Raw genomic sequence first — 57,671 nt, forward strand, 5'->3', positions numbered from 1 at the left:
CAAATGTAGTAATAAATATAATAATTGCTAATGGATCCTTCTCACGAATTAATCCTGCTAATTCTAATCCATTCATATTAGTTTCTAATTCTATATCTAGAAAATAACAATTTGCAGGATAGTTATTTATATAATTGATCACTTCATCTGGTCTTGAAGCGCATAAAACAACTTCAACAGAGGGTAAATGAAAATTAGCATATTTAATAATTTCATTCTGAATAAACTGACGTTGTTTAAGATCATCTTCACAGATTATAACTCTCAAGAAAGTTCACTTCCTATAATTTAGTTCTATTTCTTGAATAAATAAACTATCTTCAATACGGGTATTTAAAAGAGCATTGGGGTAGTTTTTCAATATCTCTAAAGTATTTGATAGGCCATAACCTCTAGTATTATTTTTTGATGAATAATTATTGCTATAAATTTTATTAATATCTAAATCTTCAAATTGGAAGGTGTTTTCAATTACAAATAAAATAGAGTTTTGCGATGTATTTAAAATAGCTAAGTTAATTGTAGGGCATATAGATTCAATACTCGCCTCTATAGCATTGTCAATTAAAATACCAAGTATTCTTGAGAAATCAATAATATCGATAGGTATGCGGAGAATCTTTTCTGGAATCTCAATTTGAATACTGATATTTTTTTCAGTCGCAAATAATAGTTTTGTTAGTAAAAGTCCTTTTAATTCAATAATTTCTAAATTACTGATATTTTTCATCAATTGATTTTTTATTAGGGTATCATTTTCAACTTTAACAATTTTATTATTAAAGTAGACCCTCAGTTCATCCATGTTTCCTTTTGTAATATAACCTTCCATCGTGATTAAGATATTCAAATAGTCATGACGAAATTTTTGCATGTCCGTATTAATTGCTTCTAAAGATGTCAAATATTCATTATACTGAGATTGCTGCATTTGCCTGTATTTTATTTTGTTCTCTACTTTAATATTATTAATTAATATCATGGATAAAAAGAACATAATAACCAGATAACTTACTTGGATAATTAAGTTGATTTTTGATAATATCCTCTCATCGTAAGTGGTTGGTATAAAGATATTCAAATATAGTACAATAATCATTACGCAAAATAAAAAGGAGACGATGACTTTCGAAATTAAAGGAAGAGAGATAGATTGATAATATTTTTTAAATCTATGTATCGAGAAACTTAAAATAAAGAACAGAATCGAATAAAGTATGATAAACAGAATCATATGTAAAAAAATTGATTTATTCGAATCAATCAAGATTTGAACTAACTGATCTGACATCATACCAATAAAAATGATAATGGTTAAATCAATACATATCTTAAAAATACTAGAATGAAGAAGTAAAACCACTAAAATTACTCCAAATAAGATTAATATGGCTACCCAAGTTTCCATAAAGATGAATGAAATTAAAGCTATTATCCAAATACAAAATGTAATGCCCAGTGTAAGTTTAGTAGGTTTTAAATTCTGTAAATAGAATACAGATATCGTGATAATACTAAATTCTATACAACTTAGAAGAAAGATATTGTCTTCTATTATAAATCCTCCTTACTATATCTATCATTAGAAGTGATGTTGATTTTTTAAACTTTCTGGTACTTCAACTTCGTTAAAAACTAAACTACAGCCATACACTGTTGCTGAGCTCGCTAATAAAATTACTATCCCAGACAGTTTATTTAAAATTAAATTTTTAATCTTCATTAATATTTCCCCCTAAAATTTTTTGAGTAAGAATAGATACTGCTATAAGAACTATTGCATATAAGATAAAATACTGAAAATCTTCATGCAACAATATCGAAATTGTCCATAAGATTAACAATCTAACAAATAGTTTCTTTCTTAAAAAAACTCTGTGATTCTGATTGAAAACAGGTCTTTTTTTAGTGCCGATTGGGGCGAAACTCAATAGAACAAGTGTAGATATAATAGCTAAAAACAACATGTAGTTATCTTCTCTATTTAAACTCTTAATAAAGAAAATTCCAACCGGTAATGAAATAATGCTAGTAATTAAACATACGATATTATTTTGAAAATGGAATCCAAAACAAACTTGTCGTAGCATATAAAATACTATGTGTGTTATTAATGTTGCGGTAAAACAATTTAAACAGTATGCAATTAGATAAATAATTATTACTTTCCAGAAATCATTAAGAATTAACCTTACCCCATAGACAATTTTTTCTCGTTCTATATAGTTATGCTTTTCTTGAATAAGTATATTAACGAGATAATTTTCTAAGCTTGATATAAATGTCATAGACACCCCCTTACCACTATTTTACAACAAAAAAACAAAAATATTTTCAATTTCTTAAGTGTTCAAAAAAAATTCATAAATGTAATTTTTAGTAAAATAAATAATCCATAAGAATGGACTTGGGCCATTAGAAGAAGCACTTTCCATATCAATAATTGACAAAGAAAGTGCGTATGCTACAAACCATGAGAATATTTTTAATCAGTATTACTATTAATTTGACAAATTTTCAAATTGAAATATATGTATTTCATGTATTTTGCCTTCTTTACATATAGCTGATCTATAATTTTTATCAATTAATATATTTCGGACAGTGTAAATTTTATTTTTAATATATATGGTATTCAAAAATTGATGTTTTGAGTGCAGAATATTTATCTTGTGTAGTGGGAAATGTAGCCCATATCCTAGTGCTTTTACCACAGCTTCCTTATGAGTCCAAATTTCAAAAAAAGTATTTTTTTTTAAAAAGGAGGTTTCGTTGTTATAAAGTAGTCTTTTTTCCTTATCACTAAGGAATAAAGCAGCTGTTCTATCATAATCCTCGATATCTCTTAGTTTTTCAATATCAATTCCGACAGGCTTCCTCGCTAATGCAATCAAAACTAAATCAGCAGAATGAGAAATATTAAAATATAAAAATTGATTTTTCAAATAAGGCTTCATATATGACGTATAAAATATTTCAATAGTAGCTGGGGAATGACCTAAATACATAGAAATTATTTGTTTTATAATCCCTCTGGAAATTATAAAAGCTTGTTGACGGTTTTTATTTTTTAATTGTGCCATATATTTATATTCAGTATTAGATAACCAAGATGTAAAAAGATTGATATAACTTTTATACTTATCAGTTGTAAACTGCCAAATATGGACTTCCTCTAGATGATCTAGTTTATATGTGTTCATAATTTTGAAGTAGCTGCCTTTTAATAATTTTAATAATCATATTTAGATTCTCTTCTTCTTGTAAATAAAAATGGTCACCATTAAAAGGAAAAACATATGTATCCTTATGTGTATAATTTGTCCAATTGTTATAATTGCAAACTATCAAGTCGCTATTTCCAACAAATACACTAATGGGGCAATTGATTGATTTATAGTCATAGCAACTGTAATCATCGACAATTTTAAAATCTGAACGAATATACGATAAAAAATAGGAAATTCCTTTTTCATCATGTAATAAAAAATCTGGTGTTCGATTATAGATTTTAAGTTCTTTAAGTAATAACTCGTCAGATAAGTGATGCAGTTTTTTTATTTTTGGTGTATTGGGTGAAGATGCAGCTGATATATATAACATGAGAGGACTCATTTTATTAAATCGAAATAATAGCTTTGTTAACTCATATCCAATATACGCTCCCATACTATGACCGAAAATAGCAAAGGGCTTATCTAAATATGGTTCTATACTTTTATAAATACAGGATACTAATATTGACATTTCTTCGATATTTTCTTCTTTAAAACGATCTTCTCTTCCAGGTAATTGAATCGATAGTACTTCTATATTCTCTCCAATCAACTTGCTCAATTTTTGATAAGACGATGCCGAACCTCCTGCGTGAGGTATACACAGCAATCGAAATTTTGCCAAAGGTTTAGGGTGGTAAATGCGAATCCATTTATTCATAATTAAGCCTCCTTTATATGAATGTGATTTTTAGTGAAATAATAATCCTCATCTACTATATTTATTTTATGAAAATTTAAAATAATATGTATATATATTCCTGAATCTTGGTTTTTCTTTCCTAAGTGTATAGTATTCATTGAATTCTTAAATTAAAGAACATTCAAGACGAATTATTTATTATTTATGAAAAATACAGCAATTATAAAGGTTATTATCCTAATATTTTTGTTACAGGAGGTATTTTTTTCTATAAATTACAAAAGGAGATAGTAATATGATTAGCAAATTATCAAAAGTTCAAACTAACCTTTATACTCATCACAAAATTTATCCAAATGACCCCGCATATAATCTAAGTTTCTGTTACAAAATTAAAGGTGATGTTGACATTCAAAAACTCAAATCCGTCCTAGAATTCGTAATTAATGATAATGCAATTTTTAAAACAAATATTGTCGAATATGAAGAAGGACCAATGCAAGAGTTTGATAAATCAAGAGAATATACCATAGAAATAATAAATTTGCCTGAAAAATATACCGAAAAGGAATGTGATTTACAGGTAGCCACATATGTTTCTCAACAAAATAAAGAGAGTATTAATATATTTAAATGGCCACTTTACGACACTAAACTATTTTGTTCATCACATAATTTTTACTATTTGACTATAAATGTGGATCATATTATTTCAGATGGATATAGTTATTTCCATTTTTTAAATAATATTATGTCCTTATACAATGACGAAACCGATTTCGATACATATTTAGCTCAAAAAGAAAATACTTCGTATTTTGACTTTGTAAACTATCAACAAGATTCCAAAAAAACAGAGAAAGCAATTCAGTTTTTTAAAAAGGAATTTGCAGGATTTAATGGATTGGAATTAAAGGAAATAAATGAACTTCGTAATGATCAAGGGAAATTAGTAGGAGAAAGTACAAGATTTATATTGGATGAAGATGCTTCTAATAAAGTTCAATCCTACATAAAAAAATACGAAATAACAGACTTTAGTTTCTTTACGTCTATTTACACTGTATTTCTTCATAAACTTACATCACAGAAAGAAATTGTAATAGGAATTCCTGTTGCTAATCGTCCTAGAAAAGAATTTAAGAACGTAATGGGTTATTTTGTAAATACTCTCCCGTTAGCTATAAATTTTGAGGGAATTTCAACTTTTGAAGAATTAAATTCTTTGATAAAAAAGAAGGTTATATCTCTTATTAGACATCAGGATTTTGATTTCAATAGACATATCCCATCCATTTTTCAAAAACAAAATATACCTTCTTTTAACAATGTCTTTACTTTTTATAAACAACCATTATCTTTCGAACTAAAAAATTGCCAAGTAACATCTATGCCAGTACAAATTGAAAATCTGAAATTTCCTTTTACTTGTAATGTAGAAAGTCATGACAAGCATTATGTAATTAATGCGGAGTACAATTCATTCTTCCGAAATGTACCAATCAAAGAAATCTTCGAGCATCTTGTGAACCAAATTTCTGCAAGTGAAAGTAATTGTATTAATGAATTAACACTTTTTAGTAATGACAAAGTAATTGAAATTTCAAAAAAAACAAATGAACAGAATTTATTTCATACAGAAGATACAATAATCGATTTTTTTGAAAAAAAAGTTAAAGAATTTCCAAACCACATCGCGGTGTCTTATAACCAAGAGGAATGGACATACGAACAGCTTAACAAAAGATCGAATCAAATCGCTCACTACTTAAATTCGAATCTCTCACATGAAACAAAGATGGTAGCTATTTCTCTTGAAAGATCGAACCAGTTAATTGCAACAATAATCGGGATTTTAAAAACTGGAAGAACCTATATACCAATAGATTTTTCTTGTCCGTCAGAGCGAATGGAATATATTTTAAATGATTTAAATGATTCAGTATTATTAACAACTAAATTATTTGAAGATAAAGTGTTAAATTCCTCGATTCAAAAAATTCTAGTTGAAGAGATCGAGTTTGAAATTAATAAACAACCTACTACTAATCCATTAACCATCTATAACAATTCGAATATTGCTTATATTATCTATACATCTGGTTCTACGGGAAATCCAAAAGGTGTTATGGTAACTCATTACAATGTACTTAGATTATTTTTAGCGACAGATTCTCAATTTCAATTTAATGAAACAGATTGTTGGGCATTGTTCCATTCTTATGGATTTGATTTTTCTATCTGGGAAATCTTCGGAGCATTGCTTTACGGAGGAAAATTAGTGATTGTACCAGAATGGATTACGAAAGTTCCAGATGAATTTTACAATCTTCTATTAATGGAGAAAGTAACTGTATTAAATCAGACACCATCGTACTTTAAACATCTAATTAAAGAGGATCAGGAATATAACGGAACTAAAAAACTATCCTTACGCTATATTATATTTGGTGGAGAGGCACTATTCTTTGAAATGTTGAGACCGTGGTTTGAAAAATATGGAGATAAATATCCTAAAGTAATTAATATGTACGGTATTACAGAAACGACCGTACATGTTACGTACTATGAAGTAACAATGAAAGATTTAAATCAACAGGCAGGTAGTGTTATTGGGAAAACAATATCAGATTTAAATTTATACATCGTGAATAATAAAATGCAGATGCAGCCGATAGGCGTTCCAGGTGAAATTGTTATTGGTGGACATGGTGTTACTAAAGGTTATTACCAGAAAGAACAATTAACAAATGAAAAATTTATCGAGACTTCGATTGATTTAACTAAAAAAGAAATTATTTATAAAAGCGGGGATTTGGGAAAAATTTTACCAAATGGTGAAATTGAGTATCTAGGTAGAATGGATAAACAAATACAACTGCGTGGCTATCGTATTGAACTTGGTGAAATTGAGACTATTATAAATCAACATCCATTATATCAAGATAGCGTTGTTACTCTACACAAGTTTTCAGAAGATGATCAAAGATTAATCGCTTATATCATAGTCAAGCCAAATGCCGTGCATGAATTAGTTAGACTAAAAGAATATTTAAAAGCGAAATTGCCAGAATATATGATTCCTTCATTATTCATAGTGATTGATAAAAAACCCTTAACTATAAACGGAAAAGTAGATTATAAAGCACTTCCTAATCCTATTTCTAGTAAAGTGTCTATTCAACCTTTAAAAGCGGAAGATGAAATAGAACATTCTATTCTCAAGATATGGAAGGATATTCTAAAAAAGGATTTTATAGGCTTAGATGATAACTTTTTTGATGTAGGTGGAACATCTCTACATGTTGCAGAAATATATTATAAGTTAATTGAAAAATTCAATATAAAAGGGCTTTCAATGGTTGATCTATTTGAATATCCAACTATTTCAAAATTATCTATGTATATTAAACAAAACATAAATGAAGGAGCAAAAGCTCAAGAACAAAGTCGTGGTCATAAGCGAAAAGAGGCTTTATTAAAAAGAAGAGGTTAAGTTTATGGGAGGGGCAAAAATGTATACAGATAATCGATTTATTGAGTTCACCGATATTGCAATTATTGGTATGTCTGGTAGGTTTCCGAATGCCTATACAATAGAAGAGTTTTTTAATAATTTAAAGAATGAAAAAGAATCCATTCGTTTATTGAATGATGATGAACTAAAAGAGGCAGGAGTATCTGAAGAACTATTAAAAAATACATCATATAAAAAGTATGGATCAGTATTAAACAATATTAAAGAATTTGATAATGAATTTTTTGATTTTACGCCTTACGAAGCAAAAATTACAGATCCGCAGCATCGAATTTTTTTAGAATGTGTCTGGGAGGCATTAGAGGACGCTGGATACATTCCCAATAAATATAAAGGAATAATTGGACTGTATGGAAGCACAAGCATGAGCTCTTACCTATTATCGAACATTTTAAAGAGTGAAGATGTGTTTAAAGAAGGTATTAATTACCCTATATTAATTGCGAATGATAAAGATTATCTATGTACTAGAGCTTCTTACAAATTAGATCTTCGTGGTCCCAGTATGACAGTGCAGACAGCATGTTCTAGCTCATTAGTGGCAATTCATTTAGCATGTCAAAGCCTTATCAATCAAGAATGTGATATTGCTCTCGCTGGAGGTGTTAGTATTACCGTTCCTCAAACTTCAGGTTATTTATATAAGGAAGGGGGGATTCTGTCTAAAGATGGACATTGTAGAGCTTTTGATGATCAAGCTTCTGGCACTGTTAAAGGGAATGGTTGCGGAATAGTCACGTTAAAACGGTTAGAAGAAGCAATTGAAGATAGAGACACTATTTATGCTGTCATCAAGGGTACTTCAATAAATAATGATGGGGCTAATAAGATCGGATTTACTGCACCGAGTATACAAGGACAAGCAAAGGTAATTGATGAAGCACTAGCTCTTACAGGCATTTCACCTAATAAAATTGGGTATGTGGAAACACATGGGACAGGCACTCCTCTAGGAGATCCTATTGAAATTCGAGCGTTGAGTCAAGCGTTTCAAAGTACAGATAAGAAACAGTTTTGTGCAATAGGGTCATTAAAAACTAATATAGGACATTTAGATGCAGCTGCTGGAGTTGCAAATATAATTAAAACAGCATTATGCCTTAATAATAATGTGATTCCAGGCAGTTTAAATTTTTCTACTGAAAATAAGCAAATTGATTTCGAAAATTCTCCTTTTTATGTAAATAGTTCAACAAAAGAGTTGGAAGATGAAGAACTTAACTACGCAGGAGTCAGTGCTTTTGGTATCGGTGGAACCAATGCTCATGCTATTTTAACAAAAGCACCGAGCATAACAAAAGAGAACCATCGATTAGAAAACTATATTTTCATCTTCTCTGGTAAAAACCATAAAACACTGAAACAGATAGAAGAAAACCTATCTAATTTTCTTGTACAAAAAGAGGAAATGTCATTAATTGATGTAGCGTATACGCTAGGGGTAGGCAGAGATGATTTTTCAGTTAGAAATTTTGTCATAGGAAAAACAAAAGAAGCAATTATAGAAAAAATGTCTAGCCCTTCTTTCAAGAATGAAGGAAATCTAAAACAAATGAGTGAGTTAAGTTACATTTGGAAATTATCGATTCATCAAGATAAGGAAATTTATAGAGAGTTATATGCGAACGTTTCTTATTTTGGCAAGACTTTAAATGTCATCTCGACAGAAATTGAGAAAATATTCGGGCAAAAGGTTACTTCTAAACAGTTATTAGGCATTAGTAATTGGGAGGACACCTCTATTAGTGAAGAGGGGAAAGATATTTTAAGCACTTTTGCAAATTCGTACGCTTTAGCAAAACTTTTAGAGAAATTAGGACTGCAACCTGATTCGATATATTGTCAAAATAAAGTGCAAACTTATGTAGCGGCATGTATAACAAAATCAATTACCTTAGAAAATACTCTACAATTATTACAAAAGCATACACTAAACGAAGAAGTAGAAATAGTAGATATTAAATCTATTAAAAAATCAACGATACCTGTTATAACACCTCAAGGCTGTTTGCTAGATGAAGTATCACAAAGTATAGATTTTTATAGAGAAAAAATTAAAACAGATGAATTAACAGATATAAGTTTAGAAAATTACGGGGAATTAATGTTAACTGATTTATCTGATTTATCTATAATTTATAAAAATAAAAGAATTTCTCCTGATCATGAGGGAGGTTATTATTCTTTATTATATTTACTTGGTAAGCATTGGTGTAATGGTGCTTCTATAAATTGGGAAGTTTTGTATGAGGAAAAATCACCTGGAAGAATATCATTGCCAACGTATCCATTTGATAGAAAAATTTTCTGGATTGAACCAACGAAAAAAGAAATGGGTATAGAGCCGAAACGAAAAGATGAAAAATTACTTAATTTAAACATAGATACTATTAGAGACAAGGTAGTAGATATATGGAAAAGGCATTTAGAAGAGGAATCTATCACTATTGATAATGATTATTATGAGGTAGGCGGTGACTCTTTAACAGCTGTAGAAATCGTTTCTGAAATTAGAGATACCTTTAATATCGATATCTCAATAAATGATTTTATTGAATTTATGACAGCAAGTGAACTTGCAGACTATATAAAAGAACAATTAGAAGAAAAGAAAAGACCATTAAAAGCAGTTCCGAGAAAAATTATTTCAACTATTAAAGAAGGAACTACAAAGGACAATATTTTTTTAGTCCACCCTGCTGGAGGAACAGTATTTTGCTATCATGATTTATCTCAATACTTAGAAGTAGAAGGTATGTCGATATATGGAATTATGTTTCCACAGGAAAAATTCTTAGAAGAGGATACATCCATTCCTATGCTTGCTTCATTATATATAAAGGAAATGAAACAAATTCAACCTATTGGCCCCTACACAATTGGGGGATATTCTTTTGGGGGAAATGTTGCATTTGAAATGGCATTACAGTTAGAACAAGTAGGAGATAAAGTGGAAAGAATTATTATGTTTGATAGTCATCCACCACATGCATACAATGAATCAACCTTAAATAATATAAAATATTTCGATGCATTTCCTTACATTGTAGATATGTATTTAAATCAGACTAAAATTTCTTCATTAAAAGAAAATGAAAAATATATTTCTCAAAATTTGAGAATCACTATTCAAGAAATGAAAAAAGATACTAAGATACCAGCAACCATTGATGATGATGAGTTAATCCATTTTTATTCAATTTGGACAAAAAATCATGAAGCTTTGAAGCAACATAAACCGAGCGGTGTTTTCAATGGAAATATAATTTTGTTTAAAGCTCGCGAGACTGAAGATCCTATCGTATTAGACTTACTTGATATTAAATTAATTGAAAAAGAACAATGGAAACAATATATAAGTGGTCAATTCATTATTCAAGAAGTATCAGGAGATCATTATTCCATGTTTGGAAAAAAAGAGAATTGTCGAGAACTTGCATCTAATTTCCAACAGTTAGTAGAGTTAGAATACAAAAATTAGGGACATGGAATCTTATGAAATATCAAGCGTTTTATAAACTTATATGGTTACTCCTATTTTAATTGCACAATATAGAAGAGTTAATATTTCTAATTAGAATAAAGAAGTCAATTAACAAAGATTTTAGCAAATGCAATTATGCACACCTTTTCATCTACTATCTTCTTGAAATAGATACAGGCATTGTTACATCTCTTCTGTTTATACTACCTTATTCTATTTGGTTTTAAGGTTTAGGAAGTTTTATTGTTTAGAACTGTCGTTATTAATATTAAAAGTGTTTAACTTGATCGTTTAATTAACCTATGAATGGAGAAGTGGAAAATATGACAGCAACTATTATTGAGGGAAAAAAAGTACAATTACCATTATTAAAATCATTACACGAAGAAGTATTAGAACATAAAAAAAATAATATTGTCCCAGGAATGGCTATTATAATGGTTGATAATGGTGAATTATTAACAAGAACAAATTATGCTTTGCATGTGAATTTGGCAAACCAGCTAGGTTATCTGGTGAAGGAAAGAGTTTTATCAAATGACATAACAGAAGAGGAGCTTATTCATATTATTGAAGGCTTTAATCGTGATGAAAGTATCGATGGTATCATTGTTTTAATTCCATTACCTGATTCTATTAATGTGGTAAATGTTATTAATGCAATTGATCCAGATAAAGAAATTGAAGGTCTGCACCCACTTAATGCCATAGGTTTGTTCCCTACTAGTAATTCACCAGTGAATGTACCTATGTGTGTCACGAGTTCTGTTTTAAAAGTATTTGATTATCATAAAATAAATTTAGATAAGAAGAACATAGTTATTCTAATAGATTGGTCTTTCCTTACTTCTAATCCTATAGCTACAATGGTAGCAAAGATGGGTTCACTAGCTATTTTACCTCCAGATGTAACTATTAAAATCATAAATACAAATACAGAAAATCTAGAAGAGCATTGTAAAGAGGCCGATGTACTAATTGTTTCAACTGAACAAGTAGATCTTGTTAAAGGAAATTGGATTAAGCCAGGTGCATGTGTTGTCGATTTTAACCCTATTCAAGTGGGGGTAAAAGAAAGTAATATACATCCAGGAAGAAAACTACCTATTTTAAAAGGTAGTGTGGAGATAGAAAGTGTTAAAGAAGTTGCAAAATGGATAGCGCCCGCTGCAGGAGGGGTAGGTCCAGTAATGCTAACAATGTTAATGGAAAATGTTTTGAATTCTTCTAAAAGAAGACACTACAATAAAATGCCTATCCTATAATTACAGCTTCGTTTAAGCAAAAATATTCCAAATACCATGAGCACTATCATCTTTATAAGGAGGTGATAGTGTCACTTTGTGGAAGGGAGACATGGTCATGTTTGAATTGATTGGAAGACTAACCACTAAACATTATAAAAGTCTTATTTTTTTATGGATACTTATTTTGATTGGATCATTTATTTATAGCCCTAAATTATCTGATGAATTACTGTCTTCTGGATTAGAAGCAATAGATAGTGAATCATCCATTGTGAAAAATAAAATATCAAAAGAATACAATAATCAATATAAATACGAGATAAGCATTGTCACAAAAGAAAATAAAGACATCTCCTCAAATGATAATTCAATAGATGTTATTAAAGAACTAATTAATGAAAATAAATATGTGGAAGAGGTGACTGTAAGCGATATAAAAGAAGGGAAAATTATTACAGTTGCAATGAATTCTAATGGAAATGCTTTTGTTGCAGAGTTACGGCAAAAGATAGATAACGAGAGTAAACTTAATGGAATTGATATCATGGTGACTGGTGGCCCTGCAATATCTTATGATATTGGTGAGACTAGTAAATCAAATGTTGCAATGGTTGAAAAAATTGGAATACCAATTGTTTTCATACTGTTACTACTAGTATTTCGGTCAGTTATAGCCGCAATAATTCCTATTATTACAGGAATTTTCTCAATAATTATTTCATCAGGAATTTTATATTTTATTTCTTTACATATTGAACTATCGCCACTTTTAAATAATATTGTAACGATGTTAGGATTAGGCATTGCTATTGATTACGCTTTATTTATTATAAGAAGGTTTAGAAATGAACTGGTAGAAGGTATTGAAAAAATAGAAGCCGTTCAAAAAGCTATTCTGACTTCAGGAAAATCCGTTTTTTATGCAGGATTAACGGTTGCTTTAACATTACTTTCATTATTAATTCCAAATGGTTTAATTACTGACTCTGTTGCAATTGGTGGGTTTGTTGTAGTCATGGTTTCAATCTTGATGTCTCTTACATTCCTTCCGGCCATATTGATGTTATTAGGCAAACGTATTAATATGCTTCAGCTTCCATTTTTATCTCGGAATAGAAATGCATCTAAGAGTAGTTTCTGGGATAAACTAATTGGTTCTCTTTTCAAGAAGCCTATATTATTTTTAGCAGTAGGCTTAATTATTTCTATTATCTTTGTTCCACTATCATCTAAAATTACTATGCATTTACCAGTTGGGGCATATCAAGAATTACCAGAAGAAATTGAATCTAGAAAAGGGATGGAACTACTTGTAGATGAGTTCGGAGTAGGAACTATTTTTCCTATACAAATTTTGATTGAGCATAAAGATAAAAGTGTTTATAATGAAGAATTTTTAGATTCTATTAATACTATTACTTCAAAAATAAAAGCAATGGATAATGTGCAGGAAGTAAAATCACTAACTAATTGGAATCCTAAATTTCAAAATATAGAGCAATATTTATTGTTTTATAGCCAGAAAGATGGAGTTTTAAATGAACAATTAGAAAAAGAATTGAATAGAATTGTTAGCAAAGATGAGCATTCTACTATTCTTTATGTTATTCCAGAAACGCCTCCGTATACAGAAGCATCCCGAGTTTTAGTGGATAACATTAGGGAGGAATTACCAAAAACTCTTACTAGCGAATATAATTTTGGTGTAACAGGTGAAACTGCTATAGGGATGGACATTGATACACAAATCATTGAATCAATTCCTTTAGTTATTTGTGTTATTTTCCTTATAACTTTTTTAATCTTATGTTTAGCATTTAAATCTATCATTCTCCCAATTAAAGCAATTGTCCTCAATGCAATTGTTACAGCCAGTTCATTAGGCTTTATTGTCTACATGTTCCAATATGGAAACTTACCAGGGGCTGAACCATCTCCAATTAATGTGAATACACCGTTAATTTTATTTGCTTTGTTATTTGGGTTGAGTATTGACTATGAAGTGATTATCGTGACTCGTATTAAAGAATTCTTTGATGAATCTAAAGATCTTCAAACTAGTATACAGCAAGGATTTTTATCAACAGTGGGTATGATTAATGGTGCAGCTTCTATAATGATTGTTGTATTTGGGGTTTTCATCTTTGCTCAATTCCAGATTATCAAAGAATTGGGAGTGGGTTTAGCTTACGCTATCCTTTTAGATGTAATAATTGTAAGAACAATCTTAGTCCCGACAACTATGATACTATTTGGAAAATTGAATTGGTGGCTACCGAGGTTTAGGAAAGTGAAATAAAATTGCTAAGTAGAACGACTGTATCAAAGTTTATCAACGTTTTAATTATAGTATGAAAGAGCTCGCTACCAATGTGCTGTATGGTGAGCCCTCTTTATTCTTTTAATTACGATATTAATACATGGGTAGAACTATAAACCCGTCGAAGATAATCGATTCTTAGAATTACTGTATCATTTATCCTAGTGAAAACTCTATCTCAAAACAGACAAACTCTAGTGCGATTTAAAAACAAAATTAGGTATGTTTAAAATCTACCTCGGCATAGATGTAGGAAGTTTAGCTACTGCTCGGTTTTAAACATGAAGCTCTACTCTTACAGTGCAGCGGAAATCTGTGCCACCAATATCGCACAATTGTCCCAAATTTCTTATTTTAATATCTTTTTTACTTATATACTATTTCAGAAGTTTTATCTTAAATTAAAGTTTCGATATTTTTGAGCAGCATAGTTTAATGGACAATAATTGAGGAGGATTGTATGAAAGCCTTTTATGTTATATTTTTCTGTTTAGCAATTACATTGCACAATTTAGAAGAAGCATTATGGTTACCTCAATGGTCACAAATTGGTTCATCATTTCAAAAGCCTATAACACCAAATGAATTTCATTTTGCCGTATTAATCATTACTGCACTTGCCTATTTAGTTTCCTTTTTAACTTTATGTTTTCCAAAATCAACAATAATAAAGAGGGTATTTATTGGATTTTTAGGTTCTATGATCTTTAATGCTTTTTTTCCACATTTAATTGTTACCATATTGATGAAAACATATGCTCCAGGACTTCTTACAGCTTTATTATTAAACGTACCTATTAATACCGTAATTCTTTATACATTATACAAACAAAATTTTATTCGAGTAAAAGAAATTATTTTTTCAACAGTTGTTGTAGGGATTCTTTTATTAGTAATGATTCCTTTTTTATTTACCCTTGGAGATAACTTAATAAACTATTAATGAAATAAGTATAGTTATATAAAAGGGCTATAAGAATGGTATTAAATTAATAAAAGCTTTTCTATTAAAGAATACTGACGATGTGATATAGGTTTGGGTACTAGATGAATTACCTTTAGTAAAGCTAATAGTTGAGTTGAATATTCTAGGTTAAAATTTTATCTAAAAAAATCCCTTTATATGGAAGGAGAATATACTTTATATAAAGGTATTACTGGTAAGGTAATTCTATGTTTTTAGCATCGCTTTTTAATATAGTATTAAATAAAGTTGGTGAATCGAATGGTGAATGGTGTTTTATTGGATGAAATGGAAAAAATAATTGAAAAATCCACTAAACAGACAGTTAAACAAAAAAGAATTATTGAGGCTGCAATTTCCGCTTTTTCAGAAAAAGGATATTCAAATACTTCAACTTCAGAATTAGCAAAAATAGCAGAAGTATCAGAAGGCACTATTTTTAAGCATTATGCAACGAAAGAAAATTTATTGTTATCTCTTATCGTACCATTTCTAAAAGATTTTTTTCCTACGATAGTAAATGATATCTTAGGAGAATTTATGAATGATAAATGTTCATTTGAAGAGTTTTTAAGAGCTTTTATAACTAATCGTAGCGCTTTCTTCAAGGAAAACAGAGAAATATTTCAGGTAGTCATTAAGGAAATAATATATAAAGAAGAGCTTAAAAACGAATTATTACCATACATTTTAGAGAATGGGTATAAGTGTATAGTAGAAGTAATTGAGGTATTTAAACAACGGGGTGAAATTAAAGAAATGCCTAACTCATTCATAATTAAAATGTTAGGCTCAGCAATTGGTGGGTTCTTTGTTTCTAATTTTGTATTACTTAATAAACAATCCGTTAGCAATGCGGAAATTGAAGAAATCGTGTTTTTTATTCTAAATGGACTAGGGCAACCCTCTCAATAAAATTGTACTTTCACTGCAGAGTCCTTTTGAAGTGAAAATCTTGAATAAAATATTCTGTTTATTTAAATCAACTGTAATCTTAGTTGATTTATCTTTTGAAAACTCTAGATACTGTGTCATCCTAAATTAGTATAGAGGGTTATCCATATCTATAGTTAAAGTTTGTACATACACTTAAAGTAATAGAAGCTTTCGTATTATATAGTTCAACCAGAACTTTCAGGTTGAACTTTTTTATTTGTACCCGCTATACGCATGAACTATAGGATGCAATTCTCAAACTCCGACGGCAGATGTTAGTCAGCAAGGATGTCCGTGGTGACGTGGATTCTGAAAGCAGATATTAAGAGCACACGAATCTCATAGACGACTAGGTATGATTGGATGAGTTAGCATAACCCAAAAAAGCTTATTCTACTGAAAGTTATACCAAGTTAATGAGTCAGATAGATGGGGTGAAAGTGCGTATGCTTATCAGGCTTGTGAATATTATGGTAAAATAAACCAAATAAAACATTTTAGAAAAGTATCGGCGCTTTGATTGGAGGTTGAACAGGTGGATGAGAAGAAGAAGGGGAAATTACAAATCCTCGTAATAATTTTAATGATATTACTTTTGGTTGCAACGTTTGTTTTATTTTTCATAGGTAAATATATGTTGGCATTTATTTTATTTGGAATTTTTATGCTAATACTAAATTTTATTAGTAGCTGGAAAAACCTAGATAATGCAGATTACGTTTATAGAAAAATACATAAGAGTAACCAGAAGTGGTAATTACTAGACATTTAGCTTAGTTACTTGTAGTGCTTATTTGGATATCTGAAAAGAGCAAAGAAGGGATCCTCACTTTATATGAAGAAATAGTGAGTTATAATATTTTTTCAACAACTACGGAGGTGCTTTTTTGCAAACATTTTTTAAATATAATTGGCTAGTTCGGGGAGATTGGTTTCGTTGGTGTGAAGAGTTGACTGAAGAAGAACTTTTGCAAAACCGAACTGGAGGAATGGGCAGTATATTACACACACTCTTCCATATCATTGATGTTGAATGGAGTTGGATTCGTCTATTACAGGGGAAAACAGACTTTCAGGAGAGCTTTGATGAATATAATAGCTTGGAAAAGGTTCGTAAATTGGAAGCTGCATTTCATTTAGACGTCGAAAGCTTTGTAAATCAATGGGATGACAGCATGGAAGAGCGTATTCTTCATATTCCATTAGCAAATGGTAGTATGGAGACGCATACATGGGGTGAAGTCATTCGTCATACCATTGCACATGAAATTCACCATATAGGACAATTATCAATTTGGGCAAGGGAAATGGGGAGAGCGCCTGTTTCTGCAAATCTAATCAGAAGAGGTCTTTCTTCATCATTGAAAGATTCAGTAGGTGCTCAAATAAATAAAGAAACGTTTAAATAGAATGAGAGACACTGTAGAAATATATATGCTAGAAAAATGTTGTAATAATATCCAATTGTTTATTAGCAAAAAGTGAATAGCGTACCAGAGTATCTTCCAATTCATTTGAATGGAAGATTTTTTGATGCCCAAATGAGAAAAATTGCGAGGCAGATTTCATAAAGGCATTTACTTGTGGCTTATAATACCCAGTAAATTTTAGTTAGAAACTAATGTTTACTGGGTATTTTTTGGACAATATTTAGGTTAATTAGAAATATTTATATGAAGAATAGCTAACAACTTGACAGAAGTTTAAATGGGGAGTACTATACATTGGTCGCGAAAAAAGCTATTGTAACGTAACATTTTTTAAAGTGCCATACAGTACTTATCAGTTAAGTTCATATATATCTAGATTTTAATTTAATCAGTAAAAGGTAGGTGCAAAAATGAAAAATCTAGCAAATAAAAAAGATAACCTATTACAAAACTTTTTAGGAATTTATATAGTAGCAGTATTAATGTTATGGATTAAAACATACATCTCTCAACTATCACAATTTGACTTAGGTGTAGAAGGAATCATTCAACAATTCCTTTTACTAATAAATCCGCTGGGCTCAGCAATGCTATTTCTAGGATTTTCATTTTTATTTAAAGGAAAAAGAAAATACACATCACTCGTTGTTGTCTACACTTTGATGTCTATTGTTTTATATGCCAATATTGTCTATTACCGATTCTTTAGTGATTTCATTACATTACCTACACTTTCTCAAACGCAGAACTTTGGAGATTTAGGCGGCAGTGTTCTTTCTTTATTAAAGCCTTATGATATCTTGTTCTTTGTGGATGTAATGGTTATGTTTTATCTACGATTCTCTAAAAAAATCCAAAAAGATACCAAACGTTTTGGCTATAAAAAAGGAATGGCAATCATTGCCTTTGCATTAGCGGTATCAATCCTTAATTTAGGACTAGCTGAAACTAATCGTCCTCAACTATTAACACGAGGTTTTGATAGAAACTATATTGTGAAATATCTAGGGATGTATAACTATACGATTTATGACTCAGTTGAAACGATGAAAGCCTCTTCTCAGAGAGCTTTGGCAGATAGTAGTGATATTACTGAAGTAATTAACTATACAAAGTCAAACTACGCCAAACCGAATGCCCAATATTTTGGTGCAGCAAAGGGAATGAACGTTATCTATTTACATTTAGAATCATTCCAAAACTTTTTAATCGACTATAAATTAAATGGTGAAGAAGTAACACCATTTTTAAATTCATTAGCAAAAGATAAGAATACATTGTATTTTGATAATTTCTTCCATCAAACAGGTCAAGGGAAAACATCTGATGCAGAATTTATGCTTGAAAATTCTTTATTTGGATTACCACAAGGATCTGCTTATATTACAAAAGCACAAAATACGTATCAGGCAGCTCCTAGTATTTTAAAAGATTATGGTTATACATCAGCTGTATTCCATGGTAATAACGGAAGCTTCTGGAATAGAAATGTAATTTATAAATCATTTGGCTTCGATAAATTCTTCGATGCTAGTTACTATAACACAGGTACTTCAGAGGACATGGCTGAATATGGTTTGTTAGATAAACCATTCTTTGAACAATCTCAAAATCTTTTAAGCTCCTTACCACAACCTTTTTATACAAAATTAATTACGGTAGGGAATCACTATCCATATAAAATGAATCAAGATTTAGTGACAATTGATAAAGCCAATACGGGAGATGCAAGCGTTGATAATTATTTCCAAACAGCTCGTTATGCAGACGAAGCAATTCAACAGGTCTTCCAGCAATTAAAGGAATCAGGATTATATGATCATTCAATGATTGTTCTTTATGGTGACCATTACGGTATTTCCGATAATCATAATAAAGCGATGGAACAAGTCATTGGAAAAGAGATTACACCATATGAAAGTGCTAATTTACAACGTGTACCATTATTTATACATGTTCCAGGCATACAAGGTGGGACCAACCATAGCTATGGTGGCCAAACAGACCTACTGCCAACGTTATTGCATTTACTAGGAATTGATTCACAACAATTTGTTCAATTTGGTTCAGACTTATTATCAGAAGAGCATGATGAAATTGTACCCTTTAGAAATGGCGATTTTGTCAGTCCTACTATTTATTCAATTAATGAAAAATATTATGATAATAAAACAGGCTTACCATTAGACGAAAGTCAATTAGAGGAAGCAAAGACGATTAAAAATGAAGTAGATCATAAATTGGCGTTATCTGATAGAGTCGTGAATGGTGACCTATTGAGATTCTATACGCCAACAGGTTATACGCCAGTTGATCCTTCTCAATATAATTACTCTCCTGATGAAAATGTAGAGTCTAAATAATTTAAGGCGGTTCAAGGAATTGTGTACGATATCAAAGTCTATAGGATATCATACCATTACCTTGAATTGCTTTTTTATTGGTCATTTTTGAATAAGTATGGCAATACCAAGATTTTATATTCTCCTTAAGGTTCAAATAGAAAATTGGACTAACGGAAAAAGCGATTCAAATCCTTTAATAGTAAGGGTTTGAATCGCTTTTATTAGTAAGGAGAGGAAAGAACAAACATGATGGCACTCATCATCCTTACTTATTTCTTTTTAAAGAATAATTTAGATGAAAAAAGGAAAGAAATAGGTGTAAATTTGAGGAGTTGATCGGGATGGAGTTTTATAAAGACATAGTCATTTACTGTTATAGTTGTCGTAAAAAGACTGTGTTTACATGTAAAGATACACATGAAAAAAAGGGTGTCGATAGTCACTGTAGTGAATGTACAGGTATTTGGTTTGAATGGCAAAACCGAGCTGTCGAGAGAGAAATGGAGAAGTGGATTGCCTATAATAAAGACTTAGTAAATATAAACCACTGATCTAGTTAAGCTGAATACACCTAAAAAGTGTAATTATCAAGTAAGTACGATGAGGCGTTGAAGTGCCATTTTCTTTTAAGAGAGTGGTTCTTTTTCTTTTGCTTAGACAAAAGCTCTAGCTAGAATAAACAAAATTACTATTTCTTTATCTCATTTGATAAAGAGAGGTGAATAATAGAATTATTGAATCTAAACCATGATTTGCCCGTATACATATTATTATGATAATTAGGGGGGCATCATGGACGTTTATAAAAAGATAGCAATTATCGGTGGAACAGGTAAAGCGGGGCGTTACATTGCTTCTAAAGCATTAGAGAAAGGGTATCACGTACGTATGCTTGTTAGAAATCCAGAAAAGTTAGTTTTCAAAGACAGTAGGATTGAGGTAATAGAAGGGAATGTACAAAATATCGAGGATCTTCAAAAGCTATTAAAAGATTGTCAAATCGTTATCAATACTTTTGGTCAACCAATGAAAGAAAAACAAATTTATAGTAAATTAACGGAAAATATATTGGGAGTCATGTCTGATTTACATATGGATCGTTATATTGGGGTAACGGGTGGATCGCTAACCATTGCTGGAGATACAAAGAGTATTATAAATAGAATGGGTGCAAAGATATTTGAAATTATTTATTCAAAAATGATGATGGATAAGAAAAAAGAATGGCATCTCCTTAGCCATAATCAAGTTATCAAATGGACACTAATTCGGCTTCCATTTATCGTAGAGGGAAATGAAGTAGGGTTCATAAAGGAAAATCTTAGAGATATGCCAGGTACAAAAATAACAAATCGGGATATAGCTACATTCATCATTAACCAAATAGAAAATCAAAAGTATGTACAAAAAGCACCGTTTATCTCCAATTAATCTAATTTAAAGGAGAAGGATAGGGTCAGCGCCTCAACTAAATGACTTTATCCCTTTTGAATGCTCAACAAAATTTCCCTTTGCCTCAATCGTATTGGTACAAAAAATCAAATGATATCCTTTTGAGCAGTTTTTTAATTAAAACCTTCTCCAATAAACCTTCCAACGCCTCTCAACAACCAATAAATGATTCTAAATGGGAGGAAAAGTAATTCTGGTATCCAAATTAGTACGTCAAGAAATAAGTCAATTAATGAATATTGATCTTTACGTCTCTTATCTCTTCTCTTTTTGTTTTTCCTTCCTTGCAACCATTCCCTCACATTACTCGACCCCTTTTACAAAAAAAGTGCTGGCTTTTCTTAAGTAAGTATACGATTCATTGCTTTAGGTGGTTTCATTTTTAAAAAACTTTATGATGTAAAAGCGGATATGGGGCGTAAATGGGAGTAAAAATGTTGGCTTATTATATTTCTTTAGCGATGTGTATTACCGCAAATGTGAGAAATGGAGAATTTAAAATTAAATAAGGTGAAAGACAAGCAGGTTTAAAAAAGGGTCACATAGGCTGGAAGTGACCCTCTTTGCTGTGGATGTATCGACATTAATGTGAGCTGCTATTAATGAAGATCATCCCTTTTTCATGTTTATCAATAAATATTAATATTCTTTTTGCACGAATGTTGCTCCGACAATAATCAGAAGAATGAATAGCACAACGATTAAAACAAATGTTGAACTATTGTTTTTGCCGCCATAGTCCATGCCACAACAACCCATACTATAACCGCCGCTATAGTCGTTACCATAGCCTCCATAACAACAATTGAAATTACCCATGTTTCCAAAGTATCCCATCAAGATCTCTCCTTTCTTCAGTTTATTGTATGAATGCCGTTGAAAGAGAAAAGGGTATTCGTCTAATGAATCGTATTTAGGTAATTTTAAAGAGAATCTTGGGTGAAGGATGAGTATCACTAAACACTTGATAGGATGAAACTCAAAGGCGCTTGTTACAGCCTGATGATTAGTTGTCAATCCAGTCCATAAGATAAAAAATCATTTTTTGATGCATGATGATGGAGCGGGTTTGAAACGGTAAGTCTATGTTTTTCCGTTTCTATTTTTAGCTACAATGTGTTGCGGAATGGAATCATTTGTTTTTTTATTTAAATAATGTGAGAGTTTTCTTTCATTTGCTCGTTATTACTTGTAGAGAAGAAAGGAAAGGAGGTTTTCTAACTTCGTGTATTCATTAATTAATCAGCTACAAAAAAAGGATGAACAAGCTTTAAGAGAAGTGATTAACAAATATGGAGGTTATGTTAAAGCCATTGTAGTGAAAGTGTTACAGCCCAATCAAACAGCTATTGAAGAATGTATCAACGATGTATTTCTAACCATTTGGCAAAAGAGTATTCAATTTACTGGCGATGAGATTGATTTTAAAAAATGGATTGGCGTTATTGCAAAATATAAAGCGATTGATACATATAGAAGCCTTCAAAATAAGCCTAAAACAGTCGAGTTACTTTCATCAATTTCAAATAGCAAGGATCTACCAGAAAGAATCGTCGAACAAAAAGTACAAAAAGAGCAACTATTTATCAGTATTTTAAATTTAAGTAAAAACGATCAGGAAATTTTTCTCTTGAAATACTACTTAGGATATTCCAACGGAGAAATCGCTGAAATATTTGGTCTATCTAAATCAGCTGTAGAAAATCGTTTATATCGAGGTAAGTTAAAGTTAACAGAAGAGCTGGGAGGTATCTAAATGAACGAAAAGGAATTCATCGAAATAGATATTGAAGAGATTGAACCAATTGAATTATCTGATTGGGAAAAGATTAATATTGAAAAAAGTGTTTTACGGTCATCTTCAACCAAGAAGTATGTATTTAAAAAATGGAAGTGGGTTAGTATTGTCGCCATGCTCACATTTATTTTTACTAGTAGTAGCATTTGGCTACCTGTAGTGGCTAATCGAGTACCAATTGTACAGCAACTATTAAATAGCAATGATAATCCCCAATTACAAGTATTTAGTGATAATGCATCAACCATCAATCAAATAGACGAAAGTAACGGAACCTCCATTGAATTAGCTGAGGCTTTTTTCGATGGAACGATTGTATCGGTTAGTTATGAAATGAAACACGAACAATCGATAGATGAACCCCCTCTATTTTGGAAGGGCGATTTAGAAGTCAACGGAAACAAGTTAGACGTACTTAGTCATCAAATCGTTAAAAAGAATGATGCTACTTGGATTGGTATGTTTACAGCGAGAATTTCAGACAAAGTAATGGATGAAAAGGTAAATGTTCAATGGCGTCCTCAAGATTTTATAGGTATGGAAAATACGACTCTCGTAGAAGGAGCTTGGGACTTTCAGTTAGAACTTACACCAACCCGAGCGTATTCAAGAAAAGTAAATATACCATTTGGTAATGATCAATACCAGCTATTATATAATCAAATAACAGAGGGAAAATATATAACCACTCTTTATTTTGAGGGAAATCTTGACTGGGAGACAGAATTTTTAATGGTAGACATAGAAGATAATCTTGGAAATGTATATGAAAAGGTAGGAGCAACAACCATTAAAAGCGGTTCTGGGCGAGTAAATGGTTATGTTGAGGTTTTTATACCTGATTCTGATATTCGAACGCTAATCATTATGCCAACTATAAGAATTGTTGACGAAAAAACATTAGAGCGGAAAGAGCTTGTTCCGCTCCCAAGTATTAATATTTCTCTAAAATGATATGGTCTGTTCCTACAACTTGTTTTCAAAGGGCTGAAGGAATCAATTCTTACCTTCAAAGATGGATATAGGTAGCATCTTTACCATTAGCTCATATTACGCAGTGTTCAGTCAAAATAGAGCTATTAATTGTAGCTAAATATCTTTTAAGCTATTAAATTTTTAATTCTTTCTTTTAGTACCAATCATCATAAAGCCTAATAATAAATATAGAAGACTGGCCGAAATGGAGCTATACAACAGGAATGTAATAGAAGTTGGTGCCCAAACTTTAATAAATGTCCAATTTAAGCCGCCAAGTACTATGTTAGGCGTGATAAATAGTGCTGTCAGCATTGTCGCCACAAGTATAGTATGGGCAGATAATAACAATATTCTTTTGTAATTAAGATTTGCCATACTACGTTGTTTTTTATAAAGGCTGCGTATATTTTGAACGAATAGATAACAGAAAATAATGCTGATTACGATGATGATAGCACATATGATTGTTACAATTTTATCTAGCTTTTGATAGCTGCTGATATGTTGCATGTCAATCGTTTTGCCCTCCCATAAATCCATGACACCTTGTCCAATCGCTGTTGTAGAGCTTGTATTCATATTGGCTAAAATAGCCACGCCGATTTGTTCGTCAGGTTGCAAAATGAAATACGAGGAAAAGGTTGGATTCTCACCAGCATGGTAGATATATGACTTTGTGTCCTTTTTCACAACGGCCCAACCGTTTGCATAGTAAGTATTCGTATCAAAAGGCTCCACTGTTAGATCTGGAGTATGCGATTCTTGAATTAAATTGTTACTGATTGAATAGATATCACTGTTTCCTACCTGTAATTTTAACCATCTGGCTATATCATTAGCGTTACTGATGATATAACCAGCGGGGATGTTGCCACGATAGATAGGTGGTATGTATCGCTGCTCTCTCATTAGACCTATTTTATAGCCAGAAGCCATATGTGTGGAATGTACTTGGTGAATTCCTACAAAAGATTGATGCATACCAACAGGTTGTAAAATTTTCTGTTGAATATACTGATCGAATGGCTGTTTTGCAACTTGTTCAATGACGAGGCCTAAGACATCATAGTTGATGGTTGCATATTCAAAAGAACTCCCTGGTTGACGATTTAGTGATTGATCCAGCAGTGTTTTAACTGTTAATTCAAGGGCATTATCCGCTGTGCTTTCTGGGATTTGAGTAATGGAATTTGAGGGAATTCCGCTAGTATGAGACAATAGCTGCTGTATTGTCACAGCCTGATCCTCGCCTTTATAGGTTAATGATAACCAAGGGATATACTTTCGGACATCATCTGATCGTTTTAACAAACCTTGTTTTTCTAATTGTAAAATAGCGAGTCCTGTAAATGCCTTAGACGTGGAGCCTAACTCAAAAAGAGTATCAGAGGTAACAGGCGTTTTTGTTTTCGTATCTGCAAAGCCAAAGCCCCGTTGATAGACGGTTTTACCTTTATCAACAATAATTACTGAAATTCCTGGGATTTTACTAATGGTTTGCTGCTCCTTAATAAACTGATCAATTTTACTAATTGTATCATTTGATGCTGCGTGTCCAAATTCGGGTGTGAACGTAAAAAATAGTAACATTACTGTCATCATCACCGATTTCTTGAATAATGTCATGTTGTTTTTCTCCTTAGAACGTAATGTGCTTGTGACAACATGGTTTACTGTAACAAGAAAAATAAGGGTAAACCATCGATTAACATGACTATTTCCGGGATAACATGACAAAATTGTCACTTCGAAAAGGGCCACTCCTAAAACCAATAGGAGGGCCCTTGAAATTTTATTTAATTTGTTTCTGGCTCTGGCGTAAAATCTTGACCGTTAAATGTTAATTTAGATGGTGAGATAAGAATTTCTCTGTTCGCTTCGTAGTAAGGGTCTAAAACTTTATAAAAGGCTTCCCATTGCTCGCCAGCTTTTTCATCTTCACCCTTTTGTTCAAGGGCAACTGCTTCTTCATAGTGTTGTTTTAATTTTGCGTAATCTGCATTACTAATGCTGAATTCGATATCTGCCATATATTCCTCGAAGGGAACTGGTTTAAAGTGTGGGCGAAGTATTTCATAGAATTCATCCCATTTCTTCATGGACAATTCTTCGTCTTTATCTTTTTCAGCTTTTTGTGCCTCTTCATAGATTGTTTTAAGTTTTGCAAGTTCCTCTTTTGTTAAATCGACGTTCATATCCGCCATATACTCTTCAAAAGTTAAAGGTGGATATAATTCTTGATAATAAGGTTCAAGAATAGTGAAAATTTTATCAATGTTTTCTGATGCCTCATCCGTTTTATTTTCTTTTACATACTTAATCCAGTTACTATAAAGTGTTTTTAGCTGTTCTTTATCTTGTGCTTTGATAACAATATTTTTTTCAGCGAATGCAGCTTCATTAATAAATTCTTCAAAAGGCTCAGGTTGCCAATTTGCTAATTCGTAAGGTCTTGTGATGTTATCCATCGCCTCATAGATTCGTTCCATTTCCTCATAGTTCTCTTCTTTTTCAGCCTTTTTCATGTCAGAAAAGAGTTTTTCTAGTTGGACTAATTCTTCTTTTGTTACTTCTTTAGGTAAGCTTTTTTTATAGACGGCAAAGGTAAAGAAATCTGAGTAATCTTTCACAATACTACCCTCAACTAAAATTTCTTGCCCCTCTGCTAGCTTTAACTGCTCAATTTGTTTATCTGAGAAATTGTGTAAACCGATGTAGTAGTTTTTTCCATCTGTCCCTTTAAGGGTAATGCTGCTACCATCAAAATATTTAATGGTACCTGTTATTTTTTGTTCTATTTGAATCGTTACATTATTTGTTGTATCAACAGCTGTTGCACCAGCTTGAAGTGGTGTTAATACAGCCATCCCAAGTGTTAATGCTGAAGCTAATAGCCATGTTTTTTTAGCAGGTTTTTTCATATTTATCAATTCTCCTTTAGGTTAACTTCTGTTACCAATTATTAGACGTTTTACCAATTGAAAAAGTTTTAACTTTTTGAAAAAAATTTTAAGAAATTAAAGAGTGGAGGATTCATGATAAGACTCACTGTTTTAGTATCTGTAGTCTTTGAAAAATAGCTATTATTTACAGCACAGACCATGCAAAGGGTTGATTATCGAAGCAAAGATTTTCAAGGATTAGTGCGCTTCCAGAGAAAATTCAAGGGCACGAACTAAGGCATTATTGCAGCTTATACTGTTTTAAGCTCTTTTTCTCCTAATTGAAGATTTTAGGAGAGACGTTGTCATTCTAATGTTTAATCTCATAAGATAACTTGCATCTGTTTAATCCAAGCTCTTCTACTGTTCATCCTGGAAATAGATTTTATAGAATTTGCGATTCGTTGCCTCATCATAGCCAACTTCAATTAATTCATCTATTTGGTCGATATGTTGAATATTTACTTGGATTTCAATATTGGAATCCAGTTTGATTTTACGTTTGTATTTCTTTTCAGCTTTTTCTAGCGCACTATCAGAAATGATAGTCTCATAGGGTTTGACCGAATTAATGATGATATCTTTTTGAGTAGTGTCCGCTTGCTCAAAAACAGTTTCAATATAATGATTTACTTGAAACTCCTCTTCATTTCTAAAGTAATCCAGTGTTTTATTCAAGAGCCCAAGTTTTTCTGTGCTTGTATAATTTTCTTCCTTTAAAATGAATTTTTTACATTCTGTTAATGCTAAATTGGTTTTATAATAATGTTCATCCGCTGCCTTAATTTTTAAAAATCGTTCTTGCCAATAAACAATATCTTCTTTACGTTTTGTTTTAATATACACGGCAGGAGATTGATCTGGTCCCATATCAACAATAATAGCCATATTATTAATTTTCTTAACGTTAATGCCATCCACGCCGTTCACGATCATTTGATTGTGTTCATTTTTCACATCTAAAAACATTTCTTTTTCATCAATTTTGACAATAGCGATAATCTTTTTAGCCTCATTTAATAGAAAACAATTTTCAAAAAGGCCAATAAACAGTTCTCCGCTTTTGATGTTAGGATGCTGTGACACACTATGTAAGTGTTTGGCAATATTTTGTGAGTGTTCTAGGAAGTTACTTCCCTGTTCGAAAATAGCTCTTGAATACGTAAAAACTTCATTGAGTGCAATATTGCTTTCATGGAAAAATTCATATTGCTGTTCCACATCAATTTTACTAAAAGCGAGCTGTGTAAAGGCTGCTTCTAACATGACCTCAGGTTGTGTAAAAACTTCTTCTCCTAAAATAAGCGTCTCACTCAAAAAATGCAGACTATATTGTGTTAATTTACTTTCACTGACTTCTAGCATAAATTTCACCTTCTAATTTTTCATAGTAGCTAGTATACCATAAGCTAAAGATTGCTTTTATAAGTACCAGTACTCATTTGAGGCTGGTTTTTTTATGGTCACCGAATGTTAGTGTCTTATTATAAAAGAATGTTGAGGATTGGAAGTTTAAAATACTGCTGCTTAGATAAAGATAAAAACATGTAGGGATACTCTTTACAAGTGTACTAAAGAGGGTGATCAATATGTGGGAAAAGGTGATTTCCTACATGCCACATTGGCAAGTTTTTTTACAAGGCTTTTTAGCGTTTTTTATTCCATATTTAATTTATAAATTGTTCCATGTTTTTTTATTTGTTAATAAGAGCAATGGCAAAATTGAGATGAAAGAAAATAGTGAACAAGTTGAGATGGTACACATACCTATTCAAAAAACGTTAGAGCAATTTACAGGAGATTTTAATAAAGATCTTTTACAAATGAGGAAAGAACTTGGCCATAATTGGGATATTCATTTTAGAGAATTTCAAATAGGAAATACGGATAATCGTGCAGCGATCGTTTTTCTTAAAGGATTATGCGATAAAGAATTAATTGATAAACATATTTTGAAATCATTAATGAATGGACATGCAGAAAAGTCGTCTGTTTTAAGAGGTCATGAATTACAACAATCGATTAGAAATGAAATCCTACCAGTGAGTGAACTGCTAGAGGAATCGAAAGTCATGAAAGCTGTTGGGAAAGTATTAACTGGTTCCACTGTATTAATTGTGGATGGCATACAGAATGTATTTATCATTGGTACGGCACATGGCAAAACTCGAAATCTTGAGGAGCCTGTTTCTGAAGCAATGGTACGTGGACCAAGAGTGGGCTTCACGGAAAAATTAAGTGTGAATACCTCTTTATTAAGACAGCATGGTGAGAATCGAAATTTATCGATTATCGAGATGGAAGTAGGCGAACGTACGAAAAAAGAGTTGGTTTTAGCCTATATAGATGAAATTGTGCAGCCTAATCTTGTCAAAGAGGTGAAGGAACGAATTGAAACAATCCATTTGGATGATGTTGCTGAATCGGGATATATTGAGCAATTGATTGAGGATGATTATCTCAGCCCATTTTCGCAAGTGCAGAGTACCGAGCGTCCTGATCGAGTTATTGCTGCCTTACTAGAGGGACGAGTCGCAATTCTTTTAGATGGAACTCCCTTTGCATTAATTGTGCCAGTCACGTTTAATATGCTACTGCAATCACCAGAGGATTACTATGAACGTTGGTTATCGAGCTCACTTATTCGCTTGCTTCGCTATTTTGCTGCAGGCATCTCTTTATTTGGCCCATCCCTGTACATTGCCTTTGTATCGTTTCATCAAGGTTTAATTCCCACTAAACTAGCGCTGTCCATGATGGCAACAAGGCAGGGAGTACCGTTTCCAGCATTGATTGAAGCCCTCATTATGGAAGTCGCTATTGAGATATTACGAGAAGCGGGACTTCGTCTACCGAAGCCGATTGGTCCGACAATGGGGATCGTTGGAGGGCTTGTTATTGGAGAAGCCGCCGTACAGGCAGGAATTGTTAGTCCAATCATGGTCATTGTGGTTGCATTAACAGCAATTTCCTCTTTTGCTATCCCTCAATATAATGCTGGTATCACGCTAAGAATGCTACGTTTTGTGGCGATGTTTTCCGCAGCTTTATTTGGACTATATGGCATCATTCTATTTTTCTTATTCCTTTGCAGTCATTTGGTAAAGCTAAAGAGCTTCGGTGTATCATATTTGAGCCCAACTATTCCGTATCGAGCAGGTGATTGGAAAGATTTTATGGTGCGAATGCCGTTAAAGATGATGAAGCATCGTCCTAGATTGTTAAAGCCAAAAGATTCGGTCCGCAAAGGGGAATAAGAGAAAGGGAGCAAAACAGCCATGAACAGCAGTATGAAAGATAAAATAACGACGTCACAAGCAGTTGTTATTATTATTAACTATATTCTTGCCACTGGGATTCTTACTTTACCTCGTGCATCTGTAGAAAAAGTTAAAACGCCAGATGTTTGGATTAGTGTATTTTTAGGTGGAGTCGTTGCAATGATTGCAGGTGTAATCATTGTGAAGCTAAGCCAACAATACCCTGACAAAACATTTTATCAATATAATCAAGATATCATAGGGAAGTGGTTAGGCTGGTTTATAAGTGCTTGTGTAATTGCCTACTTTTTTACCATTTCTGCCTTTGAAGTTCGCATCATGGCTGAAGTAACTTCTCTCTTCTTATTAGAAGGAACCCCCACTTGGGCGATTATTTTGCCTTTTTTATGGGTTGGACTTTACTTAATAAGCGGTGGCATCAACACAATCGCTCGCCTATTTGAAATCATTTTTCCTATTACCTTTGTTATTTTTTTACTTGTGGCCTTTTTAAGTTTAGGGATTTTTGAAATCGATAATTTGAGACCAGTACTCGGTCTGGGCGTTGTTCCGATGTTAAAGGGAATAAAAACAGCGACACTGGCATTTTTAGGGCCTGAAATTATGCTACTACTTGTGGCATTTATGTACCCCTCAGATAAATCAAAGGCCGTAAAGGTTGTACTGGCGGGTATAGCCATACCCTTGCTCTTTTATGTCATCACGGTTGTGATGGTCATTGGTGCTCTATCCATTGAGGGTGTTTTAACAAGGACTTGGCCAACAATTGAATTAATGCGAAGTTTTGAAATCCCTGGTTTAATTTTTGAACGCTTTGAGTCATTTCTTCTTGTAATTTGGATTATGCAAATCTTTGCTACCTTTACGATTACTTATTATGCCGCTACTTTAGGATTAGCCCAACTGTTTAAGAAAAATATGCATCCCTTCTTATACGGGCTACTTCCGATTATTTACATTATTGCGATGACACCTAAAAATATTAACGATCTATTTACATTTGGCGATAAGATTGGTCATGCTGCATTAATTTTATTTGGTGTAGTACCGATAACCTTACTCCTTATTTCGAAATTGAAAGGAAAGAAAGCATGAAGCGAATACAGTGTTGTGTACGTTTACTTCTAGTTGCAACGGTAACCTTACTTCTTACTGGCTGTTGGAGTAGTAAAGAGATTGAGGATTTAGGCCTTATTGTAGGTACATCATTGGATTTAGAAACGGGTGATGTTTCCTCTGAAGAGCAACAAGATGCTAGGTATGCAAACAGACAGTTGCTAACAATTACCAATCAATTTGTTACGTCAGAGACTACGGTTTCTGGAACAAAAGAGGGAGCATTGCCAGAAAAAGCGTATAAAAATGTTTCTGAGACAGGTGATGCGGTGTTACCAACTTTACGAAATATGCTGTTAAAGGTTGATAAACGTTCCTTTGCTGAACATTCCAAAGTAATTATTATCGGTGAGGAATTAGCTAGTACTATCAATCTTCAACAAACGTTGGATTTTTTTCTAAGAGAATTAGAAATACGGCCGAGTGGACTGCTCTTTATTGCTCAGGATCAGGCAAGTCAGGCACTTGAAACAAATGAACCAACTAAAATTCCTGCCTTTCAATTAGTAGAAATGATGGAGGGACATGAAAGGACGACAAAAATTTTGCCTCCGATGACCGTAGCCAAACTAGAGGGGAAGCTGTATTCAGACTCTAGCTTTTTATTGCAAAATGTGAGTACGGAAAATGGAGAAGTAAAATTTGCAGGCGCTGCTATCATTGAAGGAAAAACCAAAAAGCTACGAGGATTTTTAAATGAGAGTGACCTAGAAGGAATTGCATGGATGTCTGGCGATGCGAAAGGTGGCCTAGTCAAAGGCTTTGATGAGGAGTCAGGAGCACCTATTGTGTATGAAATTATTTCAGCTAAAAGTAAAATTATTCCACATGTAAAAGGGGATCAAATCTCCTTTACGATAAAAATTCAATCAGAGGGAAGAATTGCTGAACATTGGGTTCTCTCCGATAAAGCATTTGACAATCAATTTTTGAAAAAAGCAGAGAAAGTATTTGAAAAAGAGATAGAGCGATTAGTGAGGAAAGCACTAGATAAAACGCAACATGAATTTCAAACAGATGTTTCTGGGTTTGGCAATAAACTAAGAATCGATTACCCGAAAGTATGGCAAAAAAGAAAAAAAGAATGGGATCAAACGTTTAGTGAGGTTCCTATTACATGTGAAGTGAAGGTTTCCATTAAGGATTATGGCACGTCGGGTGATTAACATTGTTAATCATCTTTTTTTCTGTCCATTTAGTCTATACTGAAATGAAAGGACATATAGTAGATATTCGAAAAGATGGGGGATAAAAGACATGCAATATACTATTCAATCAATCGCTACCGTTCGTAACAATCGGCAAATGTTAAAAGATGATCATTGGGGAGAGATTATTTCAACTATTGAACTTGCTGATCATATCCAAGAGGCGTCCTTAAAAGGAATAGAAGATTTTTCTCATCTAGAAATTATTTTTTATTTTGATAAGGTTACAGACGATCAAATTCAATATGAGGCAAGACATCCGAGAAATAATCATGACTATCCAGAGGTTGGCATTTTCGCACAAAGAGGTAAAAATAGACCCAATAAATTAGGAAGTACAATCGTTGCCTTGTTAGAGGTCAAATCAAGAGGATTAATCGTTCAAGGGCTAGACGCCATAGATGGCACACCTATACTAGATATAAAGCCTGTAATGAAAGAATTTTTACCTAAAGAGGATGTTAAACAGCCAGCGTGGTCAATAGATTTAATGAAGGCCTACTGGGCGTAATAAAATTGTTAAAGCGAAGACAATTGTGGGTTACTAAAAAAGGGGAGTAGTGTGCTCCCCTGATTTTTTAAAGAATGATTCCTTCTTGATAAAGAATGCTAATGGCATGAGAGCGATTTTTGGCACGCAATTTTTTGATAGCAGATTTTACATATTGTGTAATGGTTAATTCACTTAATTGCATAACATCTGCTATTTCCTTTGTACTATCTCCCTGCGCTACCTGTCTCATTACCTCTAATTCACGCTTGCTCAGAAAGCCCTCTTTTTTGCTATTTCTAGCTTGTATGATAAGCTGTCCAATCATGTTTCCAAAGGTGGTCATGTCATCTAACAGCTTATCATTTATATCGATTTCCTCTTCTAATTGAGTACTACAAATATAGCCAAAAACATATGACCCAATGAAAATAGGGACAATTAAAAACGTATTATTTTGCGAGGGAATAGAATATTTCATACTGATATTTTTTAAATAGTCCATTCCTGTGCAAAATTTAGCCTTCTTATCTTCAATAGCAGCATAAATAATAGGGAAGCTACGAATCTCCTCACGAATTTCACCGATATGACTACCACCCGATTCATTTAAAAAAATGATTCCTTCTGCTACAAAGCCTATTGGAGAATACCTCAATAAATAGGCATCCTTGATAGGAAAAGCATCTAAATATACCTGCAAAATGTGTATCAACAGCTCTTCATGGTTGGCATAACTTTGTACTGTGTCGAAACGTTTTTGAATGGTATAAAGATTGGACATGACCTATCCCCTTTTTTAAGTATATACTACGCTTAAAATAAGGAATTTTCAATATTTTCTGTAAGTTGTAGTATTTAAGCTAAGTAAAGCCATATTTCTCTATTTTGGCGTAAGGAGGAGCAACAGGTGAGTAGTCAAACAATTAAAGAGGTGGATGCAGTTGTTCTAGGTGCTGGGTTTGCAGGTCTGTATATGCTACATCAGTTGAGGAGTAAAGGCTTTTCAACCATTGTATACGAGGCTGGAGATGGTGTAGGTGGTGTTTGGTATTGGAATCGTTATCCTGGTGCTAGATGTGATATTGAAAGCATCTATTATAACTACACATTTTCAAAAGAATTATATGAAGAATGGACTTGGACATCTAGATTTCCAGAGCAAGCGGAAATATTACGCTACTTAAATTACGTAGCCGATCGTTTTCAATTGCGATCAGCTATCCAATTTAACACAAGAGTCACTGCAGCTCATTTTGATGAAAAACAACATAAATGGATGATTCATCTAAACGATGGGCAGTACATTTTAACAAGGTACTTTATTACAGGAATAGGCTGTCTATCTGCAGCAAATGTTCCTAACATCCAGGGGTTGCAACAATTTAACGGAAAATGGTATCACACGGGGCATTGGCCACATGAAAAGGTTGATTTTACTGGGAAGCGTGTAGGAATTATTGGGACAGGCTCAAGCGGGATTCAGGCAATACCTGTTATTGCAAAAGAAGCAGAGCAGTTAACGGTGTTTCAACGCACTCCACAATATACGATTCCCGCTCGTAACCATGCATATGAAGAAGACTTTATCAAAGAAACGAAGAAAAATTTTGAAGCGATAAAACGTTCCATGAGAAATTCGGTTTCAGGTACACCTTTTGCACAAAATCAGCAATCTGCAATGGAAGAACCTGATGATAAGAGGCAGGCGGTTTTTGAGAAAGCTTGGGCACAAGGTGGCTTTGCCTTCTCAGCTACTTATCATGACTTGTTAACGAATGAACAGTCCAATGAAAAAGCGGCAGAATTTATTCGCTCCAAAATAAGACAGATTGTGAAAGATCCTGTGGTTGCAGAAAAACTATGTCCTAAGTATATGTATGGCACGAAAAGACAGGTTTTAGATAGCGATTATTTTGAAACCTATAATAGGGAGAATGTTTTACTGGTTGATGTCAAAGAATCACCTATTCAAAAAATAACAGGAGAAGGTATTCAAACGGCGGATAACCATTTTGATTTAGAGATCATCATTTTTGCGACAGGCTATGATGGCATGACAGGGCCATTATTTAAGATTGATATCCGAGGAAGGAATGGCGTGTCATTAAAAGAGAAGTGGAAGGATGGGGCAGCTGTTCAAACCTATCTTGGACTCACAACAGAAGGTTTTCCTAATTTATTTATGATTACGGGACCAGAAAGCCCTTCTGTTCTTGTGAACATGCCGATTGCTATTGAGCAGCATGTCGAATGGATTGCCGAGTGCATGCATTATTTGCGTGAGCATGACATTGATCTTGTGGAACCAACAATAGAAGCAGAGGAAGCTTGGAGCACACATTGTCGAGATGTTGCTAATGCAACACTCTACGTCAAAGGTGATTCCTGGTATACGGGAGCCAATATTGAGGGCAAACCTCGAAGTTTTTTAATCTATCTAGGAGGATTTGATTATTACACAAAACATTGTAATGAGGTGGCTCAAAACAATTATGTAGGCTTTAAGTTAATGAAATTAAAATCAATATCATAGTTTGTGAGAGGGGAGCATATATCAATATGGAGCAACAAGTAGTCATTATTACAGGTGCTGGAAGTGGTATAGGAAGAGAGACTACAAAATTGCTTGCCACTATGGGCAAAGCATTAGTTTTAGTGGATTTTGATGAAAAAAGTGGACAAGACACACTACATGCTGTTAAGGAATATCACCAACAGGCAATTTTTGTCCAAGCTGATGTTTCACAAAGCAATGATGTCAAAAAATATGTGGACGCTGCAAAAGAAACATTTGGCAGGATTGATGCTTTTATCAATAATGCAGGTGTTTTAAGCCCACCTACACTACTGGGAGATTTAGAAGAGGAAGCGTTTGATAGAATAATCTCGGTCAATCTTAAAGGGGCGTTTCTCGGCTTAAAGTATGTATTAAAAGAAATGGAGCAACAGCAATCAGGTGTCATTGTGAATACATCCTCAGCAGCTGGTATACAGGGACAACCCTATCTAGGTGGTTATGCGGCAAGTAAGCATGGTGTAATTGGATTAACTAAAACGGCAGCCATGGAATATGGACCTAAAGGGATTCGAGTGAATGCAATTTGTCCCGGTGGCGTGAGGACAAACATGACAAAGGGATTGGCATCAAGTCCAGAAGAAAATGGACCATTACGTAGATTAGCAAACCCTACTGAAATCGCAAATGTAATCGCTTTCTTAATTTCGCAGGAAGCTTCTTATGTGAATGGTGCTGTCGTCCCAATTGATGGCGGTTTAACATCGTAAAAACATTTTAAATAAGAGAGGAAGGATTTTAATGGAACATCGTATTGATTCAGAACTAAAAGAAACGTTAGCAATTTTTCCCCCATTAGATTTGGATAATGTACAAGCTACAAGAGAAGGAATGGCAGCCGTTGCTGTACCAGCCCCAATTGAAGAGCACATCATAGTAGAAAATAAAGTCATTCAAGGGCCTGATAATAATGATTCTCTTCGTCTTCGTATTTATAAGTCAAAAGAGCAAAAGGAAATATACCCAGGCCTGCTATGGATTCATGGTGGAGGCTATGTCTTAGGAGCACCAGAGGGTGATGATGTGCTTTGTCAGCGTTTTGTCAATGAAGCGAATTGTGTTGTAGTATCTGTAGACTATCGACTTGCGCCTGAACATCCTTATCCAGTTCCGCTTGAAGATTGCTATACAGCGTTAAAATGGGTAGCAGATCATGCAGATGAATTAGGGATAGATCCTACCCGTTTAGGGATTGCTGGAGCAAGCGCTGGTGGTGGGCTAACAGCTGCACTTGCACTACTTACACGCGATCGAAATTATCCGAAGCTTAGTTTCCAAATGCCGCTCTATCCAATGATTGATGATCGCAATAATACCCCATCTTCATTAGAAATTACGGGACATATGATCTGGAACCACTCACTCAATCAAAAGGGATGGGAAATGTATTTGAATGGAGAAAATGGTAGCGACAATGTACCACCATATGCTGCCGCAGCTAGAGCGGATGATTTATCAGGTTTACCATTTACTTATACATGTGTTGGTCAACTTGATCCGTTTCGTGATGAGACTTTACAATATGTAACCAAGCTATGTCAGGCTGGAGTAGATGTTGAATTCCACTTATACCCAGGCTGCTATCATGGCTTTGAGAGTATTGTTCCTACAGCCGCAGTCAGTCAAAGAGCTGTCACAGAGTATGTAGAAGCTGCTAAATATGTGTTACATCGAAATATTTCAGTGCCTTTATAAAAAATTTACGAAAATCCCGAAACCATAATCTACTCAGGTTTCGGGATTTTTTAGTTCAGCAAAATGATCTCTTAGCTAGTTTGTAATATCGTCTTTTAGGTTAAACTTTTATCGAGTGAAAGGAGGAGAAGATAAATTGTTACAATTTGATTCAAAAATCGTTGGAAAAGAGATAGGATTTGGCTATTTACGAGATAAAATTGCCGATCGGGGTTTCACGATCGGCGGGAATTGGGAGTACTATAAAGGTAGCTTTGACTCGGTTTTATGGAAAGAGGCAGGAGAAACTATTTATTTACGTGTCCCTTTTATCGTCACATCAGGAGAGCTTGATAATGAAGATGCTCAAATTCGTTTTCAAAAGCCATTTGTCATTAAGCATGTTGAGAATATTGGTCTAGATTATGATGAGGGCTCCTTACTAGATGCAACTGGTGTTAGTCAATTTCAAACTCCGCTTGATAAAGATGGATACATTCATGATAAAAGTAGATGGATTCAAGCAGGTGAACAAGCTGTGGAAGAAAAAGTACTACCATTTTTCATTCATTAGTTAGATAAATTTAAATAGCTGCTGCAAGAAATTATATGTCTTTTATCCTTATTATTTTGGGAACATATAATCAAAAATATAAATAGAATTGTCGTAAGAATTTTCCAACATTATAATGATATTAGCACGTACTACTATATGAGGTGAGTTTATGGATAAAATAGCTATAGATGATTTTCAGCATTCCTATCAGAAATTGCACCAAGAACGACTCATCCATCGTAAAGAAGCCTTTCTAGAGGTGTTAGAGAAAACAAGAACATTTGGTGAAATAATCCTGTTTGAAAGTATAAAAAGTAAAAGAGGCGTCTAGGTGGCGTCTCTTTCTATTTTTCATAAATGAGAGGATGATTAATCATGAGACGTTACATACCTTTAATACTGCTAACGATGATTCTATGTGTTGCTTGTACGTCAACGAAGGATAATAACGATAATAGGTTAGAAAGTGAGGAAAATCACGCTATAGATGCCATGAATTCCTCTATCGAAATAATAGCAGATCAATTGCAGACACCTTGGTCGATTCAAAAAAGTGGAGATGTCTTTTATATAGCAGAAAGGCCAGGAAGTATTGTAAAGATTGCGGAAGGGGGCGTTGATAGGCAGCAGATTATCCTGAAAAAGGAGCTATCAACTGCTCCAGAAGCTGGTATGTTGGGATTTGTGTTAGCACCTAATTTTCCTACTAGTCAAGTTGCCTATGCGTATTATACGTATGTCGAGGAAGAGGAACAATTTAATCGAATTGTTACGTTAACGTTTAACGATAATAAATGGCTCGAACAGAATCTTATTATGGATCGAATAAAGAGTGGTACATACCATCATGGGGGACGTTTGAAAATAGGTCCTGACGGCAAGCTGTATGCAACGGTAGGAGATGCAACACAACCTTCTTTAGCACAGGATGTGGAAGCTTTAGAAGGGAAAATTTTGCGCATCAATTTGGATGGCACCATACCGAATGATAATCCTTTTCCTCAATCCTATATATACAGCTATGGACATCGAAATCCACAAGGCTTAACATGGTCTAATGATGGTACGATGTATGCCAGTGAGCATGGCAATGCAGGAAATGATGAAATTAATATCATTGAGAAGGGGAAGAATTATGGCTGGCCTCTTATTGAAGGAATGGAGAAAGAGCAGGGGATGATAACACCTCTTTTTACATCCGGTTCTTCTAACACATGGGCACCATCAGGCATTGCTATTGTAAATGATCAATTATATGTCGCTGCCTTAAGAGGCACAGCAGTCCTAGCTTTTGATATAAATAAGAACAAACACAATGAATTACTATCAGAATTTGGTAGAATTCGTGATGTCTTTGTGGATGAAAAATTTCTTTATTTTATTAGCAATAATACAGATGGTCGTGGAAATCCGCAACCTCAGGATGATAAACTATATCGAACGCCATTGTGATATAATATTTGAGAAAACATGGAATGGTAGGATGAATGGGGAGGACAAACATGGCAAACTATCTTAAGATCGCAGTAGCAATTGATTTCTCAGAACAATCATTAAAAGCATTGGAGCGAGCTAGTCAATTAGCAAAGGAACACAATGCTATTTTGCAATTGGTGAATGTCATTGATACAAAATCGTTTGGAGCAGTTTCAGCATATGACTTAAAATATGCCGAGGAATTGAAGAAGGAAAACATTCTTAAAATGGAAAAGCTAGAAAAAGAGGCATTACAGACAGGAGTCAAAGAGGTCGAATCCATTGTAGAAACAGGTTCACCAAAAGGCATTTTAACACAGTTACCTCAGGTTGATTTAATTGTTTGCGGTGCAACTGGATTAAATCGTATGGAGAAAATGATGTTAGGCTCTGTGGCAGAGAAAGTCGTACGTCATGCGCTTTGTGATGTGTTGATTGTTCGTTAGTTGTTAAAATAGTTGAGAGTAAAAGAACCTGCTTGTGCTAGTAGACAAGCAGGCTCTTTTTTTATTGGAATGTTTGAGCGTTATCAATAATGCTTTGAGGTATATCGATTGTTTTTAGATGATTAAATTCAGTATACGTAACGACTGATTTTGTATTCATTAACAATTCGTCACCTTCTACGGCCATTTTTAAGTCAAAATTCATATCCATTTTGTTCGTATCGAAAGTCTCTTTATCGATGTGTAGTACGTAGTTAATTTTTTCAATTGATAGTTGATCCATTGGATTTTCTTCTAGACCCATTTCTTGCATAGACTTATTAATCTCAGAATCGATTAGTTCTTTAAATTTATCGCCTTTGGCATCTAATGTAAGGACGTATTCATCATCCGTTTGTTCAAATGTAAAGTCCTTAATGAATTTTTTCAATTGTTCTAGCTGTTCCTTTGCATCAGCAGAAGCCGCCGTTTGATCTAATATAGCATCAAAGTTCTCATCAGGGAGCTTTAACCAGCTATCTGTTGTCGAATCCTTCATAAATAAGCCTGCATCTTTTTTCATATACATTTCAATTGGCATGTCCATTGTTTCTTTACCTTCATTCATCATATCAGGCATTGTCATAGATCCTGATAAATGCATTGCAAGTGGATCAACGATGATATCCATCTCCATTTTGGAGTCGATTGAAAACTCCATTGCTTCTTCACCAGACCCAACCTTTGTCACCTGTGTCATATCCATTTTAGCACTTGCACTTTGAATATCAGCCTGGCGATCTACTGCTTTGTCATACACTTGTTCTAAAGTGAGTTTGCTTTTATTAGTTGTGTCTTTCGTAGGCGTAGCGCTTGAATTACAAGCGGCAAGTGTCAACGCTAGTGTTCCGACTGCTAATACTTTAAAAATTTTCTTCATTACTTTCATCTCCTATTCTTGGTAAAAAACACTATCTACTACTATACGCACTAAAAAAGGAAAAGTTTCATAAATTGTTAGAAAAGAACTACTTTTTTATTAAAAAAATAACATTACTCCTACTTTTGTAATCTTTAAACGCGATAATTACCAAATGAATAGGGATAAAACAAAAAAGCTGTCATGAACTTATCGTACAAGGACGATAAGTACAGACAGCCTTTTGCTTACACCATAGTGTAATGGATCAATTATAACCCCAGATCATAGCAAATAATGTACCAATGATTGTCACAACACCTACGAATACTGAGTATAAAATTGTTGTATATAACGTTTTTTTATCTTCAGATTCACCGATGTGCATGAATAATACTAATTGTACAGTTGCCTGTGCAAGAGCAGTTACTAGTAAAATTCCAAATGCCATATTAAGAGACATATCAAATTTTACAACTGCTAAAGCTACGATTGTTAGTAATAGTGAGAAGCCGAAGCCCATCACATGTTGTTTTGGGAATAATTCCTTCATCAGCTAATCAGTCCTTTCAAGTAGACGAAGCTGAAGATGAAAATCCAAACAACGTCTAGGAAATGCCAGTACAGTGAGAAGATAAACGCTTTATTAGCCGTTTGTGGGTTTAAGCCACGTTTCGCTACTTGGATTAAAATAGCTACGCCCCAGAAGAAACCAAATGTTACGTGGGCACCGTGCGTTCCAAGTAAAGTCATTAATGACGATAAGAATGCGCTTGTTTGAATCGTCGCACCTTCGTGTACATATGTGACAAATTCATCAATCTCAATAGCTAAGAAGCCAAGGCCTAGTAATAGAGTGATGATAAAGAATGTCATCATCGCTTTTTTACGACCAATACGCATTGCATGAACACCAAGACCAATTGTGAAACTACTTGTTAATAATAAGAATGTTTCCCATAGAACGGGCGTTAATTCGAAAATCTCGGCACCATCTGGTCCACTACCTGTACGTGTATGAAGTGTGAAATACACAGTAAATAAAGTGGCAAATAACACGATTTCGGCGCCAAGGAAAATCCAAAAACCAAAGATTTTTAGACGGTTTTCCTCTGTACTATATTCTAATGGAAGTGAAGAATCGATTTTCATATTATTTATCACCTCTCAAGCTTTTCTCAGTTGCCATTACTTCCTCAACTGAAATGTAACGACCATGATCTTTTTCAAATGAACGATGGATCATGAAGCCAAATACACCAAGCATACTGATGATGGCTGGAATCCATAAATTAAATACAGCGAAGAATGCTGCAAGGAAGAAGAATCCACTCATCCAGAATGGTGTGCCTGTATTATTTGGCATGTGAATTTTTTCGATTGTACCTGCCGTAATATCGCGACCTTCTTTTTTCGCGAACCAGAACTCATCTAAGCGAGTAACGGTAGGCACTACGGCAAAGTTATATTCTGGTACTGGAGAATGAGTAGCCCACTCAAGTGTACGACCATCCCAAACATCTGCCTTTTCATTACGAGGCATATGCTTCCAGCTATAGTAAATATTGTAGACGATTAATGCAAAGCCGACTGCAAGTCCTAGAGCACCAACGAACGATAACATGTTCAATGGACCATAACCAGTAGACTCAGAATAAGTGTACATACGACGAGCATATCCATCTAAACCTAAAATGAATAGTGGGAAGAACGTTACGTTGAAGCTGATGGCAATGAACCAGAAACCAGCTTTCCCTAATTTTTCATTTAGACGGAAACCGAACATTTTTGGCCACCAGTAGTGGTAACCTGCAAGGACACCAAATACTGTACCTGGAATTAATACATAGTGGAAGTGGGCAACTAAGAACATCGTATTATGATATTGGTAGTCAGCACTTGCCATCGCTAGCATTACCCCTGTAACCCCACCAATTGTGAAGATAGGAATAAAGCCAAGTGCATAAAGCATCGGTGTTGTAAATTGAATTTTCCCGTGCCTCATTGTGAGTAGCCAGTTGAATATTTTAACCCCAGTAGGAACGGCGATTGCCATTGTTGTAATAGAGAAAACACTGTTTACCATTACACCATGACCCATTGTATAGAAGTGGTGGGCCCAAACTACGAATGATAGTAGGGAAATGACCACCATACTCATCACCATTGATTTGTAACCGTATAAGTTTTTACGTGCGAATGTTGCAATGATTTCTGAGAAAATACCGAAAGCAGGTAGGATAACGATATAAACCTCAGGATGTCCCCAAACCCAGAAAAGGTTGGCCCAAAGCATATCCATACCACCGTCTTGCATCGCAAAGAATTTTGTGCCGAATTGACGGTCAAACATCATAAGAGCAAGCGCTACAGTTAATACTGGGAACGCGAATACGATAATAATGTTTGTAATTAAAATTGACCAAGAAAACATTGGCATTTTCATTAATGTCATACCAGGAGCACGCATTTTAATGATCGTCGTGATAAAGTTAACACCTGTCATTAAAGTACCAATACCTGATAATTGAAGGGCTAAAGAATAATAGTTATTCCCTACAGTCGGACTAAAATCCGTACTTGCAAGAGGGAAGTAGGCTGTCCAACCAGCGTCTGGTGAACCACCGATAATGAATGATAAGTTTAATAAACCAGCACCTGCTGCAAATAGCCAGAAGCTGACAGCGTTTAGACGTGGGAAAGCAACGTCACGTGCACCGATTTGAAGTGGAATGACAATGTTCATTAAGCCGATAACAAATGGCATCGCCATAAATAGAATCATTAATAAACCGTGTGTTGTGAAAATTTCATTATAGTGTTGTGCATCAAGAAGTCCGTTATCTGGAACGGCTGTTTGTGCACGCATTAATAGTGCATCGATACCACCGCGGAATAGCATTAATAAAGCTACTGCGATATACATAATCCCGATTTTTTTATGGTCAACAGTTGATAGCCAGTTTTTGTAGAAATAGCCCCATTTTTTGAAATAAGTAAGGCCTGCTACGATAACCACTGCACCAACTACGATACTAATAGCTGCCGCTAAAATCATCGGTTCTTGCATTGGATGGAATAATTCTTCCATACTCATTGGATGCGCTCCTTTCAGAATTAAAAATTAATGTCTCGATTCGTTCAACGATAAAATCAAATTAATGACCAGAATGTTCATTATTCATGTCTTCTTCAGACATGTCCCCATGATCCATTTCATCCATATTCATGTGTTTACCATGTTCCATTGGAGCTGGTCTAAAGTCTAAGTGTGTAGATGAGAAGCTTTGGCGCCCAACATGTTCTGCCTCTAAAAGCTCATCAAATTTTTCTTCTGTTAATGGTGCCTCTTTCGATTTAACATCAGCAACCCATTTATCGAAGTCTTCTTGTGTCATAGATTGTGCTTCAAATTCCATTTCTGCAAAGCCACGTCCATTAAAGTTAGAGTTACGTCCCATAAATGAACCAACTTCATCTGCTGCAAGGTGAATTGTTGTTAACATATCACTCATAGCATATTTTTGACCTGCTAATTGAGGAATCCAGAAACTTGTAATTGGACCAAATGAGTAAAGCTTAAATTCGATTGGACGATCCACCGGAATGTTTACATAGTTAACTGTTTCAACACCTTCTTCTGGATAACTAAAGTGCCATTTCCAGTTTGATGATGATGCATAAATCACTAAAGGCTCCTTATCGTCATAACCTGCTGGTTGAGCTTCTACTGTAGATGTTGTTCTTACTGTCACTACAGCTAAAAATGCTACGATAATAATTGGAATTACTGTCCATGTAATTTCAAGCAGATGACTTCCTTCTTCATGAGGAGGCTCATAATCTGCAGCTGCTTTTGATGCACGATATTTTGTAAGCATAAAGGCTAAAAGCACATACACGACTAGCAATATAAAGGCCATTGTAATAATGGATAAGATAATTGTGTTTGATAATGTTTCAGCATTAGGTCCTTTTGGATTGAACACTGTTAATGGTTCACATCCAGCAAGAAGAGCAATCGCACTCAATGCTACTAACATTAAACTTAATTTTTTCTTCATGTTTGACTCCTTTCTATAGAACGGCTATTCATAAAATTCATGTGTTTTTTGTCAGTGTCACATTTACAAATAGTTGATACTGAGGTCACCTCTTTTATCTTGGCGTATCAATCAACAACTTAAGAAATTACAATGGCATGGTTCAATATGAAACATAAAATCTAGTGTTGATTGATCTGATGCAAGCGTTAGCAAAATCAATGATTTGCGCAATCGTTTAAATACATACTTGGTTAACTACGATTGTCACAATCTCTCGTTGTTTGCACATTGGATTATACGCCCTGTTTTTAAGAAAAAACATAATTTTGTTATGAAAATGATAGTATAGCGGTATTGAATTTGAACATTTTTTGAACAAAAATCGTTATTTTAGTATTGGTATTTATAGGTTTTATTTATTAAACACTGTGTAAACGTTGAAAATACTGCATTCCTGATGTTTACCTAAGTAAATAATTTAAAATGTGAAAAATGGTATTTCACATTTTAGACGCTGTTTTGTAATAAAATCATTGTCATACCAGACCTATTGGGATTTTTTATTTGCCTTTTATCCAAAAAAGGAGTAGATGCAATGACGTTTTATGGAAACAATAGGTTGAATTTTCAATGAAAGGAATGAGCGAGGAGGGAATAAATGGAGTGAAATATTAATTATGTTAATATAATAATAGGTTTTCTTTAATATCCATATTTTTACTTCATTTGTTTTATTTGAAAAGTAAAAAGCAAACTAAGCCAGTTCTTAGTTTGCTAGTATTTTAGAAAAAATTTATGTTATCAAGAATTAAGCGGTGTAATTCAGCATTTTTAAAATTACCTGTCAATCACCAAGCTTCAGCCATTTGGCTACTTGTCCATAAATCGTATTTTGAAGCTGTGGAGCTTTATTATTCATTTTCAAAGAAAAATACAGTGTTTTCATAAAGTTTAAGGTACAAGTTCTTCCACTAAAGAAGAGCTCATTATAACCTTGTGTCATTAAATGCATTTCAAATTTATCAAAAGCCTGCTCAACAAATTCGATCAGTGCTTCCTCTGAGTAATTTTGAAGCAATAATGCATCCACTATATTAATTAAACGTTCCTCTTCATCGTTAACAAAGACTGTTTCTTTCCAAGTGACAAGTTTTAATGCATGTAAAATGGATGGTGCATACTGTAAATCGAATTTTGGATGTTTTATTGTTGTTGTAGCTAAATCTGCACCATGTGCAATACTGTGTGCCCATCCTTTTCCCTGAACATATCCTCTCATATCCTGTTCTAATAACAAATAACGGCCAATTTTTTTAAAGAACACTTGTAGGTCTTCATCTCTTAAAACAAGTAATTCAGCGTCCTTTGCAAGAAGACCTGCAACTAGTAAAGCAGAAAAAGAACGAGTAAAGACACTATCCTCTGTTTTATCTCCGATATGTAAATATAAAAAATCCTCACCTGTAACTGTATCAAACAAATATTGAATTTGTTGAGAACTCAATAAATTATCACTTAGTAAATCAACAAAGGTGCGATAAATGAGCTGGTCTCGTAATTCGGCATCAACTGAGCCAATATGGGCTAACATATCCTGTAATAGCCAATCACTATGTTCGAACATAAATGTCTGACGCTCAGACAGTGTCATTGTAGAAAAAGACTGTAATGATTCTTTAATATCCATGTAAAAAAGCCCCCAACTTATTTTTGTATTTTATATTATAGCGCCATTTCATTTCGAAGGGATAAATTTGAAACCTTCATTTTAATCAAGCACAGTTAGAATGTCCTCTTTAAAACATAATTTTTACAATATTATTTCCAGAAACTATAGAAAGTTGTTATGATAGAAACGCAATAAAATGGTAAAACTAAAATGTGAACAATAAAAAAGACATACCTATTTAAGTATGTCTTTGTCTAGCTAAATAATGACTGCTGATTTAATGCCAATTGGCCATTCAGTGAGCGTGTGTTGATTTGTCTTTAACTCGACAAGAATATTGGCATTTTTGATTGCATCAATGAGCCATTCACTATAGTGACGATTTGGTTCAGGATGTTGTAAAATCTGATGCATATCTTTTTTATCAACATGTAGCAGCTTGTAGTTACATTCAATGTTTACTTTTTGAGGAATAATGGAAAGAGACTCGTTTTGATGACCAAGTGCAATAGATCCAGGAATACACCCTTGAATTTTTAAAATATAGGTGCTGGCTTCTTGTGTGTAGACATCTATTTTGGTGCGTGTTAAAAGTTCAAATTCTATCGGCTTATCTTGAAAAGGGCCGTCCGTTGTAGAAATTGAAATGACTTTAATCGATAATGCCTCGAATGCAGATGAGATACAATGATCAAATTCTGTAATTGTATCAAGTAATTGCATGGATTCCACTCCTTGTTAAGAACTTGATTTTCTTGATGCAGACAACAAAGGGGAAGCGTCTGCGAATTATTGTGATAAATTTTAGACTATTCTAATTATAATACAATTTATTACAAAATATGAATGCAAAAGCAATAATTTTTTGTTAAAAACAAGAAACTTGTGGATTTTTTTAGTAAATAGCAGAAATGAAAAATTAGAACAATGAGGTGAGAAAAATGACAAAAAGAAAGCGTCATGTCATTAAACATGACAATGTTGTTGTTTTTCCGGGCGCTGTCCAAACTTTAATACGTGAAGGACATATGTTTGCTGAAAATTTTCAGTATGAAAAAGCGGTGGCAAGCTTTGAAAAGGCATTTGTGTACGAAGCTGGAGATGAATTTGCTCTTAGTGCCTATGCTTTCGCTTTGTATGAATTAAAGGACTATAGCAAGACAAAGGATGTTTGTGAGCAATTATTTTCAATGGGTACGTCATTTTATGTAGAAATCATGGAATTGTACATTACCGTATGCATGCAGTTAAAAGAATACCATCAAGTAGAGTCATTAATTTCAACGCTACTTGAAGAAAATGTTTTGCCTCAGGATCAAATTGAAAAATTTGAACGCTTAAAAAATTTGAATAGTGAAGTGTCTAAGAATCTAGAAAAAAAAGAAAATGCACAACGTTTAATAGAAGAACAAGAATATGACCTTGAGAAATTTAGGGCACTTAGTCCAAATGAGCAATCCATTCGCTTACATCGACTTATGGATACAAATGTAAGACAATTAAAAGAGCCGTTGAAAGAGATTATTGAATGTTCCACGATCCATCCGTTTGTCCAGAGTCTAGCACTTATATTATTAGTAGAACAAGAAGTAGCTATCAATGTTACAGTAGCCAAATTCAATCAAACCAAAGTTGTTAATCCTACTGAATTAGTATTGCCTAACCAGCTACCGCAGTATGGAGAAATAAAAAATATACTAGAAGTGAAGCTAGAACAAGACCCATCGACTTTGGAAATGGTACAATATTTAATGGCAAAGCATGCCATTGTAACGTATCCATTTGAATGGCACCCGTTCGAAGCAGATGATGTTGCCTATAGTTATATTGATTTTGTCTTAGCGATGCTTGGAAATGTACAAGAAATGGACTATGAAATCATTGACTTTTTACAAATGTTAGAAAAGCTAACAGAACTACATTAGGTATGAAATAAGTTGAAACTATACACATCTATGTTATACTAAAATGGTTGTCAAAATCGTAGTTACGAATGAATTGTCTAACATCTAAACTTGATTATTTATTTGGAGGTATTTATACATGTCAGCAAAATGGGAAAAACAAGAAGGTAATATCGGTACTCTTACAATCGAAGTACCTGCTGCAGAAATCGACGCAGCAATGGACCAAGCGTTCAAAAAAGTTGTAAAACAAATTAACGTACCAGGTTTCCGTAAAGGTAAAATGCCTCGTAAAATGTTTGAACAACGTTTTGGTATCGAATCTCTATACCAAGATGCATTAGAAATCATCGTTCCTGAATCTTATGCAAAAGCAATTGATGAAGCTGGAATTATGCCAGTTGATTACCCAGAAATCGCTGGTACAGAAAACTTTGTACACGGCCAAGATTTCACATTCACTGCACAAGTAACAGTGAAACCAGAACCAAAGCTAGGAGACTATAAAGGTCTAGAAGTATCTAAACTTCCAGTAGAAGTAACGGATGAAGAAGTTGATGCACAAATTCAAGATCAATTAGCTCGTAAAGCAGAGCTTGAAATCAAAGAAGACGAAGCAATCGTAGAAGGTGATACAGCTGTGATCGACTTCGAAGGTTTCGTTGGCGAAGAAGCTTTTGAAGGTGGTAAAGGTGAAGACTATCCACTAGAAATCGGTTCAGGTTCATTCATTCCAGGTTTTGAAGAGCAACTAGTTGGTGTTAAAGCTGGCGAATCTAAAGATGTTGTTGTTACATTCCCAGAAGAATATCATGCAGCTGAATTAGCTGGTAAAGAAGCTACTTTCAAAGTAACTGTGAAAGAAGTTAAAACAAAAGTTCTTCCTGAGTTAAATGATGAATTTGCAAAAGAATTAGATCCAGAAGTTGAAGGCGTTGAAGCTTTACGCGCTAAAATTAAAGAACAAACTGCAGCTCAAAAAGAAACAGAATCAGATGCAGCTCTTCGTGATGAGCTTGTAGAAAAAGCAGCTGAAAATGCGGATTTTGAAGTACCAGCGGGTATGATCAACTCTGAAACTGATCGTATGTTACAAGAATTTGGTCAACGTTTACAAATGCAAGGTATGAATCTAGACCTTTACTACCAATTCTCTGGTCAATCAGAAGAAGACTTACGTGGCCAAATGAAAGAAGAAGCTGAAAGCCGTGTGCGTGTATCATTAACACTTGAAGCAATTGCTGAAGCTGAAAAAATTGAAGCATCTGAAGCTGATATTGAAGCAGAATTAGAAAAAATGGCTGCTCAATTTAACATGACAAAAGATCAAATCACAAGTGCTTTAGGTGGAACAGCAGTACTTGAAAATGACATCAAAATCCAAAAAACAGTTGAATTTTTAGTAGAAAACGCTAAAATTACTGAATAAGATTTTGTGTAATTAGATACCCAAAAAAACAAGGTACGGCATTCTTCCGTGCCTTGTTTTATCACATAAACTCTTAGCAATCAGTCCCCTTAACATTTAATTCACTTTATACTTCACTTATACATAGTATTGTTTTAGTTTTTATCTTCATTCAGCAGATGTTTTTGTATCCAAAGTATAATGTCAGGTACAAAAAACTACCATCTCACATAGATGGCGAGCTGTAAGCCTTTTAACCTTTTTAGTGTGTGTTTAAACCACGACTGAATGAAGATAGTGCCTGCTGGCATGCGGCAAGGATTTAGATTGAAGTCCTGGCGCTATTAGAGTCAAGGCGAAATTGATACGATGCTAAACTTAACTTCATTCAGAAAGGTTCTAACTAAATAAAATTTATTTTTTGAGTGATATACCCTTGGTTGATGAATGTAGTAGATTTATAAATAGAGATCAGTAGTTTGTAGTGTGTCGGAAGTGAATAAATGTAACTTTATAGCAGTATAAGGTGGCGAAGTAAGCAGGTTCCTATAGCATGCTTCGAAAGACAAATGAAGTAAAGTACATGACGATGCGTTATAATCTACACATGCATAATTACTGAGGCGTAAATGATGCAGACAATTTATTTGATAAAGGTTCAATAATCTTGTAAGATTGTTGCTTGAATAGGGGTGAAACATATTGTTCAAATTTAATGATGAAAAAGGCAATTTAAAATGCTCATTCTGTGGAAAACCACAAGAACAAGTGCGTAAATTAGTTGCAGGTCCAGGTGTTTATATTTGTGATGAATGTATCGAGCTTTGTTCAGAGATCGTTGTAGAGGAACTAGGTGTAGAAGAGGAGATCGAATTCCAAGATATTCCAAAACCAAAAGAAATCTTAACGATTTTAGATGAGTATGTAATTGGACAAGAGCGTGCTAAAAAAGCATTGGCAGTCGCAGTTTACAATCACTATAAACGTATCAATACGAATAGTAAAATTGATGATATTGAATTAGCAAAATCGAACATTGTGTTAATCGGCCCAACTGGTAGCGGTAAAACTTTATTAGCTCAAACGTTAGCACGTATTTTAAATGTTCCATTCGCTATTGCGGATGCTACCTCCTTAACTGAAGCAGGTTATGTTGGTGAGGACGTTGAAAATATTTTATTAAAGTTAATCCAATCAGCTGATTATGATATCGAACGCGCTGAAAAAGGGATTATCTATATTGATGAAATTGACAAGGTTGCACGTAAGTCGGAAAATCCATCTATTACACGAGATGTTTCCGGCGAAGGTGTTCAGCAGGCACTCCTAAAAATTCTTGAAGGAACAGTTGCAAGTGTTCCACCACAAGGAGGACGAAAACATCCTCATCAAGAATTCTTACAGATCGATACAACCAATATTCTTTTCATTGTTGGCGGTGCATTTGATGGTATTGAAACCATCATTAAACGACGTCAGGGTGAAAAAGTAATAGGATTCGGTTCAGATCCGAATAAAGTAGATGTAGATGAAGGTTCTATCATGTCCAAGCTGATTCCTGAGGATTTATTGAAATTTGGTTTAATACCAGAGTTCATTGGTCGATTACCTGTACTTGCGAGTCTGGAGCAATTAAACGAAGCAGCACTAGTACAAATTTTAACAGAGCCGAAAAATGCACTAGCCAAGCAATATCAAAAAATGCTTGAATTAGATGGCGTTGAGCTTGAATTTGATGAAGATGCTCTTGTGGCAATTGCTAAGGAAGCAATTGAACGTAAAACAGGTGCGCGTGGTCTTCGTTCAATTATTGAGTCAACAATGCTTGATGTAATGTACGAATTACCTTCACGTGAAGACGTGAAAAAATGTATCATTACAGCAAAAACAATTACGGATAAAGAAAAACCGAAATTGCTTCTTGAAGATGGCACTGAACTCGATGAAGGTAGCGACACTAAAACTTCAGCATAATGAATAGACGTGGCTGTCTACCGTTGTGAGATAGAGAGTAATTAGCTGACTTCGATTGTGCAATATTCGCACATATCGACAGTCAGCTTTTTATTCATTCCTACATAAAGCCAGCTGTAACTTGAAGAAATTTTTGGCTCGCTTCAATATCTAGTGTGAATCAATTTTTTAAACACATACTAGTAGCGCGGGATGTTAACATGAAAATTTTGACGGAGGTGAATGCCCGCATGGTGACAATACAAAAAACAACAAATGTACCATTATTGCCTTTGCGTGGACTTTTAGTATTCCCATCGATGGTGTTACATATTGATGTGGGTAGAAATCGTTCTGTAGCGGCGCTTGAGCAGGCAATGTTAGAGGACCAAATGATTTTATTGGTAACACAAAAAGAAATGCACGATGAACAACCTGAAGAGCAAGATTTGTATTCAGTTGGTACAATTGCTTATGTCAAACAAATGCTTAAATTACCAAATGGCACGTTACGTATCCTTGTAGAAGGAGTTGCTCGTGCAACGTGGAAAAACTATCGTGCGTTAGAGAAGTATACGGTTGTCGATATTGAAATTAAAGAGGAGTCAACGGAAAAAGATGTAGAAACACAAGCATTGATGCGGACATTGTTGACGTATTTTGAAAAATATGCAAAATCCTCCAATAAAATTACAACTGAGACGATCAATACTGTAACGGATATTGAAGAGCCTGGCCGTTTAGCTGATATTATTGCTTCTCATTTGCCGTTTAAAATTGCCGACAAGCAAGAAGTATTGGAAATGCTAAGCGTTAAAAAACGACTAGATCATTTAATTATTCGCTTGCATGATGAACAGGAAGTATTGGATCTAGAAAAGAAGATTAATTCCAAAGTAAAGCAGTCAATGGAGCGTACGCAAAAGGAATATTATTTACGTGAGCAAATGAAAGCTATCCAAACGGAGCTGGGAGATCGCGAAGGGAAAACTGGAGAAGTTGCAGAATTACGGAAGCGTATCGACGAAGCTGGTATGCCAGAAACAACAAAGGAAGCAGCACTGAAAGAATTAGATCGCTATGAAAAAATACCTGGAGCTAGTGCTGAGAGCGGTGTTATTCGCAATTATATTGATTGGCTTATTTCATTACCGTGGACAAATGCTACAGAGGATCGCATGAATATTGCCCATGCTGAAAATATTTTAAACCGAGATCATGATGGATTAGAAAAAGTCAAAGAACGTGTTCTAGAATATTTAGCAGTACGTCAGCTGAAAAATTCACTGCGAGGACCTATTTTATGCTTAGCAGGGCCTCCAGGTGTTGGTAAAACATCATTAGCTCGCTCCATTGCCGAAAGTTTAGATCGAAAATTTATTCGTATTTCTTTAGGTGGTGTTCGAGATGAATCGGAAATTCGCGGACATCGACGTACGTATGTTGGTGCAATGCCAGGACGTATTATTCAAGGAATGAAAAAAGCAGGTACCATTAATCCAGTATTTTTATTAGATGAAATCGATAAAATGTCGAATGATTTTAGAGGTGACCCTGCAGCAGCCATGCTTGAAGTTTTAGACCCTGCGCAAAATAATACATTTAGTGATCATTATATTGAGGAACCATATGATCTATCTAATGTGTTATTTATTGCAACTGCCAATGATTTAAGTAGCATCCCAGGACCATTATTAGATCGTATGGAAGTAATATCTATTGCAGGCTATACTGAAATCGAGAAAGCTCAAATTACAAAAAATCATCTTATACCAAAGCAGCTTAAAGAGCATGGCTTGAAAAAAACGCAAGTGGTAATCAAAGATGAAGCAGTCACTGATATTATACGTTATTATACTCGGGAAGCAGGAGTTCGCGGTTTAGAACGACAAATCGCTACGCTTTGCCGTAAAATTGCCAAAGTAATTGTATCTGGTGAGAAAAAACGCGTAACGGTTAGCTCAAAATCATTACAAGATTTACTAGGTAAACATCGTTTCCGCTATGGACAGGCTGAAAAGGAAAATCAAGTGGGTGTCGCTACTGGACTTGCTTATACAACAGTTGGTGGAGATACATTACAAATTGAAGTTTCTTTAACACCAGGTAAAGGGAAGTTACAACTAACTGGTAAGCTTGGTGAAGTAATGAAGGAATCGGCTCAAACAGCCTTATCCTATGTTCGTACGAAGATGGAACACCTTAATGTGGATGCAGAATTTTTTGATACTCATGATATTCATATCCATGTACCAGAGGGCGCTGTACCTAAAGATGGACCATCAGCTGGTATTACAATGGCAACTGCTATCGTTTCGGCTATTCTACATCGCCCGATTCGCCGCGAGGTAGGTATGACAGGTGAGATTACCTTGCGTGGCCGTGTATTGCCAATCGGCGGCTTAAAAGAAAAAACATTAAGCGCTCACCGTGCAGGATTAACGACAATCATTTGTCCAAAGGATAATGAACGTGATATAGAGGATATTCCTGATAGTGTACGTGAGCAACTAACATTTAAACTAGTGACATCGGCTGATGAAGTTTTAGCTTATGCGCTGGACGGAGGTTTTTAAAAAATGAAAGTCCATAATGTCGAAATGGTCATTAGTGCGGTACGACCAGACCAATATCCAGAAGATGGACTGCCAGAATTTGCATTAGCAGGTCGTTCGAATGTAGGAAAGTCTTCCTTCATAAATCGAATGATCGGACGTAAAGCTTTAGCACGTATTTCATCTAAGCCTGGTAAAACACAAACCCTTAACTTTTATAAGATTGAAGAACAGCTATTTTTTGTAGATGTTCCAGGGTATGGTTATGCAAAGGTTTCTAAAACAGAGCGTGAGGCATGGGGAAAAATGATCGAGCGCTATTTTACAGGACGCCAGGAGTTAAAAGCAGTCGTACAAATTATAGATTTGCGACATCCTCCGACAGCTGATGATCGTATGATGTATGATTTTTTAAAGCATTACAATATTCCTTGCATTGTCATTGCAACGAAGGCAGATAAAATTCCAAAAGGTAAATGGGATAAACATAAGAAAATTGTCAAAGAGACACTGGAGATGGAAAAAAGTGATTCACTTATTGTCTTCTCATCAGAAACGGGTCTTGGCTTTGAGGAAGCTTGGAAAACAATCGAAAATAAAATGTAATAAAAAACATCTATTGTATCTAAACCGTTAGGACAATAGATGTTTTTGTATTTTCAATCGAGTGGTGTAGAAAATTAGGGAAAATACTTGATGATGAAACTATTTGTCCGATAAATTAGATAGGAGGTGGACTAGATGGATATCGCAGCTTTATCGATGGCAATGAACCAAGCAACACTTATGCAAAATGTATCTTTAGCTGTTACGAAACAGGCAATGGAAATGCAACAGCAAAATACAGAACAGTTAGTTGAAATGTTAGATGCTCCACATCCAACAGCCGGACATACAATTGATATTCAAGTATGAGTAGTAGGCAAGGTAGCTTGAAGTTAAAAGCTACCTCAACTTTTGTTTTTAGAAATAAATTCAAGAAGGCCTAAAATGTAACTTTTCGAATAAGAAAAACTACCAATAATACGATATACTAATAATTAGTAAGGAGGCAGGTTTTTTGAAAAAATATTTATACATACTGATGATTACGTTACTGATGATAGTTGGTTTTTCCTTTAATCAATCTGCTAAAGCAGCCCAACTAGTGACAGGGACATTTGTTGATGTAACGTTTTCGGAATATACGAAGCCTGATGGTACGATAGAAAAGCAACTTAGTAAAATTACATTGGAAAATGATCGTGGACGAACAGTAACCTTTAATATTAATAAAAATACTAGATTATATATTAATAATACGTCTACAACGATTGAGGGTTTTAAGATGGGGATGGAAGTCGAGGCTGAAATTTCTCTTAGAAGTGTTGTTGAACTTCGCGGTACCTCTTATACACCAACAGAAACAAATGTACCATCAACAGGAAGCAGTAACGGTAAAACAACTGCTGGTGTCGTCACGAGTATTGATCCAAATGGTTTATTTATCATGGTAAAACCAGATGTTGGCACAGAAACGACATACTATTTAAACAAAGAAACCAATTATCAAAAAGGTTCTTCTGCAACAGATATTAGTGCATTATACGTTGGGGATCGAGTTAAATTAAGTTTCAAAAATAAAACTTCCTCAATCATATCAAAGGTAGCTATCAGTGAAACAGGTACGCTCGTTGAAAACTTATATAAAGGCGAGATACAAGCGGTTAATCCTAATGCCAACAAGCTTACCGTGAAAAATCAGCATGCCTTTGTAAACTGGCAATTTGGCTCTCAAACAACAAATGATCTTTCAACTATGCCTTTTACATCCAAAGTACCAATCTATGTTGGGAATACAAAAGTCGAGAAAGGTCAGCTGAAAAATTATATAGGTAGCGAAGCATACTATGCGACCGTTAAACAATTTGGTAAGGAAGTAATCGAGAAAATTGTCGTATTAAAAAATAATGAAAGAACATATTACGAACCAATGCTGTCTGTTGATACAGATTACCAACTACTGAAACTGAAAACAGCAGGAACAATGTATTTCCATAATGGAACTATTTTAATTCGAAATGGACGATTAATTGAACCTACTGGTCTTATGGCATATGGTACTGCTTTTGTCGTGGCTGATGGTGCTACTCGTGATCACTATGCCCAAGTAATACAAGTTACAAGTGATAGCTTCATGTCACCTAATCTCGCAGGTCATGAATTATATTATGGACGCTTATCTCAAGCAGATGGATATGTAATTGAAATTGACGATGCGATGAAGATTGAATCAAATGTTTTCAAGAAAGCAGATCGTACTGTACTGTCAGTTAGTAATTCAACGAAAGCCATGGTAGATGACGGCAATAAAACATATAGTGTCATGCCAGATATTGAACTTTACTTATCTGAGGGAGACTATGGTTATTTCTATGTGAAGGAAGGCCATGTACAAGCTCTTCATATTTTAGACAAGGCTAAACCTGTTGCCCCTCTAATGCTTGCAGGGAAATTACAGTCTGTGAAATCTACGTATCCTGCAGTCATTAATGTCAAGAGTGTTAGTCAATGGCAAAATGGTCGTTGGTATGAAGCGGGTGAAATGGTTAATATGAATATTGACCAAGCGACACTGATTAAAGCAGGTAAGGTGATTCAAGCTTCTGACTTACAGCCATCTGATCGGTTAGTTGTATTATCAGATCGATTTGTTAAAGCTCATTTTATTTTGGTAGATTAGCATAAATATTAAACTAAAAAATCTGCGAGTCTCATGCGAATATGTTTCATAATCGAAAGATGAAGAAGTTACTTCGAATAGGCTAAATTGTGTATATATTCGCAAGACGAGCAGATTTTTTAGTTATATTAGAAACAAGCTTCATTATGCACGCAAATGCACAGTGAAAGAGAGGAAAAGCGAATGCAAAAAAAATTATCTAAAATAATGTTTCTAGTCCTTGCTGTCTTTTTGATTGGAACAACTATTCCATTCAATGCATCAGCCGCTTCATTAGAAACAACAGGTGCTGTAAAAAACGAATATACATATGAAGAAGCTGTGTTCCTTTCAGGGACA

Annotated in this window: 49 protein-coding genes (1 of these 49 running past the window's edge); 31 read left to right on the forward strand and 18 right to left on the reverse strand. The window is 34.1% G+C overall.

What is annotated here, in order from left to right:
• From VK91_RS18885 to VK91_RS18905, 6 genes are all read right to left on the reverse strand, one after another.
• The coding region (locus VK91_RS18885; RefSeq protein WP_048395036.1) for a LytTR family DNA-binding domain-containing protein at positions 1-268 on the reverse strand (268 nt) is incomplete at its 3' end.
• A gap of 6 nt (positions 269-274) precedes the next feature.
• Positions 275-1,363 (reverse strand): GHKL domain-containing protein, encoded by a 1,089-nt coding sequence (locus tag VK91_RS18890; protein WP_048395040.1) that lies wholly within the window; start codon positions 1,361-1,363, stop codon positions 275-277.
• A 219-nt stretch (positions 1,364-1,582) separates the two neighbouring features.
• A complete protein-coding gene (locus VK91_RS22765; protein ID WP_112116118.1) occupies positions 1,583-1,723 on the reverse strand; it encodes an AgrD family cyclic lactone autoinducer peptide in 141 nt (46 codons plus the stop codon).
• Complete coding sequence (locus VK91_RS18895) at positions 1,713-2,288, reverse strand: accessory gene regulator ArgB-like protein (RefSeq protein WP_048395045.1); 576 nt, start codon at positions 2,286-2,288, stop codon at positions 1,713-1,715. Before VK91_RS18895 ends, VK91_RS22765 begins: the two co-directional genes overlap by 11 nt.
• A 213-nt stretch (positions 2,289-2,501) precedes the next feature.
• Positions 2,502-3,203, reverse strand: a complete 702-nt coding sequence (locus VK91_RS18900) for a 4'-phosphopantetheinyl transferase superfamily protein (RefSeq protein ID WP_048395052.1) — start codon at positions 3,201-3,203, stop codon at positions 2,502-2,504.
• The gene (locus VK91_RS18905) at positions 3,190-3,936 is read right to left on the reverse strand and encodes a thioesterase II family protein (RefSeq protein WP_048395054.1); all 747 of its coding nucleotides are present in this window, start codon (positions 3,934-3,936) and stop codon (positions 3,190-3,192) included. Before VK91_RS18905 ends, VK91_RS18900 begins: the two co-directional genes overlap by 14 nt.
• A gap of 277 nt (positions 3,937-4,213) precedes the next feature.
• On the opposite strand from VK91_RS18905, the gene VK91_RS18910 reads away from it, so the two are divergent.
• The 10 genes from VK91_RS18910 (at position 4,214) to VK91_RS18960 (ending at position 21,613) form a co-directional block, all read left to right on the forward strand.
• Positions 4,214-7,414: a non-ribosomal peptide synthetase gene (locus VK91_RS18910; RefSeq protein ID WP_048395056.1), complete on the forward strand. Its 3,201-nt coding sequence runs from the start codon at positions 4,214-4,216 to the stop codon at positions 7,412-7,414.
• A 19-nt stretch (positions 7,415-7,433) separates the two neighbouring features.
• Positions 7,434-10,937, forward strand: coding sequence for a beta-ketoacyl synthase N-terminal-like domain-containing protein (locus VK91_RS18915; RefSeq protein WP_197078738.1), 3,504 nt, complete (start codon positions 7,434-7,436; stop codon positions 10,935-10,937).
• A 326-nt stretch (positions 10,938-11,263) separates the two neighbouring features.
• Positions 11,264-12,205, forward strand: a complete 942-nt coding sequence (locus VK91_RS18920) for a tetrahydrofolate dehydrogenase/cyclohydrolase catalytic domain-containing protein (RefSeq protein WP_048395058.1) — start codon at positions 11,264-11,266, stop codon at positions 12,203-12,205.
• Positions 12,206-12,302: 97 nt separating this feature from the next.
• Positions 12,303-14,486, forward strand: a complete 2,184-nt coding sequence (locus VK91_RS22290; RefSeq protein ID WP_197078739.1) for an MMPL family transporter — start codon at positions 12,303-12,305, stop codon at positions 14,484-14,486.
• Positions 14,487-14,967: 481 nt separating this feature from the next.
• Positions 14,968-15,450 carry an HXXEE domain-containing protein gene (locus VK91_RS18930; protein WP_048395060.1) on the forward strand — a complete coding sequence of 161 codons (483 nt, stop codon included), beginning with the start codon at positions 14,968-14,970 and terminating at the stop codon, positions 15,448-15,450.
• Positions 15,451-15,732: 282 nt separating this feature from the next.
• Positions 15,733-16,386 (forward strand): TetR/AcrR family transcriptional regulator, encoded by a 654-nt coding sequence (locus VK91_RS18935; protein WP_048395062.1) that lies wholly within the window; start codon positions 15,733-15,735, stop codon positions 16,384-16,386.
• A gap of 908 nt (positions 16,387-17,294) precedes the next feature.
• A complete protein-coding gene (locus tag VK91_RS18945; RefSeq protein WP_048395063.1) occupies positions 17,295-17,816 on the forward strand; it encodes a DinB family protein in 522 nt (173 codons plus the stop codon).
• Between the two features lie 431 nt (positions 17,817-18,247).
• On the forward strand, positions 18,248-20,200 hold the full coding sequence (locus tag VK91_RS18950) for an LTA synthase family protein (protein WP_048395065.1): 1,953 nt from the start codon (positions 18,248-18,250) through the stop codon (positions 20,198-20,200).
• 323 nt (positions 20,201-20,523) lie between these two features.
• Positions 20,524-20,733, forward strand: coding sequence for a hypothetical protein (locus VK91_RS18955; RefSeq protein ID WP_048395066.1), 210 nt, complete (start codon positions 20,524-20,526; stop codon positions 20,731-20,733).
• 241 nt (positions 20,734-20,974) lie between these two features.
• Complete coding sequence (locus VK91_RS18960) at positions 20,975-21,613, forward strand: NAD(P)H-binding protein (RefSeq protein ID WP_048395069.1); 639 nt, start codon at positions 20,975-20,977, stop codon at positions 21,611-21,613.
• Between the two features lie 660 nt (positions 21,614-22,273).
• Here the strand turns inward: VK91_RS18960 and VK91_RS23360 are convergent.
• Positions 22,274-22,471, reverse strand: a complete 198-nt coding sequence (locus tag VK91_RS23360) for a YjcZ family sporulation protein (RefSeq protein ID WP_048395072.1) — start codon at positions 22,469-22,471, stop codon at positions 22,274-22,276.
• A 388-nt stretch (positions 22,472-22,859) separates the two neighbouring features.
• Here VK91_RS23360 and VK91_RS18975 point away from each other — a divergent pair, with 388 nt between their 5' ends.
• Together VK91_RS18975 and VK91_RS18980 are read left to right on the forward strand one after the other, a co-directional pair.
• Positions 22,860-23,390 (forward strand): sigma-70 family RNA polymerase sigma factor, encoded by a 531-nt coding sequence (locus VK91_RS18975; RefSeq protein ID WP_048395075.1) that lies wholly within the window; start codon positions 22,860-22,862, stop codon positions 23,388-23,390.
• Positions 23,391-24,386, forward strand: a complete 996-nt coding sequence (locus VK91_RS18980; protein WP_048395077.1) for a DUF4179 domain-containing protein — start codon at positions 23,391-23,393, stop codon at positions 24,384-24,386. It abuts the gene before it with no gap.
• Between the two features lie 162 nt (positions 24,387-24,548).
• Here VK91_RS18980 and VK91_RS18985 read toward each other — a convergent pair whose 3' ends face one another.
• The 3 genes from VK91_RS18985 to VK91_RS18995 form a co-directional block, all read right to left on the reverse strand.
• On the reverse strand, positions 24,549-26,036 hold the full coding sequence (locus VK91_RS18985; protein ID WP_048395079.1) for a serine hydrolase: 1,488 nt from the start codon (positions 26,034-26,036) through the stop codon (positions 24,549-24,551).
• Between the two features lie 170 nt (positions 26,037-26,206).
• Entirely contained in the window at positions 26,207-27,331 is a 1,125-nt protein-coding gene (locus tag VK91_RS18990; protein WP_048395081.1) for a hypothetical protein, read from the reverse strand.
• A gap of 381 nt (positions 27,332-27,712) precedes the next feature.
• Positions 27,713-28,717, reverse strand: a complete 1,005-nt coding sequence (locus VK91_RS18995) for a hypothetical protein (RefSeq protein ID WP_048395084.1) — start codon at positions 28,715-28,717, stop codon at positions 27,713-27,715.
• A gap of 224 nt (positions 28,718-28,941) precedes the next feature.
• On the opposite strand from VK91_RS18995, the gene VK91_RS19000 reads away from it, so the two are divergent.
• The 4 genes from VK91_RS19000 to VK91_RS19015 all read left to right on the forward strand — a co-directional run bounded on the left by VK91_RS19000 (position 28,942) and on the right by VK91_RS19015 (position 33,468).
• Positions 28,942-30,609 (forward strand): spore germination protein, encoded by a 1,668-nt coding sequence (locus VK91_RS19000; protein WP_048395087.1) that lies wholly within the window; start codon positions 28,942-28,944, stop codon positions 30,607-30,609.
• Between the two features lie 21 nt (positions 30,610-30,630).
• On the forward strand, positions 30,631-31,728 hold the full coding sequence (locus VK91_RS19005; protein WP_048395089.1) for a spore germination protein: 1,098 nt from the start codon (positions 30,631-30,633) through the stop codon (positions 31,726-31,728).
• Positions 31,725-32,915 carry a Ger(x)C family spore germination protein gene (locus tag VK91_RS19010; RefSeq protein ID WP_048395091.1) on the forward strand — a complete coding sequence of 397 codons (1,191 nt, stop codon included), beginning with the start codon at positions 31,725-31,727 and terminating at the stop codon, positions 32,913-32,915. Before VK91_RS19005 ends, VK91_RS19010 begins: the two co-directional genes overlap by 4 nt.
• A 91-nt stretch (positions 32,916-33,006) precedes the next feature.
• Positions 33,007-33,468: an SAM-dependent methyltransferase gene (locus tag VK91_RS19015; RefSeq protein ID WP_048395093.1), complete on the forward strand. Its 462-nt coding sequence runs from the start codon at positions 33,007-33,009 to the stop codon at positions 33,466-33,468.
• Positions 33,469-33,535: 67 nt separating this feature from the next.
• Here VK91_RS19015 and VK91_RS19020 read toward each other — a convergent pair whose 3' ends face one another.
• Positions 33,536-34,231 (reverse strand): response regulator transcription factor, encoded by a 696-nt coding sequence (locus VK91_RS19020; protein WP_048395095.1) that lies wholly within the window; start codon positions 34,229-34,231, stop codon positions 33,536-33,538.
• A gap of 126 nt (positions 34,232-34,357) precedes the next feature.
• Between VK91_RS19020 and VK91_RS19025 the strand changes: the two genes are divergently transcribed.
• The 7 genes from VK91_RS19025 to VK91_RS19050 all read left to right on the forward strand — a co-directional run bounded on the left by VK91_RS19025 (position 34,358) and on the right by VK91_RS19050 (position 40,177).
• Complete coding sequence (locus VK91_RS19025) at positions 34,358-35,983, forward strand: NAD(P)/FAD-dependent oxidoreductase (protein WP_082148181.1); 1,626 nt, start codon at positions 34,358-34,360, stop codon at positions 35,981-35,983.
• Positions 35,984-36,003: 20 nt separating this feature from the next.
• Positions 36,004-36,735 (forward strand): SDR family NAD(P)-dependent oxidoreductase, encoded by a 732-nt coding sequence (locus tag VK91_RS19030; protein ID WP_048395097.1) that lies wholly within the window; start codon positions 36,004-36,006, stop codon positions 36,733-36,735.
• A 31-nt stretch (positions 36,736-36,766) separates the two neighbouring features.
• Positions 36,767-37,720: an alpha/beta hydrolase gene (locus VK91_RS19035; RefSeq protein WP_048395099.1), complete on the forward strand. Its 954-nt coding sequence runs from the start codon at positions 36,767-36,769 to the stop codon at positions 37,718-37,720.
• Between the two features lie 136 nt (positions 37,721-37,856).
• Positions 37,857-38,273: a YugN family protein gene (locus tag VK91_RS19040; RefSeq protein ID WP_048395101.1), complete on the forward strand. Its 417-nt coding sequence runs from the start codon at positions 37,857-37,859 to the stop codon at positions 38,271-38,273.
• A 151-nt stretch (positions 38,274-38,424) separates the two neighbouring features.
• The gene (locus VK91_RS22975) at positions 38,425-38,586 is read left to right on the forward strand and encodes a hypothetical protein (RefSeq protein ID WP_167444838.1); all 162 of its coding nucleotides are present in this window, start codon (positions 38,425-38,427) and stop codon (positions 38,584-38,586) included.
• A gap of 44 nt (positions 38,587-38,630) precedes the next feature.
• Complete coding sequence (locus VK91_RS19045) at positions 38,631-39,707, forward strand: sorbosone dehydrogenase family protein (RefSeq protein ID WP_048395103.1); 1,077 nt, start codon at positions 38,631-38,633, stop codon at positions 39,705-39,707.
• Between the two features lie 50 nt (positions 39,708-39,757).
• Positions 39,758-40,177, forward strand: coding sequence for a universal stress protein (locus VK91_RS19050; RefSeq protein WP_048395104.1), 420 nt, complete (start codon positions 39,758-39,760; stop codon positions 40,175-40,177).
• Positions 40,178-40,238: 61 nt separating this feature from the next.
• On the opposite strand, the gene VK91_RS19055 is transcribed toward VK91_RS19050, so the two are convergent.
• The 7 genes from VK91_RS19055 to VK91_RS19085 form a co-directional block, all read right to left on the reverse strand.
• Positions 40,239-41,096: a DUF6612 family protein gene (locus tag VK91_RS19055; RefSeq protein WP_048395106.1), complete on the reverse strand. Its 858-nt coding sequence runs from the start codon at positions 41,094-41,096 to the stop codon at positions 40,239-40,241.
• A gap of 247 nt (positions 41,097-41,343) precedes the next feature.
• The gene (qoxD, locus tag VK91_RS19060; RefSeq protein ID WP_004226585.1) at positions 41,344-41,628 is read right to left on the reverse strand and encodes a cytochrome aa3 quinol oxidase subunit IV; all 285 of its coding nucleotides are present in this window, start codon (positions 41,626-41,628) and stop codon (positions 41,344-41,346) included.
• Entirely contained in the window at positions 41,628-42,227 is a 600-nt protein-coding gene (gene qoxC, locus VK91_RS19065) for a cytochrome aa3 quinol oxidase subunit III (RefSeq protein ID WP_016991860.1), read from the reverse strand. The genes qoxD and qoxC overlap by 1 nt, the downstream gene beginning before the upstream one ends.
• A gap of 1 nt (position 42,228) precedes the next feature.
• Positions 42,229-44,172, reverse strand: a complete 1,944-nt coding sequence (qoxB, locus tag VK91_RS19070; protein ID WP_048395108.1) for a cytochrome aa3 quinol oxidase subunit I — start codon at positions 44,170-44,172, stop codon at positions 42,229-42,231.
• A gap of 61 nt (positions 44,173-44,233) precedes the next feature.
• On the reverse strand, positions 44,234-45,139 hold the full coding sequence (gene qoxA / locus VK91_RS19075; RefSeq protein WP_048395109.1) for a cytochrome aa3 quinol oxidase subunit II: 906 nt from the start codon (positions 45,137-45,139) through the stop codon (positions 44,234-44,236).
• An 826-nt stretch (positions 45,140-45,965) separates the two neighbouring features.
• Positions 45,966-46,808, reverse strand: a complete 843-nt coding sequence (locus tag VK91_RS19080; RefSeq protein ID WP_048395111.1) for a DUF2785 domain-containing protein — start codon at positions 46,806-46,808, stop codon at positions 45,966-45,968.
• Positions 46,809-47,048: 240 nt separating this feature from the next.
• Positions 47,049-47,513 carry a hypothetical protein gene (locus VK91_RS19085; RefSeq protein ID WP_048395112.1) on the reverse strand — a complete coding sequence of 155 codons (465 nt, stop codon included), beginning with the start codon at positions 47,511-47,513 and terminating at the stop codon, positions 47,049-47,051.
• Positions 47,514-47,731: 218 nt separating this feature from the next.
• On the opposite strand from VK91_RS19085, the gene VK91_RS19090 reads away from it, so the two are divergent.
• The 8 genes from VK91_RS19090 to VK91_RS19120 form a co-directional block, all read left to right on the forward strand.
• Entirely contained in the window at positions 47,732-48,715 is a 984-nt protein-coding gene (locus VK91_RS19090; protein ID WP_048395114.1) for a hypothetical protein, read from the forward strand.
• 118 nt (positions 48,716-48,833) lie between these two features.
• On the forward strand, positions 48,834-50,123 hold the full coding sequence (gene tig / locus VK91_RS19095) for a trigger factor (RefSeq protein ID WP_048395116.1): 1,290 nt from the start codon (positions 48,834-48,836) through the stop codon (positions 50,121-50,123).
• Between the two features lie 681 nt (positions 50,124-50,804).
• On the forward strand, positions 50,805-52,076 hold the full coding sequence (gene clpX, locus VK91_RS19100) for an ATP-dependent protease ATP-binding subunit ClpX (RefSeq protein ID WP_036075657.1): 1,272 nt from the start codon (positions 50,805-50,807) through the stop codon (positions 52,074-52,076).
• Between the two features lie 230 nt (positions 52,077-52,306).
• Complete coding sequence (gene lon, locus VK91_RS19105) at positions 52,307-54,631, forward strand: endopeptidase La (protein WP_048395119.1); 2,325 nt, start codon at positions 52,307-52,309, stop codon at positions 54,629-54,631.
• Between the two features lie 3 nt (positions 54,632-54,634).
• Entirely contained in the window at positions 54,635-55,216 is a 582-nt protein-coding gene (gene yihA, locus VK91_RS19110) for a ribosome biogenesis GTP-binding protein YihA/YsxC (protein WP_048395121.1), read from the forward strand.
• A 135-nt stretch (positions 55,217-55,351) separates the two neighbouring features.
• The gene (locus tag VK91_RS22595) at positions 55,352-55,525 is read left to right on the forward strand and encodes a YjfB family protein (protein WP_081011007.1); all 174 of its coding nucleotides are present in this window, start codon (positions 55,352-55,354) and stop codon (positions 55,523-55,525) included.
• A gap of 145 nt (positions 55,526-55,670) precedes the next feature.
• Positions 55,671-57,332 (forward strand): hypothetical protein, encoded by a 1,662-nt coding sequence (locus VK91_RS19115; protein ID WP_048395123.1) that lies wholly within the window; start codon positions 55,671-55,673, stop codon positions 57,330-57,332.
• A 183-nt stretch (positions 57,333-57,515) separates the two neighbouring features.
• Positions 57,516-57,671: the 5' portion of an S-layer homology domain-containing protein gene (locus VK91_RS19120; RefSeq protein WP_048395125.1), read on the forward strand. The gene runs 1,293 nt beyond the window's last position; 156 of the gene's 1,449 nt are visible here — the first part of the coding sequence; its start codon is at positions 57,516-57,518; its stop codon lies beyond the right edge, outside the window.

Source organism: Lysinibacillus sp. LK3, assembly GCF_001043675.1.
GTDB lineage: Bacteria > Bacillota > Bacilli > Bacillales_A > Planococcaceae > Lysinibacillus > Lysinibacillus capsici.

Excerpts from the sequence above, each read along its gene's own strand:
- VK91_RS22765 (WP_112116118.1), bottom strand. The coding sequence starts at position 1,723 with ATGAAGATTAAAAATTTAATTTTAAATAAACTGTCTGGGATAGTAATT.
- VK91_RS18895 (WP_048395045.1), bottom strand. The coding sequence starts at position 2,288 with ATGACATTTATATCAAGCTTAGAAAATTATCTCGTTAATATACTTATT.
- VK91_RS18900 (WP_048395052.1), bottom strand. The coding sequence starts at position 3,203 with ATGAACACATATAAACTAGATCATCTAGAGGAAGTCCATATTTGGCAG.
- VK91_RS18905 (WP_048395054.1), bottom strand. The coding sequence starts at position 3,936 with ATGAATAAATGGATTCGCATTTACCACCCTAAACCTTTGGCAAAATTT.
- VK91_RS18910 (WP_048395056.1), top strand. The coding sequence starts at position 4,214 with ATGATTAGCAAATTATCAAAAGTTCAAACTAACCTTTATACTCATCAC.
- VK91_RS18915 (WP_197078738.1), top strand. The coding sequence starts at position 7,434 with ATGTATACAGATAATCGATTTATTGAGTTCACCGATATTGCAATTATT.
- VK91_RS18920 (WP_048395058.1), top strand. The coding sequence starts at position 11,264 with ATGACAGCAACTATTATTGAGGGAAAAAAAGTACAATTACCATTATTA.
- VK91_RS22290 (WP_197078739.1), top strand. The coding sequence starts at position 12,303 with ATGTTTGAATTGATTGGAAGACTAACCACTAAACATTATAAAAGTCTT.
- VK91_RS18930 (WP_048395060.1), top strand. The coding sequence starts at position 14,968 with ATGAAAGCCTTTTATGTTATATTTTTCTGTTTAGCAATTACATTGCAC.
- VK91_RS18935 (WP_048395062.1), top strand. The coding sequence starts at position 15,733 with ATGGTGAATGGTGTTTTATTGGATGAAATGGAAAAAATAATTGAAAAA.
- VK91_RS18950 (WP_048395065.1), top strand. The coding sequence starts at position 18,248 with ATGAAAAATCTAGCAAATAAAAAAGATAACCTATTACAAAACTTTTTA.
- VK91_RS18955 (WP_048395066.1), top strand. The coding sequence starts at position 20,524 with ATGGAGTTTTATAAAGACATAGTCATTTACTGTTATAGTTGTCGTAAA.
- VK91_RS18960 (WP_048395069.1), top strand. The coding sequence starts at position 20,975 with ATGGACGTTTATAAAAAGATAGCAATTATCGGTGGAACAGGTAAAGCG.
- VK91_RS23360 (WP_048395072.1), bottom strand. The coding sequence starts at position 22,471 with ATGGGATACTTTGGAAACATGGGTAATTTCAATTGTTGTTATGGAGGC.
- VK91_RS18980 (WP_048395077.1), top strand. The coding sequence starts at position 23,391 with ATGAACGAAAAGGAATTCATCGAAATAGATATTGAAGAGATTGAACCA.
- VK91_RS18985 (WP_048395079.1), bottom strand. The coding sequence starts at position 26,036 with ATGACATTATTCAAGAAATCGGTGATGATGACAGTAATGTTACTATTT.
- VK91_RS18990 (WP_048395081.1), bottom strand. The coding sequence starts at position 27,331 with ATGAAAAAACCTGCTAAAAAAACATGGCTATTAGCTTCAGCATTAACA.
- VK91_RS18995 (WP_048395084.1), bottom strand. The coding sequence starts at position 28,717 with ATGCTAGAAGTCAGTGAAAGTAAATTAACACAATATAGTCTGCATTTT.
- VK91_RS19000 (WP_048395087.1), top strand. The coding sequence starts at position 28,942 with ATGTGGGAAAAGGTGATTTCCTACATGCCACATTGGCAAGTTTTTTTA.
- VK91_RS19005 (WP_048395089.1), top strand. The coding sequence starts at position 30,631 with ATGAACAGCAGTATGAAAGATAAAATAACGACGTCACAAGCAGTTGTT.
- VK91_RS19010 (WP_048395091.1), top strand. The coding sequence starts at position 31,725 with ATGAAGCGAATACAGTGTTGTGTACGTTTACTTCTAGTTGCAACGGTA.
- VK91_RS19015 (WP_048395093.1), top strand. The coding sequence starts at position 33,007 with ATGCAATATACTATTCAATCAATCGCTACCGTTCGTAACAATCGGCAA.
- VK91_RS19020 (WP_048395095.1), bottom strand. The coding sequence starts at position 34,231 with ATGTCCAATCTTTATACCATTCAAAAACGTTTCGACACAGTACAAAGT.
- VK91_RS19035 (WP_048395099.1), top strand. The coding sequence starts at position 36,767 with ATGGAACATCGTATTGATTCAGAACTAAAAGAAACGTTAGCAATTTTT.
- VK91_RS22975 (WP_167444838.1), top strand. The coding sequence starts at position 38,425 with ATGGATAAAATAGCTATAGATGATTTTCAGCATTCCTATCAGAAATTG.
- VK91_RS19045 (WP_048395103.1), top strand. The coding sequence starts at position 38,631 with ATGAGACGTTACATACCTTTAATACTGCTAACGATGATTCTATGTGTT.
- VK91_RS19050 (WP_048395104.1), top strand. The coding sequence starts at position 39,758 with ATGGCAAACTATCTTAAGATCGCAGTAGCAATTGATTTCTCAGAACAA.
- VK91_RS19055 (WP_048395106.1), bottom strand. The coding sequence starts at position 41,096 with ATGAAGAAAATTTTTAAAGTATTAGCAGTCGGAACACTAGCGTTGACA.
- qoxD (WP_004226585.1), bottom strand. The coding sequence starts at position 41,628 with ATGAAGGAATTATTCCCAAAACAACATGTGATGGGCTTCGGCTTCTCA.
- qoxC (WP_016991860.1), bottom strand. The coding sequence starts at position 42,227 with ATGAAAATCGATTCTTCACTTCCATTAGAATATAGTACAGAGGAAAAC.
- qoxB (WP_048395108.1), bottom strand. The coding sequence starts at position 44,172 with ATGAGTATGGAAGAATTATTCCATCCAATGCAAGAACCGATGATTTTA.
- qoxA (WP_048395109.1), bottom strand. The coding sequence starts at position 45,139 with ATGAAGAAAAAATTAAGTTTAATGTTAGTAGCATTGAGTGCGATTGCT.
- VK91_RS19080 (WP_048395111.1), bottom strand. The coding sequence starts at position 46,808 with ATGGATATTAAAGAATCATTACAGTCTTTTTCTACAATGACACTGTCT.
- VK91_RS19085 (WP_048395112.1), bottom strand. The coding sequence starts at position 47,513 with ATGCAATTACTTGATACAATTACAGAATTTGATCATTGTATCTCATCT.
- VK91_RS19090 (WP_048395114.1), top strand. The coding sequence starts at position 47,732 with ATGACAAAAAGAAAGCGTCATGTCATTAAACATGACAATGTTGTTGTT.
- tig (WP_048395116.1), top strand. The coding sequence starts at position 48,834 with ATGTCAGCAAAATGGGAAAAACAAGAAGGTAATATCGGTACTCTTACA.
- lon (WP_048395119.1), top strand. The coding sequence starts at position 52,307 with ATGGTGACAATACAAAAAACAACAAATGTACCATTATTGCCTTTGCGT.
- yihA (WP_048395121.1), top strand. The coding sequence starts at position 54,635 with ATGAAAGTCCATAATGTCGAAATGGTCATTAGTGCGGTACGACCAGAC.
- VK91_RS22595 (WP_081011007.1), top strand. The coding sequence starts at position 55,352 with ATGGATATCGCAGCTTTATCGATGGCAATGAACCAAGCAACACTTATG.